We start from the raw sequence: 57,671 nt of genomic DNA, 5'->3' as shown, positions 1-57,671 counted from the left end.
GCTACGTTTCTTGCCGAGTTGACTTAAAACAAGGACCTCCTCTTGTCATTGAGCGAAAAGAAGGTCACCCTGTGTGAATTGCACGCAGGGATATAAGTTTATCTGGCGCGCACAACGAACGATAACAACAGGGAAAGAGTTATGGAGTTCAAATCAGGCATCAAACGGTTCCTAACTGACGGAACATTTGTAAAAACAACACGTGCTGTGGCACTTGGCGTTTCTCTTTTAGCTGGCACAACTGCATTGGTTGCACCTTCAGTGGCATCTGCCGAAATGGTCTTTAACCGTGGTAATGGTTCGGAACCGGGAACATTGGATCCGCAGATTTCTGAAGGCGTGCCATCGGCACATATTCTTCGTGATCTATTTGAGGGGCTTACGGCTGAACATACCGATGGTTCTATTATCCCAGGGCAAGCTGAGAGCTGGACTATCAGTGAGGATGGAAAAACCTTCGTTTTCAAAATCCGCGAAAATGCTAAATGGAGCAATGGCGATCCTGTAACTGCGCATGATTTTGTTTATGCGTGGCAGCGCGCTGTCGCTCCGGCAACAGGTACTGCATACTCTTTCTTGCTATACCCTCTTGAAAATGCACAAGCTATTTCTAGCGGTGAAGAAAAAGACCTCTCTAAATTGGGGGTAAAAGCTACTGATGATAGAACCTTGGAAGTGAAGCTTTCGGGCCCTGCCCCTTATTTCTTGGGCATGATCACGCACTCAGTAGCCTATCCGGTTCATAAAGCTACTGTTGAAGCTCATGGTGCAAACTGGACTCGTCCTGATAACATGGTTTCTAACGGCGCCTTTAAACTTCAAGAATGGACACCGCAGTCTCGTATTGTTGCTGTTAAATCAGACACTTACTGGAATAAAGATACGGTTAAATTAGATAAGGTTGTTTACTATCCTACTGAAAGTCAAACTACTGCACTGAAGCGTTATCGTGCTGGCGAGTTGGACTGGACTTATGAAGTTCCAAATGACCAGATAAAGTGGATCAAAGAAAACTTACCTGATGAGTTTCATGTATCTAACTATCTTGGTACTTATTATTATGGCTTTAACATGACGAAGCCTCCGTTCAACGATCCTAAGCTTCGTAAAGCTTTCTCGTTGGCTATTGATCGCGAGATCTTAACGTCGAAAATTGTTGGTGCTGGTGAAGTTCCTGCATACGCTTTTGTTGTTCCTGGTGTGACTGCTTATGATCCGGTATATGCAGACTTTAAAGCAAAAGATCAGGCTGCGCGTAATGCTGAAGCTTTAAAGTTGTATGAAGAAGCTGGTTATTCCAAAGATAACCCGATTGAAATCGAGCTTCGTTATAACACTAGTGATAACCACAAGAAGATTGCTATTGCTGTCCAAAACATGTGGAAGAAAACTTTGGGGGCAAAAGTTAATCTAGTTAACGAAGAGTGGAAAGTTTACTTGGAAACTCGTAAACTTAAAGAAGCAACGCAAGCTTTCAGAGCTGGATGGATTGGCGATTATAATGATCCAAATACTTTCCTCGAGCTTTGGTTGTCAGATTCCGGTCTTAATGATACTGGTTTTGATAGTCCAGAATTTGATAGCCTTATGAATCAGGCCAAACTTGAGCAAGATGCTGACAAACGCAAAAAGCTGCTAATGCAAGCTGAGACAATATTCCTTGAGGCTAATGCAGTTGCTCCGATCTATCACTACGTTACAAAGCGTATGGTGAAGCCTTATGTTAAAGGCTGGGAAAATAACGTGATGGATCACATCCGTTCTCAGTACATTACCATTGAGCAATAGGAAACTCCCGGTTTCCCAATAATGTTTCGGCGCGCTGTCGTATCGGTGGTGCGCCGAACTTTTATGTCAGGACATAATAAAATGTGGTCGTTTATCTTAAAGCGTCTGGCCGGGGCGATTCCGACGCTACTCATTATCATTACCCTTGCGTTTTTTTTAATTCGTGCTGCTCCCGGTGGTCCGTTTGATAAAGAGCGTTCTGTGCCAGCAGAAGTCGAAGCAAATTTAAATGCTGTTTATCACTTAGATGAGCCTATGTGGCAACAATACCTTTATTATCTTGGTAACATTCTTCAGGGGGATTTTGGGCCTTCTTTCCAGTACCGTGATTTCTCTGTTACCGAACTGATAGGTGCTGGCTTTCCAGTATCTTTAACTATTGGTTTGTCCGCGATTTTTCTTGCTATAACAATTGGTATGACAATGGGCGCACTTGCGGCATTGAAACAAAATTCTGCGATTGATTACGCTGTAATGGCGACGGCAATGACGGGAATTACCATTCCAAACTTTGTTATGGCGCCACTCTTGACCCTGGTGTTCGGAGTTTATTTGCACATGCTTCCTGTTGGAGGCTGGGGGGATGGCATGTCTCAGGCCATCCTTCCTATTATCGCTTTGGCGTTGCCGCAAATTGCCTATATCGCACGTTTGACTCGTGGATCCATGATTGAGGTGCTTCGATCAAACTTTGTGCGAACTGCACGGGCCAAAGGTCTGCCAGAGCGTTTGATGCTCAGTCGTCATGCTTTAAAGGCTGCGATGTTGCCAGTTGTTTCCTATTTGGGGCCTGCGTCTGCTGCGGTGATTACCGGGTCTGTTGTTATTGAGCAGATCTTCGGTATTCCGGGTATTGGGCGCTACTTTGTACAAGGGGCCCTAAACCGGGATTACACCCTTGTGATGGGCGTCGTGATTTTTTACGGGACGTTGATTATTTCGTTCAATCTGATCGTTGATATTATCTATGGTTTCCTCGATCCAAAAGTGAGGATGGGATAATGGCTGTTGATATGGAAATGAATAGCGCGGGTTCTGCTGAAAAAGAAATCCAGGGCCGCAGTCTTTGGCAGGATGCTTTCAGACGTTTGCTGACAAACAAAGCTTCCGTTGTTAGTTGTATTATTCTGTTGAGCATTGTTGTTATTGCTGTGGCCGGACCTTGGGTGCATCCGCATCCCTTTGATGAAGTTTACTGGGATTACATTCAGGCCGCGCCGGATATGGAGGCCGGTTTCTACTTTGGTACCGATACCAATGGTCGCGATCTTTTTGTCCGGACGTTGTATGGCATTCGTGTCTCCATGCTTGTTGGCTTGGTTGCAACCGGGGTATCGCTGATTATCGGTGTTACCTACGGGGCGATTTCCGGATACATCGGGGGGCGTACCGATCACATCATGATGCGCTTTGTGGATATTATGTATTCCATGCCCTTCATGTTCTTCGTGATTTTGTTGATGGTAATCTTTGGCCGAAATATCTTCCTGATTTTTGCGGCTTTGGGCGCCGTTGAGTGGTTGACCATGGCACGTATTGTTCGCGGTCAGGCGCTTTCAATCAAAAACAGAGAGTTTGTCGAAGCTGCGCGTGCCTCGGGTGTCAGCAACTTCAACATTATCCGTCGACACATTATACCCAACGCACTGGGGCCTGTGATTGTTTATGTAACACTGACAATCCCACAGGTGATTTTGATCGAAAGCTTCCTGTCTTTCCTGGGGCTTGGTGTACAGGAACCCATGACTAGTCTGGGTGTGCTTATTTCAGAAGGTGCCCAGCAGATGGAATCTGCACCCTGGACACTTTTGTTCCCGGCGAGTGCGCTGGCAATCATCTTGTTCTGCTTTAACTTTATTGGCGATGGTCTGCGCGATGCGCTTGATCCGCGTGATCGCTAGGGAGGTCTGAAAAATGAGTGATATTATTCTCGAGGTGAAAGACCTTTCTGTAACCTTCTCGACACCGGAAGGTCCCGTTAATGCTGTGAACAACATGAATTTCACGATTAAAGCGGGCGAAGCTTTGGGTGTTGTTGGTGAATCCGGATCCGGGAAAAGTCAGACTTTTCTCGCCATAATGGGATTGTTGGCCTCGAACGGGAAAACAACCGGGAGTGCCAAACTTTTGGGTCGTGAGCTGATTGGCCTCAGTGCTGATGAACTGAACAAGATCCGTGGGCAGTCAATGTCGATGATCTTTCAGGATCCCATGACATCGCTGAACCCTTATCTGAAGGTGTCAAAACAGCTGACAGAGGTGTTGGTTCTACACAAAGGCATGGGCGAACAGGCTGCGAGGGCAGAGGCGCTTAGCATGTTGGAAAAGGTGGGGATTCCCGAAGCGAAAAAACGCTTTGATATGTATCCACATGAATTTTCTGGTGGCATGCGGCAGCGCGTCATGATCGCCATGGCACTTTTGTGTGAACCAGCCTTGCTGATCGCGGATGAACCTACGACCGCATTGGATGTGACTATTCAGGCACAGATTCTTGATTTGATGCGAAAGCTGAAGAGTGAGTTTAACACGGCGATTGTCATGATCACCCATGACTTGGGTGTTGTTGCCGGATTGTGTGACACGTTAAACGTTATGTATGCCGGGCGCATCGTTGAACGATCTTCCGTTGATGAAGTCTTCTCTGCCCCGCGTCATCCCTATAGTCAGGGGCTTTTGGCTTCAACACCAAGGCTGGATGAAAAAACGCATGACAATGAACTGGTCACTATTCCCGGGCAGCCACCAAACCTACAGCGTTTGCCGCAAGGTTGTGCCTTTGCGCCGCGGTGTGCCCATGTGAAGGATCGGTGCCTTTGTGAGCGTCCGCCTTTGTTTGAAACGCCGAGCGGAAGTCATAGTGCCTGTTATAGAGAGGAGGAGGTCGCATGAGTATGTCACAGGAAGTCCTTCTTGATGTAAAGGACCTTAAAGTTCATTTTTCCATCCCGAGTGGCAAGCTTTTCAAAAAGCCGGGATTACTGAAAGCCGTTGATGGTGTTTCATTCCAGGTAAAAGCAGGTGAAACACTGGGGGTCGTTGGTGAGTCCGGTTGTGGTAAGTCCACACTTGGGCGCGCTGTTTTACGCCTTTTAAAGCCAACGGACGGGCAGGTTGCCTGGTTCGGGCAGGAAATGGGTGGCATGAAACCCGAAGAACTACGGAACGTGCGTTCTGATCTTCAGGTTATTTTTCAAGATCCTTTGGCCTCTCTTGATCCGCGTATGACGATTGGCCAGATTATCGGGGAACCTTTGATTACCCATTATCCCAAGCTGTCAAAGGCCGAGGTAAAAGAGAAGGTTAAGGCAATGATGGCCAAAGTTGGCCTTCTGCCTGAACAGGTTAATCGCTATCCGCACGAGTTTTCCGGTGGTCAGTGCCAGCGTATTGGTATTGCACGGGCGATGATTCTTGAACCGAAACTTATTGTCTGTGACGAAGCTGTCAGTGCGTTGGATGTTTCTATTCAGGCCCAGATTGTTAATCTGCTGATGGGGTTGCAAAAAGAGTTCGGGCTTAGTCTGATCTTTATTTCGCACAACCTGAGTATTGTCCGTCATATCAGTCATCGCATCATGGTCTTGTATCTTGGCCGGATGATGGAGGTTGCGGACAGGGATGCTATCTATGCGAAGCCTTTGCATCCCTATACCAAAGCTTTGATTTCTGCCGTGCCAATCCCGGACCCGGAGATTGAGCGCAATAAAGAGCATGTGGCCCTGAAAGGTGACTTGCCTAGCCCTTTAAACCCGCCATCTGGCTGTGTTTTCAGAACGCGTTGTCCTTTTGCCAAGGATATATGTGCCGCGGAAGTTCCCGCCTTAAAATCCTTTGCAGGAGGCAGGGAAGCCGCATGTCACTTTATCGAAGAATAGGTACTTAATACCTATGAAAAGGTCCCGTGAAGGCGGGACCTTTTTTGTAATTGGGATGTATAATTAACTTAGGATTTAGGATCTATAGGCGTTTGTATCTTAGGCAGTATTTCTTCCAATAGATTTGCTGCAGATAGTAAAGGCCCTTCACCCTGTGGTTTACCAACAAGTTGCAGCCCTACGGGTAACCCGGGTTTTGTCAAGCCACAGGGAATTGAAATGGCTGGTGATGCGGTGAGCGTTATCGTTGATACGATCGCCAACCAGTCGATATATGTTTCCAGCTTTGTGCCCGCACATTCATCCACGTATCTTTGCTCGACAGGGAACGGCGGTACAATGGTTGTCGGACAAATCAGTAAATCATATTCAGTGAAAAATTCTTGCATGGTGTAATAGATTTCGCCTCTTTTTCTCTCTGCCCATGCAATGTCTTCGGCACTCAAAGAGCGCCCGTATTCAATGTTCCAGATAATGTCTTCTTTCAACTTGTCATGATGCTGATCTAACAATGGCCCCAGGCCGACAACAAAGTCTAAACCACGCAAGCGTTTAAAGACTTCGGGGGCATCGCATAGATTTGGTGTCTTTTCCTGGACAATAACATCTGCATTTTCAAATTGTAGTGCTGCCTTTCTACATATTTCTGCAACCTCTGGATCAACCGGACTTACTCCCAGATCCGGGCTGTAAGCGACCTTGAGCGGCTTTATTTTTTTGTTGGCTGCTGACAGGAAGCTGTCTTCCGGACTTGGTTGGGCCAATGGGTTCATGTTTTTAAAGCCAACCATCGCATCCAGTAATAAGGCTGTGTCTGCAACATTTCGGGCCATTGGACCTTGCATGGATAGGGTTTGGAATGGTGATGTTCCTGGCCCATCAGAAAGTCGGTGCATAGATGGGCGTAATCCTACCACTCCGCAAAAACTTGCCGGGTTACGAAGCGATCCGCCCATATCAGATCCATGGGCTAGCCATGCGCAGCCAGTGGCGAGTGCTGCTGCGGCACCACCCGAAGATCCCGCGGCTGATTTAGACAGATCCCACGGATTTCTTGTTGTTCCCAGAACGGGGTTGAAGGTATGTGCCCCGGCGCCAAATTCCGGCGTATTTGATTTGGCATAGACAATGGCACCATTTGTTTCCATCGTCTCAACCAAAGCATCGGACCACTCGGGTATCCGTTCTGCAAAAATAGGGCTGCCCGATGTTGTCCTTACGCCTTTTACGGCGGTTAAATCTTTTACTGGAACGGGAATGCCAGCCAACAATCCACGTTCTTCTATTGGTTTATTTTCAAGCTTTCTTGCAAACTCACGAGCACGCTCAAAACATAGTGTTGGCAAGGCATTAACGGGGCCATCCACAGCTTGAATTCGGTCTTCAAGTGCATCCAGCAGGTCTGTTGGTTTGATGTCCTTGCGAACAAGACGATCTTTTATTTCGCAGGCTGTGGCATTGATTAGTTCGTTTGCAATGTTAACTGGCATTTTAAACCCGGACAGAAATGATAGGAGAGGGACAGACAAAGACGATGTTAGCTTAAACCTATCAGGCTTATTTGGTCGATAGCATTTTGGATAGAAATGAGCTGATTTGCTTTTGTGCAGTTTGGGCAAGTTGATCGGCAAGTAGTTTGAGATCCTTTTTTCTCACGGAACTTTTCCGCCATGCCAAACCGAGTTTTCTATGGCCAGTGTTTCCTTCCAGAGGGGTCAGGGCGACATTTGTGCCCGAGAGGAGCGATGACTGGCAGGAAAGCGCAGGTAAAAGCGTAACGCCCAGACCATTTGCGACCATATGGACGAGTGTGAGAAGGCTGGATGCTTGCAATGTCTGTCCAGGTTTTAAGGTTGTCATATGGCAAACAGCCAAGGCATGGTCTCGTAAACAATGTCCTTCTTCGAGCAAGATCAACTGACTTTGCAAGGCCTGGCTTTGTAGTAAGTGGTTCCGTTGAGCGGCATCCATTGTGGCAATCGGATGATCAACGGGGTGGGCAAGCAGAAAAGGGTCTTCGGCGAGTTCAATCCACTCAAGGCTTGTATCGTTATAAGGAAAAGCCATCAGGGCGGCATCAATTGTTCCCGCCTGTAAGCGATCAATAAGACGGGATGTCTCGTCTTCAACGAGATAGAGTTTCAGATCGCGATACTCTTTTCTTAATCGGGGCAGGGTTTGCGGCAACAGGTAGGGTGCAATTGTGGGGATCGCCCCCAGTTTTAGATCGCCGCTAAGTGTCTCTGTACTGTGTCGCGCCATTGTCGCAATGTCTTCTGCCCCCCGCAACAGTTCAAGGGATCGTTCAACAATATCATTTCCTAGTTCGGTAAAGAGAACTCGGCGTTTGGTTCGTTCAACCAGTTTACAGCCCAGTAAATTCTCAAGCTCTTGAATACCAGCACTCAGGGTTGATTGGGTTACAAAACAGGCTTCGGCTGCCCGTCCAAAATGGCCGTGGCGTTCAAGTTCGACAAGATATTTTAGCTGTTTGAGCGTGGGTATATGCATATTAATCGATTTTTCCAATTATTGTGATCATAATAACTTGTTGGATCGATTTTAATCAAGCGCGTATTGTTTATTCATCGGCCGGCGCAATTCAAACGATAAGTAAAAACAACTTCAAACTTCACAACAGGCCGGATGAAGCAATTTTGAATAACTCCCAGCTTTCATTTCCAAGGCTGGATAAGGAGAGAAGGTAAGCAGAATGAAAAACAAACTAACAACCGCATTCGGTGCCCCCGTTGTAGATAACCAGAACATTCAGACCGCAGGTCCGCGCGGTCCGGCACTATTACAGGATGTTTGGTTCCTGGAAAAAATGGCCCACTTCGACAGAGAGGTCATTCCTGAAAGACGTATGCATGCCAAGGGGTCTGCTGCTTACGGTACATTCACAGTTACGCATGATATTACAAAATATACCAAGGCCAAGATTTTTTCCGAAATCGGCAAAAAGACAGAAATGTTCCTGCGATTCTCGACAGTAGCAGGTGAGCGTGGCGCCGCGGATGCCGAACGGGATATTCGTGGTTTTGCGATGAAGTTTTATACAGAAGAAGGGAATTGGGATCTTGTCGGAAATAACACTCCTGTATTTTTTCTTCGGGACCCTATGAAGTTCCCGGATCTTAATCATGCGGTAAAACGCGATCCAAAAACAAACATGCGCAGTGCTGATAATAACTGGGATTTCTGGACGAGCCTACCGGAAGCTCTGCATCAGGTAACCATTGTTATGAGTGACCGTGGTATTCCGGCGACCTATCGCCACATGGATGGCTTTGGCAGTCATACTTTTAGCTTTATCAGTGCGGATAACGAGCGTTATTGGGTGAAATTCCACTTTAAAACTCAACAAGGGATTAAGAACCTTACAGATCAGGAAGCCGCTGAGCTGGTTGGTCAGGATCGTGAAAGTCATCAGAAAGATCTGTTTGATTCAATTGAAAATGGTGATTTCCCGAAATGGACACTTTTTGTTCAGGTGATGCCTGAAAAAGAAGCGGGATCTTATCATGTCAATCCATTTGATTTGACTAAGGTTTGGCCAAAGGCAGATTACCCGCTGATTGAAGTTGGTGAATTTGAATTGAACCGCAACCCTGAAAACTATTTTGCCGAAGTTGAGCAGTCTGCCTTTAACCCTGGGAACGTTGTTCCAGGTATCAGCTTCTCACCGGATAAGATGCTTCAGGGACGTTTGTTCTCCTACGGTGATACCCAGCGTTATCGTCTAGGTGTCAATCATAGCCAGATCCCTGTTAATGCGCCGCGTTGTCCGTTTCATTCTTACCATCGTGACGGTGCAATGCGTGTTGATGGTAACGGTGGCAGTCGTATTGGTTATGAACCTAATACAAAGGACGAGTGGAACGAGCAGCCCGATTTTGCTGAACCACCTTTGTCAATCGAAGGGGCCGCAGATCACTGGAACCACAGAGAGGATGACGATTATTACTCTCAACCACGTGCTCTATTCCAGCTTATGACGGCTGAACAACAGCAAGTGTTGTTTGAAAACACAGCACGGGCCGTAGGTGGCGCAAGACTGGATATTCAACATCGTCACATCCGGAACTGTTATAAAGCTGATCCGGCCTATGGCGCAGGTGTTGCCAAGGCATTGGGACTAAACGTTGAAGAGATAGCTGCCGCAGAATAAAAATTTATTCAAAGGCAGTACGAAAGGGAAGGTCGCGCCGGGCCTTCCCTTTTTTGTATTTGGAATGATAGGAAACTGAGCTAAAGCTTTCCCAGAGTAATTTGGGGGTTTTAAGATAAAAAACAAAATAACTCTGGCGTGTACAGTCGGTAATTAAATGCACCTTATTGATGCTGATGTTTAGGGAAATATTCTTTTTTTTAGAATATTACAAAATTATTATGGTTAACGATCAAATTTAAATTGATCTTTTATGTTCTATTTGCTTTCTCATGTCTGAGACGGCGCTTTAGGTATGGTTTTGAGAACACGGAAGCCCGGTAATTCAAGTTGAAATGGGCTGTGTGTATGACCAGCGAGCATTATCGTAACGAGCATGCTCTTACTTCGGAAGCACGAAGTAATGTGAGCAATATATTACTCGAAAATAGCTTCGAGGCTGTTCTTGTCACTGATATTAAGGGGACGATCCTATACACGAACCCTGCCGTCAGTAGTAACTTTGGCTATGGGCTAGACGATCTTTATTCACAATCTATTTTTGATGTCTTTACCGTCAGCGACGATGATCAGAATAAGCTTTTGAAAACTTGCGGTAAAGAAAGCTTACCTGATGCTGAGATTGTTCTTCCCGGTGTTATCAAGTCAAGATCCGGAGATGAAATTGATGTTCAGCTAAGATCTTTTGTAACAGAAACGACAGCTGAGCGTCAGTTTACTTTTCTTGTCCGGGATATCAGTACCCGTGTTTCAATCAGCCGCGAGCTGGCATCTTCGCAGCAGTTAATGGGAAGTATTGTCGCTGGCGTTGGGGATGCAATTATTGCAACGGATCAAAAGGGGTATCTGACACTTTTTAATCGAGGGGCCGAAGATACTTTTGGCTACCGTGCTGACGATATTCTGGGCGAACACCTTGATATTTTAATACCCGAAGAACACCGCGGCGATCATAGTACCTATATGGCCGATTTTGATGCGGGGGCCATTGATACCCGGGGTATGGGAACACGCGGCGCTATTTCCGGTTTACGTCAAAATGGCGAGGTATTCCCCGCTGAAGCAACGATTATAAAGATCGGTGAAGGGGAACAACAAACCTTTGCGGCTGTGGTCAGGGATGTGTCTGAGCGTATTAAAGTTCAAAATCAGCTGCGAGAAGCGAAAGACATGGCAGAAATTGCCAGTCAGATGAAGTCATCGTTTCTTGCCAATATGAGCCATGAGCTTCGAACGCCATTAAACGCAATTATCGGGTTTTCTGAATTCATTACCGAAGAGCATCTGGGGCCAATCGCCCATCCAAAATATCGGGAGTATATTGGTGATATACTGGATAGTGGTAAACATCTTCTAACTATTGTGAACGATATCCTGGATCTATCGCGTATAGAAGCGGGTGAGATTCAGCTTAACGAGAGTGTCGTGTGTGTCCGCCAATCTATTTTATCCGCCTATCGTTTTGTCAAGCGTCAGGCAAAGGTAAAAAACATTACGCTGGATGCAAATTTAAGCGATGATTTGCCCTATCTTTTTGCTGACGAACGTCTGGTGAAACAGATTATTATCAACCTGGCGACAAATGCTGTAAAATTCACACCAGATGGTGGGGCTATTAAAGCTGAAGTGCGCCGTGTTGATGGGGATAGCGGTATCGCTATTGTTATTTCTGATACGGGGATCGGGATACCAAAAGATGATATCGCGCGGGTTATCAAACCTTTTGAACAGTGTGAATCCAGCTATACAAAAACCATTGAGGGCACAGGATTGGGATTGTCTCTTGCCAGGTCGCTTATGCATCTGCACGGCGGTGAGCTCTCAATTGAAAGTGAACTCGGGCATGGGACTTCCGTTGTCTTGACCTTCCCGGTTGATCGTGTGGTCACAAAAGAAACGGCTCTTGACGGATTAGAGTCTAAGACCTCCGTAAGAAAGCTAACGGCTTAAAGTGATTTCAGTGTCATTAGAGAAAGAAAAGGCTGAGTGCTCACCGCTCAGCCCCTCGTATAGCGAAGAAAAAGGCTGAGTGCCCACCGCTCAGCCCCTCGTATAGCGAAGAAAAAGGCTGAGTGCCCACCGCTCAGCCCCTCGTATGGCGAAGAAAAAGGCTGAGTGCCCACCACTCAGCCTTGAAGGTTAATGAACTTTACAGACTATCAGTTTACAACTCGATAGTCTTCTTCAGGGAAAAACATGTAGTCTTGATCTTCACCAACTGCATTGTGGCAATCAGCACAGAACTTCACTTTCTTGGAGTTATGGCCATTTGTTTCGCCAAAAATCTTGCCGCTTGGGGTTACAAGCGTATATTTCCAGTCACCGTTTTCAGGCGCAAAACCAGCTTCCATTTTTTCCATTAAGAAGAGAGGGCCGGGTTTTACGCCTTTCTTTCCAACCTTAAAGCTGTCCTTGGCGACAATGGCACCTACAGGCAGTGTGCCGATATCTTCGTATTTTCCATAGGCTTTTGCCAGATCGTTTGCGTAGTTGTGAACCAACCGCCCGCCATGTGTACTGGACTTGTGAGGAGCTTTTGTAAAACGGTCCCAGTTGAAGTATTCAGTGGAAGCAGGGTGGCCTGATTTTGCGTATCCAGCTCTCATCTTTGGCGAGAGAGACTCGTAGTGTTCCGCCGCTTTCTCAGGGGTGATGTCTTCGGCATTCACTGTTGCGGGTACCATAAATAGTGTTGGTACAAACAGGGTTGAGAGAAGAAAGCTTTTAATCGATGAACTGAACGTGATCTTCATTAGGGTATCTCCAATTATCCTGACGGACACCGCATTATTGCCTTATCAGCGTTTCGGTGTTTTTTTGTTCTCCTTTCTAGATAACATTCCCGCTGAAAAGTGGGAGTAAAGCCTCTTCACGATCAAGTGAGATCAAGTGCTTGAATAAAGGCGGTTCCATAAGAAAAGGGCCGCATAAAATGCGACCCTAATCAGATTTACACAGAACGTTTTAGGTATCTGGACTATTCCGCTGCAACAGCAAGAGGCTCAATTTTTGCTGCACTGTACTTGAATTCCGGAATTTTTCCGAAGGGATCAAGCTGCGGGTTTGTCAGCATGTTCGCGGCCGCTTCAGAGAAGCAGAATGGCATGAATATCATGCCTTCCGGAACTTCACGATCCTGACGGACCTTCAGGCTAACAGTACCGCGCCTTGTTGAAACGGATACCCAGTCACCAGCTTCCAAGCCCAGTTTTTTCATATCCAGACGGTTAATGAAAACAACGGCTTCTGGTTCCAGATTGTCCAGAACTTCCGAGCGGCGTGTCATGGCACCTGTATGCCAATGCTCCAGAAGGCGTCCGGTGGTCAGAACAAGCGGGAATTCCTTGTCCGGAAGCTCAGCAGGATCAATAAGAGCTGTGGACACAAGTTTACCGCGCCCTGAAGTCGTCGGGAAACCTTGAGCAAAGAGGATTTCTGTGCCGGGACCATCTTCGCTTGAACAAGGATAAGTGACCACATTTTCGCGGGACAGTCTTTCCCACGTGATGTTGTTCAGTGATGGCATAACCTGTGCCATTTCATTGAAAACATCCCGGGGGTGTGTGTAGCTCCAATCAAGTCCCATGCGCTTGGCAATTTCTTGAATCAGTTCCCAGTCCTGCCGTGCATCACCTGGCGGTGATACGGCCGCGCGCCCCATCTGTACCTGACGGTTGGTATTGGTAAAGGTACCATCTTTTTCCGCATGAGCAGAAGACGGCAAGATGACATCAGCATGCCACGCTGTTTCTGTCATGAAGATATCTTGAACCACCAGATGATCCAGCTTTGACAGAGCTTCACGTGCATGTTGCTGGTCAGGGTCAGACATCGCAGGGTTTTCACCCTGTATGAACATACCGGTGATACTGCCATCATGGATAGCGTCCATGATTTCAACAACTGTCAGGCCTTTTTTCTTGTCGAGTTCCATGCCCCAGAAATCTTCCATGCGGCTCCGAATTTCTTCGTTTTCGACCGATTGGTAATCCGGGTAGAGCATTGGGATAAGGCCAGCGTCTGATGCGCCCTGTACATTGTTCTGACCACGCAGAGGGTGAAGACCTGTGCCTGGGCGGCCAATTTGGCCTGTGATCAATGACATGGCAATCAGGCTACGCACGTTGTCGGTACCGTGTGTATGCTGGGACACACCCATTCCCCACAGGATCAGGGATGCTTCGGAAGTCGCATAAAGACGGGCTGTTTCACGCAGGGTTTGCGCATCAATGCCACAGATTTCGGCCATATCTTCAGGCGCAAAATCCTTGATATTCTCTTTGAGTTCTTCAAAGCCTTCGGTATTGGCCTGAACGTACTGAAGATCATAGAGTTTTTCTTCGATGATTGTGTAAATCATCGCATTGAGCATGGCGACATCGCGACCTGGTTTGAACTGCAGGTGATTATCAGCATAGCGCACAAGGTTTTGGCCGCGCGGATCCATGACAATCAGGTGTTTGTTTGGATCTTTTGCCGCCTGTTTGATGTAGGTTGCTGCAACCGGATGGTTCCAGCCGGGGCGACAGCCAATGATGATGATGCATTCAGCATCAGCAACTGACGTGAATGGCGCGGATACAGCACCGGAACCTACACCTTCCATTAGGGCTGCAACGGATGAGGCATGGCAAAGACGTGTGCAGTGATCAACATTGTTACTGCCAAAACCTGTTCTGACCAGTTTTTGGAACAGATAGGCTTCTTCGTTCGAGCCCTTTGCAGAGCCAAAACCGGCAAGAGCTTTGGGGCCTTTTTCATCGCGTATTTTGTTGAGGCCGGATGCAGCACGTTCAAGGGCTTCTTCCCATGTCGCTTCGCGGAAGTAAGCAGAGAAATCGTTGTCAGGGACGCCAATATCCCAGCCACGCGGGGCATCATCGCGGCGGATAAGCGGTTTTTTCAGGCGGTTTGGATTGTGGATATAGTCAAATCCAAAGCGACCTTTCACACAAAGACGTTTTTCATTGGCAGGACCTTCTGCACCGTCAATCTTGATGATTTTATCATCTTTGACATGGACTTCGGTCTGGCAACCAACACCGCAGAACGGACAAACCGAGTTTACGATTTCATCGGCGTAATCTTCTCTGACACCGGCGTCATTAAGAAGAGAGCTTTCCATGAGCGCGCCTGTTGGGCAGGCCTGAACACATTCGCCACAGGCAACACAGGTACTGTCACCCATGTCAGCATTAAAATCGAACACGACGCTTGATTTTGACCCGCGGAACGCCATGCCAATAACGTCGTTGACCTGTACTTCGCGGCAAGCCCGGACACAGAGATTACAGTTAATACAAGCATCCAGGTTTACGGCGATTGCCGTATGGCTGAGATCGGCAACAGGACGTTCGTGTGCGGGGAAGCGGCTGGATGTGACGCCGATATCTGATGCCCAGTTCCAGAATTTTGAATCTGGCTCGTGTGCTTCTTCACGGGCTGGTTGGTCAGCCACAAGCAATTCAAACACCATTTCCCGTGCTTTTTTCGCGCGTTCAGTGGCTGTGTTAACAACCATGCCTTCGGCTGGTTGACGTATGCAGGATGCGGCTAGCGTTCGCTCGCCTTCAATTTCAACCATGCAGGCACGGCAATTGCCATCGGCTCTGTAGCCGGGTTCAGGCTGGTAGCACAGATGAGGAATCTCTGTGCCGAGACGATCAGCAACCTGCCAGATAGATTCACCGGGCTGTGCTGTGACTTCATTTCCGTTAAGTGTAAAGCTGACCGGTTTTGTGTTTGCAGTAACAGACATTACAGTTCCTCCGGGAAATGTTTCATCACTGTGAGTAAAGGATTAGGCGCCGCCTGACCCAAACCGCATATCGAGGCATCCATCATCACTGTGGACAGCTCTTTGAGAAGGTCTTGGTCCCATGTGTCCTGTTCCATAAGGCTAACAGCTTTTTCCGTTCCTGTACGACACGGTGTACACTGACCACAGCTTTCGTCTTCGAAGAAGCGCATCAGGTTCATGGCAACATCGCGCATATTATCCTGATCGGAAAGAACGATGACCGCAGCAGAACCGATAAAACAGCCATGCTCGTGCAATGTGTCGAAATCCAGTGGTACATCGCCAAGGCTTGCAGGCAGAATACCACCAGAAGCACCGCCCGGCAGATAAGCCTTGAATTCATGTCCATCGGCCATGCCATCGCAGTATTCAGCGATAAGCTCTTTGATTGTAATGCCAGCCGGTGCAAATTTGACACCTGGATTTTTTACACGTCCGGAAACAGAGAAAGACCGCAAGCCTTTGCGACCGTTCCGGCCATGGCTTGTGAACCACTCTGGGCCTTTTTCGATAAGATCACGTACCCAGTAGACTGTTTCTACATTGTTTGTAAGTGTTGGTAGACCGAACAAGCCAACCTGTGAGGGGAAAGGCGGTTTATGACGTGGATAGCCTTTTTTTCCTTCGATAGATTCAATCATGGCTGACTCTTCACCGCAGATATATGCACCTGCGCCACGGCGAAGATCAATTTTAATGCCGTTGTTGAGACCCTCGGCGTAAACACGCTCAACTTCTTTTTTTAGAAGCTTGATAACAGCGGGGTATTCATCACGAATATAGATGTAGCTTGCTTCTACTTCGCCGACCCAGGCACCAATCAGCATACCTTCGAGGAAGCGATGCGGATCCGTTTCCAGATAGTGACGATCCTTGAATGTACCGGGCTCCCCTTCATCGCCATTGATGGCCATTAATCGAGGCTTTGGCTGTTGACGAATGATGCTCCATTTCAGACCAGTCGGGAAACCAGCGCCGCCAAGTCCTCTTAACCCTGTGTTTTTGAGTAGCTCGACGATTTCGTCGCGATCATATTTGCCTTCGTAACATTCGCGTAGCACTTTGTAGCCGCCATCAGCGACATAGGCATCGTAGTCTCTGTAATCCACAGCTGCGGGATGAATGTCTTTGTTCTCTGTCGCTGCGGTGATGTTCTCTACTGTTGCCCTGTCAACATGATTGTGGCCGACTTCTGCAACTGGTGCACAGTCGCAGCGTCCCATACAAGGGGCAGGGACAACACGAACGTTTTTGGCAACTGAAGCGGGAAGGTTCTCTAGCAGATCTTTTGCGCCAGCCATTTCACAGCTCAGGCTTTCGCATACGCGGACGGTTATTTCTGCCGGGGCCTCTTCGCCGTCAAGTACGATATCAAAGTGTGCGTAAAAGGATGCAACTTCGTAAACTTCGGCCATGGGAAGCTTCATTTCATCAGCCAAGGCCTGCAAGTGACCGGCTGATAGACTGCCGTACTTGTCCTGAATAAGATGCAAGTGTTCGATCAGAAGATCTCTTTGGCGCGATTTATTACCAAGAAGAGCAACGATTTCTTCGTGAGCCTCTGTTTCAAGCTGGCGACCTTTGGCAAATACAGGTGGCTTGCGACGACCGGATCCAGGGTGGATTTGGCGTTTAACTGGCGGACTGTCCTTCTTAGAAGGGGCATCCAAGACGCTGCTATCTGACATTATTCATGCTTCTCCACGACAATCTGCCCTTATGAGGGGCATGTTGTTCCGGTTTTTCCCGGTCACTTTTGCTTTTAGGGTAACGTTTACTTGGTAACGATGTCTTGTAGCCTATGATCGCACTACGATTCTGTCGTATTCCCGAAGCTTTCTGTTACATTTTACAGCTCTTTACCAAGGAAGGGTAGTCAGCGGACATTCGCAAAGTCCTATGCTTTAATAGGGTATTCTTATCAACGAATGGTCTTGGCTGAGTATTCGTTAATGGTTAATCGTAATCGAGACTATCAGCTTTATTAATTTTGTTTATCTATGGTTAACTGCCTGCGGTTATTTTATATGCAACAAATAGGATCTTTCGGGATCGTCAAGTCGTTAGTTGAATCGATAAAAGAGATTTTTGTAAACAAATGAATAGTCAAATTGATTTCCGTGTCCTGGAGCTACTTTCCTCGCGTCTGTGTCACGATCTTGTTGGTCCTGTTGGGGCTGTTAACAATGGTCTTGAGTTAATGGCAGATGATTCCTTTGGTATGGCTGATGACGCCCTGAAGTTGGCATCCGCTTCTGCTTCTCAAGCGGCGGCGACCTTACAGTTTTATAGGTTGGCCTATGGACTTGCGGGTAGCCGAATGGGAAGTGACTATGCGACATTAAACCAATTGGCAGTTAACTATCTGGCTCATACCAAAGTTAACTTTAAGTGGCCGGATCTGTCAGCGCCAGAAGGTTTGCCGGATAATGGAGGCAAGGTTTTGCTCAACCTTATTGCGCTTGGTGTCGAAATGTTACCAAGAGGAGGTGACATAACTGCGCTGAGTGGGAATGCGGATACTGGAACCTTTGTTGCGGTAACGGTGACAGGGGAGTCAGTTTCGATTCGAGAAGAGGTGAAAGAAGCTTTGACGGATGAAATTGATACTGAAGAGCTTACACCGCGCAATGTCCATGCATATTTCACCCGTTTTCTGGCGCGACAAAGTGGCACAGATTTGTTGATCAATAGTTCTGTCGAGGGACATGTTCAGCTTATCGTATCATTCTAAAAAGCGCTTCAAGTTGGCTTGATTGCACTAGAAAACACCATAATTAAGCTAACGAGAGGTTAGTTTTAGTTTTTGGAAAGCAGCTTCCTGAGAGGGGAGCTGCTTTTTCTATAGGTAATTTAAATTAGATAATGCGAATTATTCGCAAAATTTTATTGATAAATTGAGAATGATTTGCAATATTCCTAGAGGTTTCACAGAGAGATTTTTCTCTCAATTAGTCCTCATGTCGGCCATACAAATATGGCACGATAAAAATAGGAGACAGTCACAATGAAGGCTGCTTGGTTAGCTACAACTGCAATGCTTACTGCTGCTGCGATTGGTAGCACAGCATCTTATGCTGAAGATGTCGTCAATGTTTATACATCCCGTCATTATCAAACAGATGAAGCACTATATGATAACTTTACCAAAGAAACAGGAATCAAGGTCAACCTGATCGAGGGTAAAGGTGCTGCGCTTATTGAGCGTATTAAAAGCGAAGGTGCAAACAGCCCGGCGGATGTTCTGATTACTGTTGATGCTGGTAACCTGTGGCGTGCTGAACAGAAAGATGTTTTCCAATCTGTTTCTTCAGAAAAATTAGATGCAAATATCCCAGAAAATCTACGCCATCCAGATCAGAAATGGTATGGTTTATCGACACGTGCCCGGATGATTTTCTTTGATAAAGCTAAAATCAAAGATGGTGAAATCACGAGCTACGAAGACCTGGCAGATCCAAAGTGGAAGGGTAAAGTTTGTATTCGCAAAAGCTCTAACATTTACAACCAATCTTTACTGGCTTCTATCATAGAAGCAAAGGGTGAAGAGGCCGCTGAAAAATGGGCATCTGATGTTGTTGCCAACTTTGCACGCCAACCAGTCAAAGGCGATACAAACCAGCTGCGTGGTATTGGTTCCGGCGAATGTGAGATTGCGGTTGCCAATTCCTATTACTTCGTTCGTTTGCTAACTAAACCAAGTGATAAAGACAAAGGTCTTGCAGATAAACTTGGTTATGTATTCCCAAACCAGTCTGATCGAGGCACACATGTGAATATTTCTGGTGCTGGTGTTGTGAAGTCTGCTCCGAACAAAGAAGCTGCAGTAAAGTTTCTTGAGTATTTGACAAGCGAACAGGCACAAAGTTACTTCGCTGATGGTAACAACGAATTCCCAGTGGTTTCTGGGGTTGCTCCAAATTCAGCTGTAAAAGGCCTGGGTGACTTCAAAGTCGATACAGTTAATGTTTCAGTCTATGGTAAAAACCAAGTCACTGCTCAGAAGATTTTTGACCGGGTTGGTTGGAAATAAAGCTTGAACCACTGAGTTCTGAATATTTAAAAGCCCTGCAACATGTAATAGTTGCAGGGCTTTTTGTTTACATGGATCAAATCTGGAAAAATTGACCGAGTGACTTTATTCTCTAACCAAGCAATTCCGGATTTTAATAGTTCACAACTCTTGCGCTGAAGAACCAGCACGGCTTTTTGATATGGCGCGAGTCAACATGATTAAGGGTAATATACCTACCAGGACAATTGTCAGCGATGCCGTAGAGGATTCAGAAAGACGTTCATCTGATGCAAGGTTATAGGCTTGAGTTGCCAGTGTATCAAAATTGAATGGGCGCATCACAAGAGTTGCGGGTAATTCTTTCATCACATCCACAAAAACGACTAACCCTGCTGTCATTATACTACCCCTCATAATGGGTATGTGAACGTGTTTCAGTGTTCTTAAAGGGCCATGCCCAAGCGTACGTGATGCGTCTTCCATACTGGGGCGTATTTTCCCTAGTCCCGTCTCTACGGCGTTAAGAGAAACGGCAAGAAAGCGGACGAGATAGGCAAATACGAGGGCAGTGATTGATCCTGTTAGTAAAAGCCCTGTCGAAATGTCAAAGGTTTCGCGCATCCAGGCATCAACTGTGTTATCGAGGGTTGCGAGTGGAAAGAGTGTTCCGATCGCCACAACAGTTCCAGGAACAGCATAGCCCATTGAGGCAATGCGGGTTGCTGTTTTTGACAGAATATTTGGCTGCAATCGATTGGTGTAGGCCAAAAAAATTGCAATTAATACAGCAATGGCGGCCGTGATGAATGATATGGTAAAGCTATTGAATGCAAGTTTTACAAACTTGGGACCAAATTGCTGATCACCAAGTGTGATGGACATATCGAGCAATAGTATCCCTGGTAGAATGAATCCCAGAAATAGTGGCGTTATACAGGCCAAGGTCGCAAAAAATTTACGAAGACCCTTTAACTGATATCCTGGCAGGTTCTGATAGCGATTTGTTGAATGATGATAGCGCGCATTGCCCCGGCTGATTTTTTCTAAAATGAACACGATTAGAATGAAAACCAGCAGATAGGTGGACAATTGGCGTGCCGCAGGTAAATCCCCCATATTGGTCCAGGCGTTCATTATGCCAGTTGTAAAGGTTTGAACCCCAAAGAAAGAAACTGTTCCAAAATCTGCGAGAGTTTCCATCAAAGCGAGGGATGTGCCAGCGATAATGGCTGGTCGAGCGAGGGGTAGGGCAACGCGAAAAAAGCTGGCCCAGGGACCACATCCAAGTGTACGGCTGACTTCCAGTGCACAAATGGATTGCTCCAGAAAAGCCGCACGGGAAAGCATATAGACATAAGGGTATAGCACGAGTGACAACATAATAATTGCGCCGGGTAATGACCTTATCTCCGGGAACCAATATTCACGATATTGGACATCGAAAATATCACGGATCATGCCCTGAAGCGGGCCACTGACTTGCAAGAAATCTGTGTAGGTGTAGGCCATAACATAAGCGGGAACCGCCAAGGGTAATATCAATGCCCATTCAAAAATTTTATGACCGGGAAAACGACACATGGTCACAAGCCATGCTGTACCCGTTCCAATTACAGATACGAAGACGGCAACGCCGATGGCAAGTAAGAGTGTATTGACGAGATAATCAGTTAGAACTGTTTCAACGAGATGATTCCAAATCTCGCTGTCTGTGGTTAAGGCTGATCCGATCACGTTAAAAATAGGCAGGGTGAATACTGCTGCGATAAACAGGGACAACCATGTCATAAAACGAAATTTATTCTTAAAGCGCAGGGATGAAGCTTTCGATTCAGCTGCTATCGGGTTTGGAGCCATAATCTCGAATCCGTCAAACTTATCATTGTCGTAAAATTTTTCCGACTCCCATCTGCTAGCATGGCAAAGGCCCTGCGACTAGGGTTTATCAAGGATTTGTTATAATTAAATGAGGCCTTTAAGCCAAAAAAAATGCTAAAATAGGGCTCTTTCCAATTAAAGTTAATAAAGGATGGGGGTTGGGTAAGAGGTTATTAATCTTCCTTTGCCAAGCTTGTCACTGAATTAATAGCGGATTGCACGTTTGATGCGTCCGATTTGGTTGATCAGAGATGGAATGGAAGCGCGGTTATGGATGATCTTTTGAGTGAGTTTCTGACTGAGACAAACGAAGGTCTCACGACACTCGATATGGAACTTGTCAAACTCGAACAGAACCCAAACGACGCAGAGCTGCTGAGTAGCATTTTTAGGTTAATGCATACAATCAAGGGTACCTGTGGATTTCTAGGCTTACCCAGGCTTGAATCTGTCGCTCATGCGGGTGAAAATATCATGGGTAAATTCAGAGACGGAGAGCTCTCTGTTTCTGCAAATGGTGTCTCCCTTATTCTTGAGTGTTTGGACCAAATTCGTGAGATATTGGCAACCTTGGAAGCCACAGAGCAAGAACCTGAGGGTGATGATTCTGATCTGATCAGCCGATTAAATGCTCATGCTGAAGGCGGTGATGCTGGCGAAGTGGCTCCTGCTCCGGCAGAAGCTGCACCAGCTGCACCGGTAGAGGCTGTCGCAGATGATGATATCGACGACGAAGAAGATGAGCTTGAGCGTGCTTTCCGAGAAGCGCTTGGCCCAGAAGAACTTGCTGCACAAGCAGCTGCAGAGGCTGCCGCAACATCGGATATACCACCCGCTGCTGAAGTCGTTGAGCTAAATGCAGAGGCAACGCCTCCTGCTGCTGCGCCTGCACCAGCACCAGCTCCGAAACCTGCAGCCAAGAAGCCAGCACCACCACCTGCCGCGCCAGCTGGTGATGGTGGATCTTCGGTTGCTAATCAGTCTATTCGTGTCAGTGTGGAAGTTCTTGAAAACTTGATGACAATGGTTTCAGAACTGGTTTTGACACGAAATCAGACACTGCAAATTTTGCGGGCTCACAAGGAAAGTGATTTTGCAACACCGCTGCAACGTTTGAACCATGTGGTATCTGACCTGCAAGAAGGTGTTATGAAAACCCGTATGCAACCAATTGGGAATGCATGGGCTAAGTTACCTCGTATTATTCGCGATCTTTCGCATGAACTGGATAAGAAAATTGATCTGGTGATGAAGGGCGCGGAAACAGAACTTGATCGACAAGTTCTAGAGCTAATTAAAGATCCGCTGACACATATGGTTCGAAACTCTGCGGATCATGGTCTGGAAATGCCAAATGATCGAGTTGCCGCTGGTAAGCCAGAAACAGGGCAAGTCATTTTGAACGCTTTCCATGAAGGCGGACATATTATCATTCAGATTTCTGATGATGGTAAGGGGCTCAATACAGATCGTATTAAAGAGAAATGTATTGAAAATGGTCTAGCGTCCGAAGCTGAACTGGACGGTATGAATGATCAACAGATCCAACAATTCATCTTCAAACCGGGCTTCTCGACGGCTGCCGAAGTTACGGCGGTATCTGGTCGTGGTGTGGGCATGGATGTTGTGCGTACCAATATTGAAAAAATTGGTGGTACAATTGAGTTGAGCTCAACGGAAGGTAAGGGAACAATCTTTACCATTAAAATTCCGCTGACACTTGCAATTGTTTCGGCTTTGATTGTTGAATGTTGTAAAGAACGTTTTGCTATCCCACAGCTGTCTGTTGTGGAGCTGGTAAGGACATCTGCGCACTCCGAACACACAATTGAACACATCAATGAAACGCCTGTCTTACGATTGAGAAATCGTCTTTTACCGTTGGTTACGTTGCGTGACCTGCTCAAGCTAACTGATGATGATGAGCCTGAGGGTGACGAAAAAGAGATTAGAGAAGACAATTTTATTGTTGTTTCTCAGGTTGGTACCTACACCTTTGGCATCATTGTTGATCGTGTCTTTGATACCGAGGAAATCGTGGTTAAACCCGTCGCACCAATTCTGCGCGATATTCAACTCTTCTCTGGAAATACCATTCTTGGGGATGGTGCGGTTGTCATGATCCTTGATCCAAATGGTATTGCAGCTGCGACAGGTGAGATTGCCGTTGCAGATGCAGATTTGGGGGCGCACGAAGATCGTCATCTCACAGGGAATGACGAAAAAGTTGCAATGCTCGTTTTCCGTGCTGGAGACGATGCGCCGAAAGCTGTGCCGCTGGCATTGATTGCTCGACTTGAAGAGATTGATTTATCAAAAGTTGAAAGCTCTGGTGGTCAACATGTCGTTCAATATCGGGGGCAGCTAATGCCGCTTATCCCGATGCAAGCGGATATGGAGCTTGCAAAAGAGGGACGTCAACCAGTTCTTGTGTTCTCTGACAGGGAACGATCAATGGGTCTCGTTGTTGATGAAATCATCGACATTGTAGAAGATCGAATGAATGTTGAATTGAGTGCGGAAAAAGAAGGCTACATCGGTAGTGCGATCATTGCTGAAAAAGCAACTGATGTTGTTGATGCGGGATACTTCCTGACACAGGCCTATCCTGATTGGTTTGGATCCGAGGCCGGTAAAGAGAACTTTGAAAGTGATCGGTCAAAGATCCTGCTGGTCGATGACAGCCCGTTTTTCCGTAACTTGTTGATGCCAATGTTATCAGTCGCCGGATATGATGTTAAAGCGGTTGAATCAGCTGGTGAAGCACTGTCCTTGTGTGAGGATGGCGAAGTTTTTGATGTCATTGTTTCTGACATTGAAATGCCAGGAATGAACGGTTTCGAATTTGCGGAAGCCGTACGAGAGGATCATCGTTGGGCAAAAACGCCGATGGTTGCACTATCCGCTTTTGCATCGCCAGCAGATCTAATGCGTGGCCGGGCCGCGGGCTTCAAAGATTATGTTTCTAAAACTGATCGAGAAGCTTTGCTGTTAACCCTACAGGATACGATTGCAGAACTTAAAGGCGCTGCGTGAGATTAAACGATAGAAAGAGTGAAACTGTGAGTGATACTTATTTGGAAAACGAAGATTTTGTTACTTTCTATATCGCTGGCCAGCTTTTTGGTGTTCCGGTTTTGAGTGTACAGGATATTATTAATCCACAGCGTATTACACCTATTCCTTTGGCGCCGCCAGAGATTGCGGGATCTTTGAATTTACGTGGTCGTATCGTTACCGCAATTGATGTACGAAAGCGGTTGGGTCTTCCTGCGCGTGAAGAAAAAGAGTCCATGAGTATCGTTGTTGAAAATGGTAATGATCTTTATAGCTTGATGGTGGACAGCGTCGGCGAAGTTCTTGGCGTTGATGAGAGTTCTTTTGAGCGTAATCCACCAACGCTTGATCAACGATTCAGAGATTATTCTCAGGGGATTTATCGACTGGATGGCAAGCTTCTTGTTATTCTGGATGTGAACAGGTTCCTTGATTATGGCCGAAATGCGGATGCAGCATAAACGGTATTCTAGTTCAGAAGAGTTCAGTAAGTTGTGTATTCAAAAACAAGTTGGAGCAAAAATATGAAGACCTGTCTGGTTGTCGATGACTCCAAGGTCGTGCGGATGGTTGCGCGAAAAATTCTTGAGGGATTAAATTTTAATATCGAGGAAGCTGAAGATGGGCAGAAAGCTTTGGATGCGTGTAATGCATCTATGCCAGATGCTGTTTTACTCGATTGGAACATGCCGGTTAAAGACGGGTTGGAATTTCTTAAAGATCTAAGAGCTCTTCCCAATGTTGAACAGCCAATTGTTGTTTTCTGTACGACAGAAAATGATATGCAACACATTCAACAGGCAATCGCTGCAGGGGCCAATGAGTATATTATGAAGCCTTTTGATAGCGATATTATTGAGTCTAAATTTATACAGGTGGGCCTTATTTGATGCCCTTGTCGATGAATACATCCTCTACTCAAAATAGTGGTAAATCCGAAAATGCCTATCGGATTATGGTAGTCGATGATTCTGCGGTTATTCGTGGGCTTCTTACCAGAATTCTAGAAAGTGATCCGCATGTTTGTGTCGTTGAATCTGTTTCCAATGGCGAGATAGCGGTAAAGCGTTTGGAAAATCACAATATTGATGTGGTTGTTCTTGATATTGAGATGCCCGTCATGGATGGATTGACGGCGTTACCAAAGCTTCTTCAGGTGAAACCTGATGTACAGATTATTATGGCATCGACCCTAACACGGAAAAATGCCGAGATCAGTCTGAAAGCGATGCGTCTGGGGGCTGCGGATTATATTCCAAAGCCAACTAGTTCCGGTGAATTGACGAAGGCAAGTGACTTTAAATATGAGCTTGTTGAAAAAGTAAAAGCACTGGGACAGGTTGCAAGAACGGGACAAAAAGCACCCTTACCTTCTGCTACGAAGGGTGAACAGGCGACCACATCGGGATCAGCTGTAAAGCCAAAAACAGAAGCTGCGGTATCATCGAGTTTATATCCGAGCAAGTCGATAACGCTTCGGAAGGATACAATAACGAAGCCTGATATTCTTGCGATTGGTAGTTCTACCGGGGGACCTCAGGCATTGTTTGATGTGCTTGGAAATCTGGGAACGATTACACAGCCTGTGGTTATAACGCAGCACATGCCAGCCACGTTCACTGCTTTGTTGGCAGAACACATTGCCAGAGTATCAAGTATGCCAAGTAAAGAAGGTGAAGATGGAGAAGTTCTAAAAGGTGGACATATCTATCTTGCGCCAGGCGGTTATCATATGGTTTTTGAAAAACAAGGGGTGAATACTGTAATTCGCTTAAATCAAGAACCACCCGAAAATTTCTGTCGGCCTGCGGTTGATCCAATGCTGAGAAGTTTATCAAAGATTTATGGCTCTCGTCTTTTGGTTTTAATCCTAACCGGGATGGGAAGTGATGGTTTACGAGGTTCAGAAGTAGTAACGGCTGCCGGTGGTTCCGTTATTGCTCAGGACGAACAAACAAGTGTGGTGTGGGGGATGCCAGGGGCGGTAGCAACTGCAGGGCTTTGTTCCGCGGTTCTTCCAATCAAGGAGATGGCGTCCAATGTACGACAACTTGTTATGAGGTCGGCGGCATGAACGTGAGTGATTTTGATTTTATTTCGCAGTTTTTAAAGAAACGTTCCGGTTTGGTCCTGAGCCAGGATAAAGCCTATCTGTTGGAAAGTCGCTTGAACCCTGTTGCTCGTAAATGGAGCCTAAGTGGTTTTGACGAGCTGGTTCAAAAGGTTCGTGCGACAAATGACGAACGTATTCTTAATGACATTACGGAAGCAATGACGACGAATGAGTCGTTTTTCTTTCGTGATCAAAAACCCTTTGACCAGTTTAAAGATCTTGTGCTTCCACATATGCTGGAAAAAAGAGCATCCAGCAAAACCATCAGAATTTGGTCTGCGGCCTGTTCTAGTGGGCAAGAGCCTTATACTCTGGCTATGTTGTTAAAAGAAGCAGGCCCTGCTCTTGCTGGATGGAAGATAGAAATTATTGCGACGGATTTGTCCAATGAAATTCTAAATAAAGCAAAAGAAGGTGTTTACACCCAGTTCGAAGTACAAAGAGGGTTGCCTATCAATCTTCTTGTAAAGTACTTCCAGCAAAATGGGGATCGTTGGCAGATCGACAGTTCAATCCGAAACATGGTGACATTCAAGCCCTTTAACCTGCTTGAAAGTCCGGCAATGCTCGGGAAGTTTGATATCGTCTTTTGCCGTAACGTGCTTATCTATTTTGATCAGCCTACAAAATCTGCTGTATTGAAAAATATTGCGAAGCAGATGCCAGATGATGGCTTCTTATACTTGGGTGGTGCCGAAACCGTTCTCGGTATTTCTGATGAATTCCAACTTATACCAGGGAAAAGAGGAATATATGGCCTGGTTCGCAATGGTGAGCTTGTGAATAAGGCTGCTGTTTAAGCTCGTTAAACAAAACTAGACACAATATAAAAGGCCTCTGAATTAAATCTCAGAGGCCTTTTATATTGTGTCTTTTTCTCGTTCTACTTAGTGAAAAGATTATCCAAACGAGGAAATGTTCACTTCCCTTGGTTATGATCCAATTAAGCTGAAGCAAGTTGTGCGGTATCGGCACTGCCTTCTACAGGATCGCGGAGAACATACCCGCGCCCCCAAACCGTTTCGATGTAGTTTTCACCGCCTGTTGCATTGGATAGTTTTTTACGTAGTTTGCAGACAAAAACGTCAATGATTTTCAACTCTGGCTCATCCATACCGCCGTAGAGATGGTTGAGGAACATTTCTTTTGTAAGTGTTGTGCCTTTACGTAAAGAAAGGAGTTCCAAAATACCGTATTCTTTGCCAGTAAGGTGAAGGAGCTTGTTCTCAACTTCTACTGTTCTTGTATCCAGATTTACCTTGAGCTTACCTGTGTTAATAACCGAGGCTGCGTGTCCTTTTGAGCGGCGTACGATTGCTTGTATTCGGGCAATCAGTTCTCGTTTATCAAATGGCTTCGTCAGATAGTCATCTGCGCCAAATCCAAGGCCTTTGATCTTGTCGTCAAGACCGTTCAGACCAGATAGGATTAGGATAGGGGTTTCTACTCTGGAAGCACGGAGACGTCGAATGACTTCGTAGCCATCCATGTCTGGCAACATCAGATCCAGTATAATAATATCGTAATCGTAAATTTTCCCGATTTCCAACCCGTCTTCACCCATGTCTGTTGTGTCGCAGACATAGCCTTCTGACTTGAGCATCATTTCGATACCTTGGGCTGTTGGGGCATCATCTTCTACTAACAAGACTCGCATGTTTAAATTCCGGTTGTTAATGTTCGTTAAACCAATATGAATGTTGTTAACCATTTTCGGTAACGAATATTAACAAAATCTTACCAAGGATCTCAAAAAGTTAAAAAATACCTGGGAATTTAGAATAAATTTTACACAATATGGCTATTTTTCCGCCAAAATTGATTTTTTGGAAAGAATTTCTGGTTAAGCTGCTATTAAAACAAATGTGTAAAAATAGTGTCGATTTATAAAATTCGGCTTCGGTTATTCAGAAAAGGATACCCGGTTGCTGGATAATTAATGTTTGTTACAGGGTATAGAATTCGGAATGCCTCTCAAAAGTTTAGCCAGAGAGATATCAGACCTCTCGGATTATCAGGTATATGGACGCGTTTCCGGGGTTCTGGGAATGCTGGTAGAGCTATCAGGTCTTGATCGTCTGTTAGTGATTGGTTCGCGTTGTATCTTAATTGCAAAAGACGAAAGGCGCGTTCCCTGTGAAGTCATTGGCTTCCGTCAGGGGCATGCCCTTCTATTACCTTTCGGTTCACTTGATGGTATTGGCTTGGGATGTAAAGCAATTCTAGCCTCTAGCGAGCCTTCTATCCATCCGTCCGAAGCCTGGCTTGGGCGCGTTGTTAATGCTTTGGGCGAGCCAATTGACGGCAAAGGCCCGCTGCCAATGGGGCCTGATCCCTATAAAGTTAGAAGTTCGCCCCCTCCGGCCCATGGCCGCCAACGTGTTGGCGGTAAAATTGATCTGGGTGTTCGGGCCATTAATACTTTTCTTTCCTGTTGCCAGGGGCAGCGGATGGGGATCTTCGCCGGGTCAGGTGTCGGAAAGTCTGTATTGTTGTCTATGCTGGCCCGTTATACGTCTTTGGATGTTAACGTGATTGGCTTGATTGGTGAGCGTGGAAGAGAAGTTCAGGAATGGCTCGAAGACGATCTGGGACCAGAAGGTCTTGCCCGTTCTGTTGTTGTGGTCGCGACTTCGGACGAACCGCCATTGATGCGGCGTCAAGCAGCTTATATGACAATGGCGCTATCGGAATACTTTAGGGACAATGGCCGGGATGTTTTGTGTCTGATGGACTCAGTGACTCGTTTTGCCATGTCCATGCGCGAAATTGGTCTTTCTGCCGGGGAACCCCCTGCAAGTAAAGGTTATACTCCCTCTGTCTTTGCTGAACTACCTCAATTGCTAGAGCGTGCCGGGCCGGGAGTAAAATCAAAAGGCTCTATTACCGGGCTCTTTACCGTTCTGGTTGAAGGTGATGATCATAACGAGCCAATTGCGGATGCTGTTCGGGGTATTCTGGATGGCCACATCATTCTTGATCGGGCGATTGCAGAACGAAACAGGTTCCCGGCCATTAATTTGCTCAGGAGTGTTTCGCGTACAATGCCCGGGTGTAATTCTGACGCAGAGAATGAGCTGGTAACACGGGGACGGCAACTGCTTTCAACCTATGACAATATGGCAGAACTTATTCGCATTGGTGCCTATACCGAAGGGTCAGACCCTGTGATCGACGAAGCTATTGCTCATAATGGCGCATTGGAAGCTTTTTTGACCCAAGGGAAATACGAAGAAAGTAATCTGGAAGCCGGATATGAACAGCTTGCTGCTGCGGTCGGACTTCCCTGGGGACAAGGAGGGGATCCGGCTGTCGAGTTTAATCCGGAAACGGATCTATCTGGACAAATGCCTGGGACAGAACCACAGAATATTGATGGAACGGGGATTAAAACATGAAGACCCCAATTGACAGTATTGTTCGGGTTCATAGCTGGAAGTTGGACGAAGCTCAGCAAAAACTGGCTGATCTTGAAAGCTTGGCGATCAAGCTAGAACAGGATATTGAAAAATTGGATGCTGAGGTTCTGAAAGAGCAGGATTTCGCTGCGCAACATCCTGATATGGCGCAAACCTATCCTGCTTATGCCGAGGCAGCACGTGAGCGTCGCAAAAGGCTGGAAACATCTATTGAAGAAGTCATGACGCTGAAAGCGATTGCACAACAAGAGCTACATGAAATCTATCAGGATCTGAAGAAATACGAAGAAGCCCAGGCAAATGACATCAAACGACAAAAGGATGTTCTGAAGAAAAAAGAACAGGCTGCATTTGATGAAATGGGAATGCAGCAATACAGGCGTCGTAAAGCATCTGAAAATAATTGATCTTCAGTACAGCTGTGTGATGTTTCGTTTGTTATGCGTTATTCTTTAGCTCTTTTACCAACCATTTGTGGAAGGTTTTAACCTTGTTGCTTTCGGCCAGTTCCGGTTTGCAGACAAGATACCAGTCACCACTATGACAGCTTGTTTCGCCAAAGGGTTTAACCAGGGGTGAATTAATGTCTCGGGGTGTTGCAAAGGGACTGTTTGTCATGGCAATGCCGCGGCCTTTGTTTGCTGCTTCTAGGGCAAGTAGATAGTTGTCAAAGGTAATGGCCTGATCCGGTGCCCAATCTGAGATGCCTTCCTCTTTAAACCACATTACCCAATCATGATTATGATTAAATAGCTGTAAAATATCGTGCTTTAGTAGGTCTTTGGGTTCTTGGATGGGATGTTTACCTGCTAACAAATCTTTGTGGCACATGGGGGATAGACGTGCTTCTGCCAGATGATAATAGACAAGATCTGGCTCTTTCTGCGCCGCCCAGATAATACCTACATCTGTGCCTGTACGGTCAAATGTCCAATCCAGGTAAGATGTATTTAGCTGTGCCTGGATCCCCTTACTGATTTTGTAAAATTCGTGAATTCGGGGAAGTAACCAAAACATGGCGACAGTTATATAAACCTGAACCAGTAAAGTTTTGGGGCGTTCAAGGGATTGCACCATACGTGCCCCATCCGCAATTCTATCAAAGCTATCTTCAAGAATGGGCAAATAGAGTTTACCAGCCTCGGTTAGAACCACATTTCGTCCGGCGCGGGCAAAAAGGTTTACGCCCAATTGATCCTCAAGATTTTTGATATGATGGCTGATAGCCGAGTGAGTGATATTAAGTTCTTCGGAGGCGAGGCGGAAATTCAGATGCCTAGCAGCAGCTTCAAAGGCACGAAGAGCGTTTAAATTCGGCAAATGTCTTTTCTTCAGCAAAATCAAAACCCTCAAGTATGGCGTCGTTGAAATATCGATAACTATTCAAATTCTTTATGATTATGACGCAAAGTCAATTTCAAATGATGAGTAAAAGTGACCATTTAGTGAAAAAGGATCATTTGTCCGATTTTAAACAGAGACTAACAATGGGAACAAATATCTTTTCCGGAGATTCCTATGAGTGACGTTGCTGTATCATCCCGCCGCCGTGGAGGGCGTCAAGCCCGTCAAGCTTTGCGAGCTGCACCGCTAGCAGAAGACAAACGCGCGATCCAACCCGGTTTGGAAAGTGGAAATTATAAAGTTCTCAATGATTTGCAAATCAAACGTATTCATACTGCGGTATTGGATGTGCTGGAAAATATTGGACTTGCCGATGCCATCCCCAGCTGTATTGACGTTATTACGGCTGCGGGGGGCGTGCTTAAGGACAATGGTCGTTTGACTTTTCCGCGTGCGCTTGTCGAAGACATGTTGGTGAAGGTTAACCGCAATGTGGTTCTGCATGGGCAGGAACCAAAGCACGATATGGATCTATCTGGCAGCAAGATCTATTTTGGTACAGCGGGTGCCGCGGTCCATATGGTAGATGCCCGTACGGGGGACTATCGTGAATCAACCACCCGGGACCTATATGATATCGCACGTATGGTTGATAAGCTGGATAATATTCACTTTTTTCAGCGCTCCGTGGTTTGTCGTGATCTTGCTGATCCCTTCGATATGGATTTCAACACTTGCTATGCGGCCATTTCCGGAACAACCAAACATGTTGGATCAAGCTGGGTTGAACCAAGCCATGTAGAGAAATCCCTGGAAATGCTTCATATGATTGCTGGCGGAGAAAAGCAGTGGCGGGAACGTCCCTTTGTCAGTATGTCGAATTGCTTTGTTGTGCCACCGCTCAAGTTTGCTGAAGATGCTTGTCGATGTCTTGAGGTCGCTGTTCGTGGCGGAATGCCGGTGCTTTTATTGTCTGCGGGACAGGCCGGAGCAACATCGCCAGCTTCGTTGGCGGGATCTGTCGTTCAGGAAGTTGCCGAAGTTCTCGCAGGTTTGGTCTATGTAAACGCGATCCAGCCCGGGGCTCCTGCAGTTTTTGGAACCTGGCCATTTGTTTCGGATTTGAGAACAGGGGCCATGAGCGGGGGGAGTGGAGAACAGGCCCTGTTGGTTGCGGCCTGCGCCCAAATGGGCCGTTTCTATGATTTACCGACCGGGGTCCCCAGCGGAATGTGCGATTCCAAAATCCCCGATTATCAGGCCGGGGCCGAGAAGGGGTATAATCATGCGGTGACAGGAAATTCAGGAACCAATCTGGTTTATGAAGCGGCCGGTATGCATGCCAGCCTTTTGGGTATGTGTATGGAAAGCCTGGTCCTTGATAATGATACAATTGGGTCTGTTTTACGTACGGTTCGGGGTATTGATGTCAACGAAGACACCCTTTCGCTTGAAGCTATCCGTCAGGTTTGTGAAGAGGGGCCGGGGCATTATCTTGGCTCGGAACAAACGCTTTCTGTGATGGAAACAGAATATTTTTATCCTGAAACATCGGATCGAAGTAGTCCAAATGAGTGGGACGAAAAAGAGCGGCCAACATCTCTGTCCAAGGCGACGGCTATCGTAGAGGGCACAATGAACAGCCATTTCCCACGTCATATCAGCGATGAAATGGATCAGAAAATCAGGGGTGAGTACGATATCAAACTGCCCCGGGATCTGATGACTGCAAAGTAAAGATTTGAGGTCTGGTTTTAGAAAACCGGATTAAGACAATAATAAAGTATGATCAAAGATAAATGATAAGAAGAACAGGACGTGAATTATGAAAAGCCATGCAAGAGTTGTCATCATTGGTGGAGGAGCTGTCGGCTGTAGTGCGGCTTATCATCTCGCAAAAATGGGATGTAAAGATGTTGTGCTTCTTGAAATGGATGAATTGACGTCTGGGTCGACCTGGCATGCCGCGGGAAATTGCCCGACCTATTCCAGCAGCGTTAATATCATGAAGATGCAAACCTATGGCGTTGAATTGTATCATCGGCTTGCCGACGAAGTCGACTATCCCATGAACTATACCCGGACAGGATCCATTCGTTTGGCGCAAAGTGATGAGCGGATGTTTGAGTTCAAACATGTTCAGTCCATGGCAAAGGCGCAGGGGCTGGATTATGAAATTCTAACCCCAAGCGAAATGAAAGATTACTACCCCTATTTGGAAACGCATGATTGTGTCGGGGGATTGTGGGACCCACGGGATGGAGATATTGACCCTAGTCAGCTAACACAGGCCTATGCAAAAGGGGCGCGTGATCTGGGGGTACAAATCCAGCGCTTTAATCGGGTAACGGCTATTACACAAACCCTGAATGGAGAGTGGCGTGTTGATTGTGAAAAGGGATCTGTGACTTGCGAAAAGGTCATTAACGCAGGCGGTTATCGAGGTGGTGAAATTGCGGCCATGGTCGGGCAGTATATTCCCATTGTGACACTCTCGCACCAGTTCCTTGTCACGGATGCAATACCTGAACTGGAAGCACTGGATAAAAAACTGCCACTCTTCAGAGATCCTGATGACAGCTATTATCTTCGTCAGGAGCGCGCGGGGCTTATCCTTGGTCCCTATGAGTGGAAAGCAACCCCCTATTGGCTGGATGGGTTACCGGAAAATTTTGCGTCACAGCTGTGGAGCGACGATCTTGACCGGATTGAATGGTACATCGGTCAGGCCATGGCACGTGTTCCTATTCTTGAAAAAGGCGGTGTTTCCCGGGTTATTAACGGACCAATTCCTTACACGCCGGATGGTTTGCCCTATATTGGCCCGGCTTACGGACTGGATAACTTCTATCATTGCTGTGGCTTTAGCTTTGGTATTACCCAATCGGGTGGTGCGGGCAAAATTATCGCAGAACAGGTTCTGGAAGGTGAGTCCGAATGGGATATGTGGATGCTGGACCCGCGCCGATATACGGATTACGCCACACAAAAGTATGTGGTTGAAAAGGCGATTGAAGTTTACCAGAACGAGTATGCCATTCCTTTCCCGCATGAAGAGCGTCCTGCCGGGCGTCCCGCAAAAATGACCCCTGTTTACGAAAAACTGAAGCAAAAGGGAGCTTTCTTTGGGGCAAGGGGAGGCTGGGAACGTGCTGTCTGGTTCCCACAAACAGATTGCCTCTCAGATCGTCCGGAGGTACAAACGGTTTCATTTTTGGATGAGCGCCGGAACTGGAACGATGCCGTCAAGTTTGAATGCAAGGCTGTGCGCGAACGTGTCGGTGTTCTGGATCTTGGTGGTTTCACCAAATATGAAGTTACCGGTCCGGGGGCAACCGCATGGCTTGATTATATGATTGCGGGGAAAATGCCCCGGGTTGGTGGTATGTCCCTGTCATACTTCCTGTCCCGTAAAGGTCACGTGATGACGGAAATGACCATCACAAGACTGGCCGAAGATCATTATTGGTTGATTTCTGCCGGTGCGGGTGAGTGGCATGACGAAGACTGGCTTCTCTCAAACATGCCGGGCGATGGGTCCGTCGAGTTTGAAAACCTCACCGATCGCTATGGAACATTGGTTGTGGCGGGGCCGCGCTCCAGGGATCTGCTTGGTAAAGTTACCAAATCTGATCTTTCCAACAAGGCCTTCCCCTGGCTTACAACCCAGGGCATGGAAATCGGGTATTGCCCAGATATTCTGGCCATGCGGGTTAACTATGTTGGTGAACTCGGTTGGGAATTGCATGTCCCCATGGAGTTCCTGGGGCAGGTATATGATGATGTTATGGCGGCAGGGGAAGAGTACGGCGTTGCCGATTTTGGCCTTTATGCCATGGATTCATTACGGCTTGAAAAATGTTACCGGTCCTGGAAGGTTGATATCATTCACGAATATACGCCTTTTGAATTGTCGCTAGACCGATTTGTTGATTTGGATAAAGGTCCGTTTTTGGGGCGTGAAGCTCTAAAACAGCATCTTGAAGGTGGTATCAAGGAAAGGTTTGTTCCTTTGATTATTGATACGACAATTGCTGAGGCCCCTTACTGTTCACCAATTTTCAAAGATGATGAAATCGTTGGGATATCTTCATCTGGCGGATATGGCCATATAATCGAAAAGAATATTGCCTTGAGCTTTATCCGTACTGATTTGGCTGTAGAAGGGACTGAACTTGAAGTCAGTATTCTGGGAGAACGTTATCCTGCCGTTGTTTCTAGTGAGCCACTCTATGATCCGAAAAATAAAAAGCTTCGCGATGTAGAATAACTTACAGCACCAAGTTCAGGCACTCGGGCATGAAGTGAGATGTTCACTCTTTCATGCCCGAGCCTTATTTACCTGAGCTTATATAAAATTATCTAGGGCTATCTGGTGTGTTTAGGCCATCGTGCTGTTGTGTGAACCCGCTATTAATTTTTGCGAGCTTTGGCTTAGTTTTTCCCAATCTTCTGAAGCTTCAAAAGTCAGTTTTCCGGCAAAGCCAGTGGCTTCATTTGCACCGTAGAATAGATCAGATATTTTGATTTCCATTGTTTTGGGAAGACTGTTTCTGCTTCTGATCACAAGGTCAAAACGTCCTTTTTTGACGAGGCCATCAAACTGCATTTCGCCATCGCGACTCATTTCGACTTCCAGTTTGAAACGTGTCACCTCTTCTCGGTCCAAATTGTCGCGTCCTTTTTTGTCATGTTCTCTGTCTCTGACAAAAAGGTTTGCCTGGTGTAGCTGACTATCGTGAAGAATAGGAAGCTGCGTCATACGCCATTCGCCCTGTCCCGTTTCTACGGGTCTTGTAATGAGGGTACTCTCATTGCCTAGCTGTTGTGCCAGTTCAGGGCGTCCTGCAGCACGTAGCAGTGAGAGCGTGTCCTCACCGGCCCAACCTCTGGGAGTGCCGGATTTTAGAGCATTGAGAAATAATAGAATGCCTGATGTCAAGGCAGGGCCTTTTTGAGGGAGATGGCTTGCCAGAGCATTAAACTGGCCCTGTTGTCCCAAAGTGGTAAGGGCACTTTGCAGTACTTGTCGTAAATCCTGTCCTGACTGGGACGGTGTCGTCGATAAGCGAGAGGTGTCGCCAGGTTTTATGCCCTCTGGATCGTCTAAAGAGAGAAGGGTGAGAGATATCTGTGTGCCTACTGGTAGAGAAGCTTTGATCGCGAGTTGCATCGTACCGATGGCAGTTTGAACCACAGGATTGCCCTGTGTATTTCCGGTCACAGTGGCTTTTAAGATGGTGGCCTCTTGTGATGTAGCCTGTTGAGATGGTGCTGGTGTACCTGATGGTGGCACAGTTGAACCCGTCTGCTGTGATGGCGCAGGCATGAAACCGGGGGTGACTTGTGGCGCGGCACTTTTAGGGGGAGGGCCCAAAACTTCCATTTTTACGGAAAACTGTGCGGCAGTCTGTAGGTTTTGCAGTGTTTTAGGAAGAGGGACCGAAATGCCATCTTTGGGTTTACTGACAAGCGTTGCCTGAACCTGATGGCTTAGGCTGAGTTTGTCTGTTGGGTTTTGTTGGATTGGCCCCGATTGGCCCTTTGTTTTATCGCCTTGGGGAAGGATGAGAACTTCAAAGGGCGGACGTTGTGTTCTGAATTGAACAAGAACTTCTGTGCCAGCAGGAAGTTTGACACTGGTATTAACTGTCAGTTCACCCAACAGAGTTTGGACAACTAATTGTCCTTGAGGTGTTTGCCCCTTGACCGTACCGCTTAAGTTTTCTTGCACCTTCTGGTGCGTCAGCGTCGGCGGATAGTTTGCAAGCGTACTGGCTTGTGCCGTTTGGGTAGTGCCGGATGGTGTTGTGGGTGTCGTCGCAAGCGGCAACCGGACCTTATTCATGCCCTTTTAGCAAATTCCTTGCAATCTGTTCTACGCGCTCTGCCGCGGTGGATGTCGGATATCTTACAAGCAGAGGTGTTTGATTGCGAATTGCTTCCTTTACCTTGTTGTCTCGAACAATAATACCAGCAAGCGGCGGTGTTATCTTCAAGAAAGATTCACAGGCTTTTCGGATGGTGTTGTAAGTCTTGTGACCATCGTGTTCTGTTTCCGCCATGTTGACTATAACACGTAAATCAGCATCCGGGCGCTGCATTTTTGTCAGCTTAATAAAGGCATAAGCATCAGTAAGAGAAGTGGGTTCATCTGTTGTGATGACCAGACAAACCTGTGCCTGTGACGCCAATTGACGCACAGTTCTATCAATTCCCGCACCCAAATCCAAAATTATCCGGTCATAGGATTGGGACAGGTTTGCTAAATCTGTCGTCAGGCTGTTCAGGCGAGGCGCAGGAAGATTTGCTAAATTTCCCGACCCTGATCTACCTGCAACGACATCAAAGCCACCATCCGGATAGCGCACGGCAGCTTCTTCCAGCGAGTAGCGTCCGTTTAAGACACCGCCCATGTCTTTGTTGGGGGCCAAACCCAATTGAATATCAACATTCGCAAGTCCCAGGTCACCATCAAACAATAGAGTTCGACATCCCAAGCTGGAGAGAGCGTGCGACAGGGTGATGGACAGCCATGTTTTCCCGACACCACCCTTGCCCGATGCTATGGCAATCATGTTCTTGCAGAGTAATCTGTTGTGCAAAGATTGAACATTATGGTTTTTAGCTTGGTTCATCAGCGTGTGCCTGTTGCAAGAGAGTGCTGTTGGGATTCTAGTCTGGTTGGAAGCAATAGCCGTGCCAGAGATACTGGATTTATGGGGGATAACCCGTCTGCGATATGGGGTGAAATACCAGCCGCCATAAATGTAAGGTCTGCGCTATGCGCAGCTGTAAGCAAGCCACCAAAACGGCGTGTCATATCCAGCTTGGTTGGAATGATATATTTGGTGTTCAAGGATTTGAATGCGGCAGCTTTGTCCGCTGTTTCATAAACATCGCCCCCTGCGGGTATAATCAGCGTTGAGACCGCATTTGAAGACTGGGCAAATTCTGCCAGATAATTCAACGCATCATCATCAAATGGGTTTACGCCCATTGTATCGATCAATAACAGATGGCTAGATGCCGCCTGATTGACACACTCGGCCAGTTTTTCTGGTGTCTCAGCGATATCCAGATTGATCTGAAGACGATGGCAAAAGGTGGCAATCTGTTCTACGCCACCTGTTTTTTCTGCATCGATTGTTATCACCGTCGTGGGAATATCTGACAATCTGGCCTTTGCGCAAAGCTTTGCAATGGTCGAGGTTTTTCCGTCACCGGGTGAGCCAACGAGCATCAATGGTTTTGTGAGTGCCCGGCTCGGGATCTGGCCAAAGTGAAAATTATTATCCAGCGCCCCCGCGAGGGATATATGCCATTCGGACGCTGGAATTCCCATAGCGTGCCCCACGAGCATATCAATCATTTCACTGGGAAGGCGATGGAAATCGAGGACTTCGGTTATTTCATCGACGATATCAACGTCGTCCTGAGGATCACTAATCGAAAAATCGTTTACAGGTTCATCATCCAAGCCTGCTGTAACTCTTACGCCTTGGCCAGGCCCCAGTTCATCCGTAGAGAGGATGATGGCGTCTTCGCCTAGGTCAAGTCGGACCTGATTCATGGCATCAGGCAAATTTTCAGCGATATAATGCTTTAATCGCATGCTACGACTGCTCCTGCCTGATTAAATTGACGATGTGTTTTTATAAAGATCATAGGAGCTAAATAACCCCCAAAGTCTTAATTTTTGCTTTTGGATGCACTTCATTTTGTGACATCACGACGGTTGTTGGACGGAAGCGTTCAACAATAGAACGTACATAGGGGCGAATAACCGGACTGCTCAGCATGACAGGTGCTTCACCCATCATGGCGTGGCGTTCAAATGTCTGACGAACAGCGGTAATAAATTCCTGAAGCTGGGTGGGGGGCATGGACAACTGTTTTTCTTCGCCTTCTCCTACCAAAGCTTGAGAGAAAGCCTGCTCCCACTGTGGTGACAGCGTGATCATTGGAATAAAGCCCTGTTCATTCTGATTGTCGTTGGAAATCTGTCTGGCAAGGCGTGAGCGAACATGTTCCGTAATAAAGGTTGCGTTTCGCGTATAGGCACAGGCCTCTGAAATACCTTCGAGAATAGTTGGCAGATCGCGTATGGAAATGCGTTCTCCAAGAAGGTTTTGCAGTACGCGCTGCAAGGCGCCCACAGAAATCTGGTTGGGAATAAGATCGCCAATGAGTTTCTGATGCTCTTCGCCCAGTTCATCAAGAAGTTTCTGCGTTTCTGCATAGGAAAGCAGTTCGGAAATATTGTCTTTTACAACCTCTGTAATGTGGGTTGTGATAACTGTTGAGGCATCAACAACTGTATAGCCCCGGAAGAGGGCTTCTTCTTTCTGACTTTCATCAACCCACATGGCAGGCAAGCCAAAGGTTGGCTCAACAGTCTCTTCCCCAACAAGCTGTATCTTGTCTCCGCGTGGATCCATGATCAGGAACATGTTCGGGCGCAGTTCTCCCTCGCCAGCGGCTATTTCTTTAACGCGAATAACATAGCTGTTTGCACCGAGCTGGAGGTTATCCTGAATCCGTACAGACGGGAGAACAAAGCCGAGTTCCTGAGCAAGTTGTCTGCGCAGTCCTTTGATTTGGTCTGTCAGCCTTTCGCCACCCTGACCATTGATCATCGGAAGCAGTGCATAGCCCAGTTCCAGCCGAAGGTTATCAATTTGTAAGGATGCCGAGATTGGCTCTTCGGCTACGGGCGCTGGTTCTGCAGCCTCCAGTGCTTGCTGGTCTGCGAGTTCCGTTTTTTGTGTATCTTTTCTATCGCTAAAGAAGGCAAGTCCACCAGTTGCCGCAGCGAGGAGGAGAAAGGGAAAAGAAGGTGTGCCAGGAACAATAGCCAAAGCAACCATAAGTGCCGATGAAAGTCCAAGAGCACGGGGGTAGCCACCAAGTTGTGCAAAGATTGCTTTGTCAGCAGAGCCTGTTGTCGTGGTTTTGGAAACAAGGATACCAGCTGCGGTTGACACAACAATCGCGGGGATCTGGGAAACAAGGCCATCACCAACTGTTAATAGGGTGTACGAGGTTGCCGCATCGCCAACAGCCATATCACGCTGAGCGACCCCGATGATAATTCCGCCTACAACATTGATGAAGGTAATGAGAAGACCGGCAATAGCATCGCCGCGAACAAACTTGGAAGCACCATCCATGGCCCCAAAGAAGTTACTTTCATCTTCCAAGGTTTTACGACGCTCTCTGGCTTCGCCCTCATCGATAAGACCACTTGATAGATCGGCATCAATTGCCATCTGCTTGCCAGGCATAGCATCCAAACTAAAACGTGCCGAAACCTCAGCGATACGGCCGGCACCTTTGGTGATGACAATAAAGTTCACAATAACCAGAATGCCAAAAACAATAATTCCGATGACAAAATTGCCCCCCATGACAAAGTTACCAAAGGATTGAATAACCTGTCCGGCAGCTGCGGTGCCCTGGTGACCATCGGCCAGGATTAATCTTGTTGATGCCAGGTTAAGGGACAACCTTAACATCGTGGCAATCAGCAACACGGTTGGAAATGACCCAAATTCCAATGGCCCTTGAATAAAAAGGGCCGTCATGAGGATCAAGACTGAAAGCGTGATAGAGAGCGCCAGTGAAATATCCAACAACCAGCTCGGCATCGGCAAAATTAAAACAATCAAAATTGCGATAACACCAAGCGCCAGGGCAATGTCACCGCGCTTCATCGCTTCAATAGCTGAAGTGACAGAAGGGGGCAGGCCTAGCTTATTGCCGTCTTGTTGTGGGCTACTGTCAGACATACTGTACTCTGATACTGTCTATATAACTCAAACCGAAGGGCTCAAGTGTTCACTGATATTGCCCGGACTGGTGATTTCAGTTCCGTCTTCGCTGTAAAGCTTTAGCTTGTTTCGAAGTGTTCTGATGGAAATACCCAGAATATTGGCTGCATGTGTTCTGTTCCCCAAACAATGTTCCAGAGTATTCAGAATCAGATCTTTCTCAACATCTGCGACAGTTCTACCGACAAGTTTCTCATCGGTCTGTGTATTATTTGAATCACCGACACTTGGCGAAACAGGCTGGGAAGGTGTTTGCGATGCTCCGCCGCCATAAGCCTGGGCCGCTGCTGTGCTCGTGGGCGCTTGTGTAACAACTGTTTGGGCTGCCGCCGCTGGGGCAAAGCTGGATCCGGTCAGCATAATGGCTTCGGGGCCAACAAGATTGTCTCGGGATAAAAGCACGGCCCTGTGCATTGTGTTTTCCAATTCCCGTACATTGCCCCGCCAGTGGTGCTGCATAAGTTGAGCCATGGCTTCGGGTGTTATCGCGGGCTTTGCGACCCCGTTGGATTCCGCATATTTTCCAAGGAAATGACCGGCCAGAATTTCAATGTCTAATGGGCGGTCCCGTAGTGATGGCATTTCTATGGTGACCACATTCAATCGGAAATAAAGATCTTCCCGGAAGTTGCCCTTTTTGACTTCTTCTTCCAGGTCTCTGTTTGATGTTGCGAGCAATCTGATATCAACTTTAATCGGTTGATTGCCTCCGACACGGTCAATCTCACGCTCTTGTACTGCTCTTAGTAGTTTTGCCTGTAGACGAGGATGCATTTCAGAAATTTCGTCAAGCAAGAGGGTCCCACCATTTGCCTCTTCAAACTTCCCAATCCGACGGGATATTGCGCCAGTAAAAGCACCTTTTTCATGTCCGAAAAGTTCTGATTCCAAGAGATTTTCCGGAATAGCGGCACAGTTTACTGAAATAAAATTTTTCTTTGCGCGCTTCGATTTTGAATGCAGGTACCGGGACATCACTTCTTTACCTGTACCGCTTTCGCCTGTGACTAAAACCGAAGCATCTGATGGAGCGATCTGTTCAGCCAGCTTTAGGACTGCTGCAGTTGCAGGATCTTTATAGATCAGAGATGTGGTTTCTTCTGTAACTGCGGCTAAAACTGCCGCGATCAGTTCTGCATCAGGGGGGAGAGGAATATACTCTTTTGCACCTGATCTAATTGCATCACCAGCCTTTGATGGCTGTGTGCCAATGCCACAGGCAATCACGGGTACAGAAAAGCGTTCAGCATCGAGATGCTTACATAGCTTATCAATATCCAATCCGATATCGACCATTAGCAAATCAGCACCATTACCTGTACGTAAAGAGGCCATAGCCTGATCAACGTCATCAACGGTTGCCACTTTGGCGCCTTTTTCAAAGGCAATTTTGCCGGCAGTGATCATATGTCCTTCTAGCGAACCAACAATTAGTAGTCGCATAACTTACTCTCCTGGTCGACGGTTATGTTTGAAACCGTCTTAATCAAAATAATTCACTCTCTGGTCCGGAGAGAGAATAGTGTTCAACATAATCTCTAAACGTCTCGGATTTTCGTGCTTGCAAACGGAACAAATTCCAATGGTATAGATTTGGTTTACGATCGCTTCCGTTTGCGAAATTCTTTCCAGTTTTGCTGCCAGTGGATGGAAAACCATGTTTGAAAGAATGGCACCATAGAAGGTCGTGAGAAGAGCCACAGCCATACTGGGGCCGATGGTGCTCGGGTCTTCTAAGTTACTCAGCATCTGTACCAAACCAACAAGGGTTCCGATGAGACCCATGGCCGGGGCGACTTCACCAGCGCGTCTTAGGATGTTGGCGGAACGTTGGTGACGGTTTTGTGTCGCAATAAGTTGTTGTTCCAAAACCGCTTCTAGTTGTTCCGGTGCAATGCCATCAACCAACATTTCTGTTGCTCGGTGTAAAAAGCCGCTGTTTTGAATATCTTTCAGGTGCTTTTGTAGTGACAGTATACTGTTCCGGCGCGCTTGATCCGCAAGGAAGAGAACTTGAAGAGCTGCGTTCCCGGGTGTTTCCGCCTGATACAATGCGGCTCGTAGCATTGTTCTTTGTGACCTGCTTACTTCATCAAAGGTGAAGGAGATCGTTGTCACCAGAAACGTACCACCGATCACAATAAGAATTGCCGGCAAATTAAAGAATGATCCAGGGGAGCCCCCCAAAATCATTGCTGTAATGATGATCAAAAACGCACCTGCAACACCGCAAAGTGTTGCATAGTCAACCGTTGCATTGGACTGCGGGCGACTGGGAACTTGTGTTCCTTCTGTTGCGCGCGTTTGAGATGTATTTGCCATGTTTCAGCTCGTATCCCAAGTAGCTCTAGTTACGGTCCATTTTGATGATCTCTGTCATTGTCACACCAAGGCGATTTTCAACAACAACAACCTCACCACGCGCAACCAATCTGTTATTCACATAGATATCAATGGCTTCGCCAACTTTGCGGTCGAGTTCAATAACAGCACCACGTCCTAATTTAAGAAGCTGGCTGACCTGCATGTTGGCTTTTCCCAGAATGGCAGAAACCTGTACAGGAATATCGTAAACAGCTTCCAGTTCTTTGGCATTGGTTGGTGGGCGTCCACCTGGTTCCGGCATCGCTGAATCGTCTTCCATCTCTGGCATATCAGGCATAGACGGAAACGCGTCATCCGCTGCATTTGGTGTGTCGTCTTCTTCGTTCATTGTGTCATCTCATTGGTTGGTACATCTGCCAAACTATCAGTATTTGGCGATGTACTGGTTTTCCCGGCAGCCCCGGGCAGTGAGAAATTGGTTATTGCTCGATTAATAATAGTTTCTATTTCTTCTAATAATTCTGTTGCTGTCCGTTCTGCGCCACCCTCGGCCCATTCGACACGAACATCGCCTGCCATCATGCCTGGCTCTGACAAGAATACCAGATGGCCATTAAAACCACTTTGTTTGGCAACCTGTTCCAGTTTTTCCTGTACGTCATCCAGTGTTGTATCGGAAACACGGATAACCAGTCTTGGTTCTTGTGGTAAACGGTCAAGGCATTCACGGAAAACAAGAATGATTTCGTCAAGAGAGGTATTGTCCACCAAGCTTGGGAAAAGTTTCTTGATTGCCGTGAGCACGACCTCCATCGATACGCTTTGAAGGTCTTGTACTTGAGATTGTTGAGCTGTTTGAAGGGCCTGTAATTGTTGCGTTATTTGATTAATTGATTGTGCGATCTGGGCGTTGGCTGTTTCATCGGCATGATTTTGAGCATCTATTTGACCCGCGGCAAAACCTTCGGCATAGGCTGTCTGTTTTTCCAATTCCAGATTTTCTGCAGAAATAGCACCTTCTGGTAACGGGGCTTCTTCTGGTTCTATTGTTTCTTCCACATCAGGGGGAGGGGGCGCTGAATTGCCCATAAAATCAGAAAAGCTGTTGGCAGAACTTTGCTGTGCCTTGTTTTTAGCCGGATCGTCTCGACCTTCAAACGAGGTGTCAAAAAGGAATTTTTGCGTCGAACTCGCCACCACCTACTGCTCCTAATACACCAACTCGTCTTCGCCTTTTGAGTCGGCCATGACGATTTCACCTTTTTCAGCAAGGTCTTTCGCGATGGTGACCATATACATTTGAGCTTCGTCGACATCTTTAAGACGAATTGGTCCCATTGCCTGCATGTCTTCTTTCATAATCTTTGCGGCACGCTCAGACATGTTTGTGAAGAATAGGTCTCTTAGCGATTCCGAAGATCCTTTCAGAGCAATCGCCAATTTGTCTTTTTCGGCTGCACTCAACAATGTTTGAACGCCACCAGGATCTAAATTTCCGAGATCTTCAAAGGTAAACATCAATGCCTTGATCCGTTCGGCAGAATCTTTGTTTCGTTCTTCCAAGGCATTCATAAAGCGACTTTCAACATTCCGGTCCAGAAAGTTGAAGATGTCAGCCATCATTTCATGCGAATCACGCCTGTTGGTTCGGGCCAGGTTAGACATGAATTCATTGCGGAGTGTTCTTTCAACATCGTCCAGAACGTCTTTTTGAACGGCTTCCATCCGCAACATACGCATAACAACTTCCATAGCGAAAGGTTCCGGAAGAAGCCCAAGAACCCGTGAAGCGTGTTCAGGTTTCACTTTGGAGAGAATAACTGCAACAGTCTGCGGGTATTCATTTTTTAGATAATTCGCAAGAACATTTTCATTAACATTGGCAAGCTTTTCCCACATGGTACGGCCAGCGGGACCGCGGATCTCTTCCATGATGGTGTCGACACGGTCTTTGTCCAAGACCTTCATCAACAGACGTTCTGTACTGTCGTAACTACCAACAATAGTACCTGTGGTCGAAATTTGATCAGCAAATTCGACAAGTAAACGTTCAATCAATTGGGCGCTGACAGTACCGAGGGTTGCCATGATCTGGGATAGCTCACGGATTTCATCATCTTCCATGAGCGCGAAAAGTTGAGCTGTCTGCGCTTCGCCCAGTGCCATTACCAGAAGGGCTGCCTTCTCGGGGCCTGTCATTGTTCTATAATCGTCACGCATACTTGTTACTCTTACCTGTGATCATTTCGGATTGTTAAGGTATTACTTGCCTTCCTGATATAGCCATCCGCGCAAAATTTGTACGGCTTCTTCAGGATGCTTTTCAACGATTTCACCGATCTTGTTTAGGGAAGAAGCACGGACACGTCCTTCGACCTTGTTCATGTCGATCATTTGTTCGATTTCATTGTTAACGCCACCTGCTTCTGTCGGAAGACCGGCCTCGTCGGTTCCACCTGCAGTAGAGGTAAGCAAAGGTGTGCCATCGGCACCGATCTGCGCTGGCATGCCAGGTATCATCGTTGCACCCGGAGCCCCTGCGCCACCAGCGGGGACAGCCATGACCATAGGCCGTCCATCAGGGCCGGGAACTGTAATGGTGCCGCCACCATCGCCATCACCGACAGGGGCGAAATCGCCATCTATGACACGTGTTACAAGGGGACGAACAACCAAAAGAAGGATAAGAATGGCAACAACACCCAGGATAAAGAGTTCTGCAAAACGCATCATATCTTCTTTATCCATGCCAAGAACACCTTCTTCAGGCAGAAGAAGTGGATCTAGTTCTGCAAATCGGAAATTAGCAACCTCGACTGTGTCACCGCGGCTTTCATCAAAGCCCACAGCAGATCTGACAATGGCACCAAGTTGAGCAAGATCTTCTTCGCTTCGGCTTGTAAAGGTTCTTACACCTTCTTCATTAACCTCGGTTATGTCGTTGATGATGACGGCGACTGACAAGCGTCTTACTGCACCAGTTTCGCGGATACGTGTTTTAATGATTTTAGAGTTTTCGAAGTTGACCGTTTCCTCCAGTCGCGAACTGTTGCTTTGACTGCCTGATGCGCCGCCTAGCTGTCCGAGATTGGCATCGGGAAGATTGTTGCCAACTGTTATGCCTTCGTTGCCAGCATTGTCAGCTTCGTTCGCGCTTTCCTCAACCGTCTGGGTAGAAAGAACGACTTGGCCATCCGGGTCAAAAGTTTCTGAATTTTCTGTTACTCGGTCAAAATCCATCTCGGCTGAAATTTGAACCTGGGCATTCCCACGGCCTACATACCGTTCAAGTAACTCTTCGACTGTTCGCATTAACCGAGTTTCATAGGCCACACGGCGTTCGTCAGCGGTACTGGTAAGTTGGTCTAAATCCCCTTCTTCGCCACCACGCGCCAAAAGGTTTCCTTTGTCATCAATGATGGAAACATTCAGCGGTTTCATGCCGGGTACAGCGGCTGAGATCAGATGCTGTATGGAAAGGATCTGTTGGCGATCAAGTGTATTGTTGCCTTGGGTTGTAACAACAACGGACGCCGACGGTGATTGTTTGTCTCTGCTAAAGAGTTCTCGTTGAGGTAAGACAAGATGCACCCGTGCTTGTTTGACACGGTTAATAGATTTGACTGTTCGTGAAAGCTCACCTTCCAAGGCGCGCAGGTGATTTATGTTTTGTACAAAGCTTGTTGTGCCTAATGCTTCGGATTGATCAAAAATTTCATATCCGATTGACCCCCCTGATGGCAGACCCTTTTCAGCCATGGCGACACGCATTGCCCCCACCTTGTTACTGGGCACATAGACAGCATCGCCAGCAGGTGAGAGCTTGTAAGGTACTTGAAGCTGTTCAAGTTCACTGACAATCTGTCCACCATCCTGTGTATCAAGATCAGCATACAGCAACGCCATTTCCGGGGTGGCTACGCGGCCGGTCAGGTATATGAAAAAGGCAATAATAGCCGCTGCTACGCCGGCCATAATGCCAAGGCGAACAGGTCCCAGGTTCTTCAATGTATCAACGAATGTATTCACTACCGCACGATCCGAATTATTGCTATTCACTTACAGACACATACAAATCTGCTAACACCAACCTATAGCTATTCGGTAAATAGGACGTTAACAAAGGAAAAAATTGCCTAGTAATGGGAAAAAATTGCCCAGTGAATTGAATCAAATTTTATCTATATAAGTCAAGAGCTTATTGCGAATAAAACAATAAGCTCTAAAAAAACTATTTTATTTTTTATGAGAATATTAAGTCTGAAGACAAAAAAATAAGTAACTTGGTTAATGTTTCGGTGTTTCTTTATGTTCGGTTTCTACGCGGTATTTTTGTAGGTGGGTTGTCCTCAGTCCGCGTAATCCATGATTATCAATCAAACGCTGCCAAGAAAGGAATTCTTCTAACGACAGTTTGTATCGCTTGCAGGCATCGTCCAGACTTATGACGCCGTTTCTGACGCCGGCGACGACTTGTGCTTTGCGTCGTATGACCCACCTTTTTGTCTCGGGCGGTGGCAGATCATCAAGAGAAAGAGGATGTGTATTGATATCCGCATCACTCGCCTGCTGACCTAAATTGCGCGACGGCATTGTTTCTACTCCAGCAATTCGAATAAGAACTGCTTTTATAGATGGAGGTTATTGAAAAACTATTAATATCAATAATTTAGACAATTTATCTTAAATTTTATGTATTATTTAAATTGCCTTTGGAAACAGACTTTTAGTCACAAAAAAACAGCCATCCAAATCTGGATGGCTGAAAAATAATTTTTTGTTTTACTTAATATTTTTTATCGAGCGATTCTGATAAGCTCGTCAAGCATTTCATCTGCAGTTGTGATGATTTTCGAGCTTGCAGAGTAAGCCTGTTGGGTCACGATCATCTTTGTGAATTCTTCGGCAAGGTCAACGTTAGAAGCCTCTAGAGAAGATGATGCAATCAGGCCTGCGCCACCAATTTTAGGGCGATTGAGCAGGAAGTTTCCTGATTCTGCCGTTGCGCTATACGCATTTCCTGTTCTTCCCTCAAGCCCGTTGGGGTTGGGGAACATGCCGAGCGGAATTTGGGCAATGTCCAGTTGTTCGCCGTTGTCAAACAGTGCAGTGACGACACCCTCTTCGCTAACGGAAACACCACGGAAATTACCAAATGTTACCCCGTCTTGTTCGGCGGAGTTCAAAATGAAGTTCCCAGAAAACTGGATAATCCCATCGGGAGAGCCAACCGTACCAGCATCAAGTGCAATTGTGCTGTTCGTGGCACCAGTAGAACCAACAGACCAATCTATTGTAATGGGTGGCATATTAATCAAGCTTGGCACACCGCCAGAGAACTGTATCGTTCTGGGTAAGTTTGCAACAATACCACTGGTTGCACCGTTCAGGGTCGGGTTGAGAACCGTCATGGACCAGTCGTTCGGTGCCGTTTTGGTGAATGCCAGTTGCATATCGTGAGTGTTACCCAAATCATCATACACTTGGACGGTCGCCAGATACTGATCGTTGTACTGTGTAGCCGTAGATGCAGACGCGGCGGCTGTTTCTGTGATCGCGTTACCATAGCTGCCGACATCAATAGTACTTGTTGAGCCGTTGTTCCATGAATAGAGGGGATCGGGTGGTGGGAACCCGGATGTTGGGCGTCCCGTTGCCGGATCAAAAACGACTGTTGTTGGACCGCCATTGTTAACTGAACCGCCAGCAGGGGCCAAAGCTTCAAAGGTCCATTGATTTGCCGCTGCAAGCTTTGTCCAGCGATAGGTCACTGTTTGAGCAACACCTGTTGGGTCGTTCACAGTTGTTACTACGTCATGGGTTGTACCTGCTACAGCTGCACTGTTGAGGTTAACCTCCATAGCCACATCACTAGTCTGCTCGGATGGCAGAACTGTTGATGGTAAGTTGAGTGCCAACTCCAGGTTTGTCGTTGCGCGTGCAGTTCCATTTAGATTAGCAACATTAATTGTTTCAAGGCCTGTGAATGTACTGCCACTTGTCGGCGTTGTACTGCCCGGGGTTATCGGCCAGCCTTGCAGATAATATCCTCCGGCGTTGACCAGATCACCCGCGGCGTTCGGCCTAAAAGAACCTGCCCGAGTAAATAGGTATTGAGTGCCTGTGACACCACCAGGGCGATCAGCGACAACAAAGAAGCCTTTTCCAGCGACCGCTAAATCAGTTGCAGATGCAGTTCCTTGCAACTGACCTTGTTTATCAATATTTCTCAAAGGTGCAGAGCGAACACCGCCTGGTGCATAAAGTGTTTCGCTTGCAGATTGTGCAACCAGCGTTGAAAAACGTGCGCTCACGCCTTTGTAGCCAGTTGTGTTCACATTGGCAATGTTGTCCGAAATCATGCCCATCGCATTACTTTGAGCCGAGAGCCCGGACACGCCAGAATAAAGGGCGCCATAAATACTCATGATCCAATCTCCCTAGTGGTAAAAGTTGCAATGAGACAGAGCAAGCTCTTTGTTCGATAAAACAAATCTATGTAAGTACTCATTTTCATCTTAAGAACTTTCTCCTGTGATGGAATTTTTCTGAACGACGGCTTGGACACTATCCAATGGAGCTTCGATCTCACCGATATTCAAGATTACGCTACCATTGCTCATCTGAACGCCGGTGACTGTTCCTTGAATGCCTTGCGCCGTTTGAATTATTTTCTCGTCAGAATCTTTTGCGACAACGCTAAATGCATAAATGCCATTTGCCATTTGATTGCCATTGTCGTCTTTACCGTCCCAATGGATTTCATGTTGTCCTGCAGAGGTTTGACCCTGAAGAGTTCTAACCGTCTTACCAGTGGAGTCCAGTATTTTGATCTCTGTTGTTGCGGAGTTGGCTGTTAAGCCATAGATGGCATCCGCGCCACTATCTCCCAAGCTGAGAATAATGCTGTCTGCCTTGACCTCTTTGCCCACATAATCAAGTGCTGAGGTTAACTGTGTGTTACTTTGTAGGGCAATCAGGCTATCAAGCTTTTTGTTGGTGTTTAGCCCTGCTTCCGTCTGTGTGAATTGTGTTAATTGATTAACAAACTCAGTGTTATCAGTCGGCTCCAGAGGGTCCTGGTTTTTTAGCTGGGTGGTTAACAGTTTCAAGAACATATCAAATGTATCATTGAGTGATTGCCCACCTGTTAGTGACCCTGATCCACTAGTGTCTTTATATGTTACGCCGTTAACCGGGGCTGGCGTTTGTGCTGCTTGAGTATCCATCTTACTGTCCTGCCCTCCGGGTTAAACGTTGATATCCAAATCGCCATCATGGGACGATTGCTTAATGACCTCAATCGCTTCAGATGCCTCTTCATCAGCTGCTGCGACGGTTTCTGGATCCGCTATTTCTGATCCTTTAGCGTGGGTAGAGTTTTGTTCGCTGCCATCTTGCTTGAGATTAAAGCTCAGGCTTTGCCCATCGGTTTTTAGGCCAGCATCTTGCAATGCCTTTTCAAGCATCCGGGAATCTCTTTGCAACATATCCAATGTGTCTGGACGTTCAGCTGTGATCATGGCTTTCATGGTGCTGCCGTCGACAATTTCCAACTTAACATCAACGCGCCCAAGTTCCGATGGGTGTAGTTTTATTGAAATACTGTCTTTGTTCGCGCCAACGGCCTTTCGAATATGTATCGACAACTGATCGGCCGGTGTAACATTCATTGACCGAAGAGTGCTTTGTAAGGGGGCTGTTGGTGCGGGCTTTGAAGTGCGATTTGTTGACGCCAGAGCGTCTGCAAAATTCAAACTACCCGTTTGTACCTGGGTTTTAGTGTTTGTTGCCTGTCCAAGATCAGCTTTGATCATCCCATTATTATTCTGGAACTGTCCGTTAGCATTATTTCCGTTTTGCCCAGGCGTATTGGCCAGAACAGCTTGTGCGACCTGGCCGGGTGTTGCTGTTTTACCATTAACCGTTTGTGCAGTAGTTGCTGTTGCCAAGCCTTTGGATTTATCCTGGGCACTGGCATTCGCAGCAGCAGTATTCATATCTTGACTACTTTGTGCGCTGACAGAGGTAGATCCCGTCAGACTATTTAGAGGTCTGGAGGTTACGTCCGCTTCAGTGACCTTAACGTTAGCGACACTTGCGTTGCTTGCCCCTTGATTGGCATTCTCAACTTTCACATTTTGCTGAGATGCATTGGGTGTAACAGGGCCTTGGTTGGGCGATCCGCTACTCGGCAAATGTTTCGAGTGAGTTACGGTTTGCTGCGTTGTTGGTTCTACAACAACTGCAACATCATTGTTTTCAGTTGATGCGATTTCGCTTGAACCAGTTTCATTGTTTTCGATGGCAGTGTTTGCGGCATCATTTTCAGATCTGTCTGCGCGCTTATCGTCACTATGAAGGGCTTGATCGGTATTTTCATTATCGTCTGGCGAATGCTGGGCAGTCTTTTCCCGTGCGTCTGCCGAATATTCTGTCGAACCCGTTTGGGTGTCGTCATAATTATCTTGCTTGTCGTCGAAATTAGTTTTCGAGGGGCTGAAGCTGATATCGCGTTCGGCAGGCCAAGGTGTCTTGTTAAAGATATTGCCAAGTATTGAATTATCTCGCGTCAGTGAGGGATTAGCTGCAACTGATTTTCGCGATGCACTAACAGAGTTCAAGTATTCAGCAAATACTTGGCTGGCATTTGGCGCTTGTTTACCCTTTGTCTGAGATTGCTGGGAAACAGCTCTGTTAATATCAATATTGTAATTATTCATCATTCTATCCCTGAATCTCTACTCATTAAGCCAGATAGAGCCCGGAGCGGCGATGGTTCTCGGTGGATGACAAGGGCCAGGTAAAACACTCTTCTTCTAAAGAGGGGTGGAGAGTTATCCAGATCTGACGAAAGCTCATTATGAGCGCGATAGACTCTTTTGCTGATTCAAGATCATTCTTGACGTTGGTACGTGTGATGTTTGCTACCAGACTTAAGTGTGTTTGCATAAAGGCGCTGCGGACATTTTCGGAAATATCTGCCTTCATTTCTTCTTCTATAGCGTCCAGTAAGGCTGAAGCTTTCATGGTTGCATTGAAGCGCTTTTCAATTTCAAGAGTGGTCACAGCATCCTTTGCTTCACCCAACGCATTAATCGCTTGATTAATAAGCATCAGAACTTCTCCTGGAGACGTATCCAAAGAGTCCAGTGATGTTGCTGTTGTGTTCGCTTGCCAATGCATTTTGTGTCCAATCTATCTTGAATTACAAAAACTCAGGATATCTAATGCAAGGCGCGGGCCAATTTGTGTTTGGTCTATTGTGTATTGATTTTAAAAGAAAAATACTTCTTGAAAGAGGCGGGGGGAAAAGAATGCCGGGTATAAAATAAGGGTAAATGACAAAAGGTGCCGGGTAATCTGTTTTTGGAGTATGGGGTTGTTCAGGCCTACTCTGTATCGTTGTTTTTGGCGCGTTGTTCTAGGTATTTACCATAGTTGCTACCAGAGAACTTTTGGGCAAGTTTAAGAAGTTGATTTCTGGAAATGTATCCCATGTTATATGAGACTTCTTCTATACAGCAAATTTTCAAACCTTGACGGTCTTCAATAATTTTAAAAAAATTTGAGGCATCCATTAAAGAGTTTACGGTTCCTGCATCTAGCCATGTTGTGCCTCGTGAGAGAAACTTGGCCTTCAACGTTCCTTTGTTGAGGTAGATATTATTAAGATCTGTAATTTCCAGTTCGCCTCTTTGGCTCGGTTTTAATTGTTTTGCAAAGTCCACGACCTGGTGGTCATAAAAATACAAGCCAATTGCGGCAATGTTTGATTTTGGGTTTGTTGGTTTTTCCGTTAGTGAAAGTACCTTGTTATTTCTATCACATTCTATGATGCCAAACCTTTCTGGTTCCTTTGTGTGGGTCCCGACAATATAGGCGCCGTTTTGTACTGACAGGCATTCATTCCACAAAAGGTTGAGTTGGCCCCAGTAAAGTATATTGTCCCCTAAAATCAAACAAACGGGTTCGTTGTTGATGAAATCTTCACCAATAATAAAAGCTTCAGGCAAGCCTCTGGGGGCATTTTGCGTTTTGTACTGAATGTTTATGCCTAATTCAGAGCCATCTCCAAGATTATCTTGGATCGCTGACAGATCTTTGGGTGTTGTAATGATCAGGATGTCTTTTATTCCGAGTAGCATCAAAGTTGCTAGGGGATAATGAAGCATTGGTTTGTCGTATATTGGGAGGAGTTGTTTGCAAACAACATCTGTTAGAGGGCGTAATCTTGTTCCTGTTCCCCCTGCAAGCACAATTGCTTTTTTGATCAATTGATGGGCTCCCTATTTAATAAGCACTACCTTATCTGTTTTATTATATTGTCTTATTGTCAGTAGATATATCAATCATATTTTCCGTTGAGGTTGGTTACAGGCATAGTTTTCCTGTTTCTCTTTTACTAGGAATTGTTTTCCATTTTATTGGGCAGAAAAAGACCGAGTACTAGGAAGTTCTGACTTTCGAGGGTACTATTTTTTAAAGCAATATTACTTTAAGTATCTGAAATAAAATGAAAAAAATAATTGGCATGGCCTTTGCTTATTAGTTGTGAATTCAACACGTGCCGTCTTGGGCGGTGGAATGGCAAGAAGCCTTCCGTTGAGCTAAATGTGAAAGGAAAGAACATGCCTACAGTAACAACGAATACAGCAGCTAATTCGGCGCTGCGGTTTTTGAATTTGAACTCTACAAAGTCCGGAAGCTCTATTTCCAAGCTGGCTTCTGGCTCGCGTATTGTTAATGCATCGGATGACGCTGCTGGCCTCGCGATTGGTACGCGGCTTCGTGCAGATAGTAATGTTTTGCAACAGGCCTCTATTAACTCTGCTCAGGGTGCATCAGTAATGCAGGTGGGAGACGGTGGTCTTGCCCGTATATCAGATGTGTTGCAGCGATTAAAATCTTTGGCAGCAGCTTCTCTTTCTGGTGTGCCGACAAACACTGAACGAGGATTTATTAATGCTGAGTATGCTCAGTTGCTTGAGGAGATTAACGGGATTGCAGCTAGTACACGGTTTAATGGTGAATCGCTTTTAGATGGTACTGGTACCCAGTTTGGTGCCGGCGCAGTTAACTTTTTTGTCGGTGTTACAACGGCTGATATTATTGCTGTTAACATTTCGACTTTGAGTGCTACTGCGAATAATTTTACTTCTGGAGCTCTAGCCACAGGTGGTACTGCTCTTGGGTCGACATCGGTGACAACCTCTGCGGCAGCGGCTACGGCTATGGCTTCAGTTGATTTGGCCATCAATGAGGTCTCTGAGGCACGCGCCAATATTGGTTCGATTGTTTCCAGGTTTGAGTTCAGACAACAGCAAGTTGCGACCTCAAAAGAAAATATTGATGCTGCGCTTTCATCTGTGATGGATGTTGATCTGGCCGCAGAACAGTCTCGTCTTGTGTCTTCACAGGTGCTTGTTCAGGCTTCTGTTTCTGCGCTCTCTCAGGCGAACCAATTGCCTCAAACACTGTTGTCGTTGTTACAGTAATTATAAACTTATCAACTTTCACATAGCTCTTTTGGGCGCCCAGGATGGGCGCCCAAATATGTGTTAGTGGATTGTTCTGTGTTTTGATTTTTAAACAGATTCAGGGTTTAGGGATTAATTTTTTTGAGATTTTGCACTCATTGGTGTGTTAGGTATATATAAGATTATAAATTTATTGAATTTGTTGAGGCTAGCTTGATACCGTTGTTAACTCCAGATATGCCGTCTGCAAAAGATTTGGTGCCTTATCTGGAGATGATTGATAGGGATAAATGGTATACGAATTTTGGCCAAAGATTATGCTCTTTTGAGGGGCGTTTGGCAGATCATTTTGATGTCAAAAATGAAAATGTCACGACAGTTTCAAGCGCGACAGCAGGCCTGACTATTACTCTGAAGGTTATTGCCGCTGATTTAGAAATTTCCCCTACACGCAAACGTCGTACCTGTTTGCTGCCTGCCTGGACATTTGTGGCGTCTGCTCAGGCAGTTATTGAGGCAGGAATGGATATTGTCTTTTGCGATGTTGATCCTGTTACTGGGGCTTTAACCCCAAGAATTGTTTCAGAGTATTTGGCTGAACCCTTAAATATTAAACCTGATATCATCATGCCTGTCGTGCCTTTTGGTGGCGATGTAAAGGTTTCTGACTGGGATGTTCTTTCTGCACAAGCCGGAATTCCAGTCGTTATAGATGCCGCTGCCTCTTTTTATTCTCTGGAAGCAGGTCGGTGTCCTGCTGTTGTGAGCCTTCATGCCACAAAAGCCTTTGGAATTGGTGAAGGGGGAGTGATTCTTTCCGAGAATCAGAATGTTATCCAAAAAGTGCGACAGTTTAGTCAGTTCGGTTTTGCTGGCGGCCGGTTAGCTTTATCATATGGTGGAAATTATAAGTTAAGCGAATATCATGCTGCTGTTGGTTTGGCGCAATTTGATCGTCTTGAAAAAGTGAAGCAACGCTATTCTCAGGTACGAAATGAATATTTTACGCATCTTGCAGCCTGCGAAAATATTACTTTTTTGCCTGATGAAGATACCAAAATAAGCTCGACGGTTAATGTGATTTTTGGTGACAAGAAGGCTATTGCTGTTGTGGAGGCTTTGAGAGAGAAGGGAATTGGCGCTTCAATCTGGTGGGAAGATCACTTGCATCGAAATCAATTATTCAATGTTTTGAATGCAACTCGTTCTTTCCTTGTCGCTGACAAGTTTTATGGTGGTGTTGTTGCTCTACCATTCAGCACCAGTTTGACAGAAAGAGAGATTTCGTTAGTTGCTAATGGGATTCGTTCTTTGTGATTTTTTAAATATTATTTTTTAAAAACAAACTGGTAAGTCAAGTTTTGGATCATATTCATTAATGGCACTTGCGTTTGTTAACGAAATTTTAATATCCTTGCGACAGTATTTGATACGTAGCTGGAAATCTATTTGGTAATATTTTCAGCAAAACTATTTCGATCCAGGAAGGAGTGAAATAGTGGGTTGCCAAGAAGGCGGCCTTTAAAGTGGCTTTACCCAGGAGGGGTTTAGCTAAGCATACTTCAAGTAGAAGGAATTATATTATGCCCGTAGTTGGTACAAATACTGCAGCAAACTCTGCAATTCGTTTTCTCAACAATAACTCAACAGCAGCTTCAACATCAGTCTCAAAGCTTGCGTCTGGTTCCAGAATCGTGCGTGCATCTGATGATGCGGCAGGTCTTGCGATCAGTACGAAGCTAACTGGTGATGTTACTGCTCTTAAGCAGGCGGCTACAAACGCTTCTCAGGCGGCTTCGATCCTTCAGGTTGCTGATGGTGGTCTGGCGCGTGTGAGTGATGTGCTTCAACGTATGAAAGCACTGGCTTCGCAGTCTTTGTCCGGTTCCGTTACAGATACTGAACGTGCTTATATTAATGCTGAATTTACAGCACTGGATGCTGAGATTCTTGGGATTGAAACAACAACTACCTTTAATGGCGATGCCTTGATTGATGGTACTTTCAATGAAAACTTCTTCGTTGGTCTTGGTGCTGCCGGTGTTGTGAATAATATCACGGCTGATTTAACCACTGTGAACGTTGCTGCGGTTGGTGGTGATGTTTCAACGTCTGGTACTGCGGCAACTGCATTTACGAACGTTACCGCTCGTATTAATACGATTGCGACTGGTCGTGCGACTGTTGGTGCGTTGATTTCACGATTTGAAACCCGTGGTCAACAGGTTGCAACTTCTATCGAAAATATTGAAGCTGCAAACTCCAAGCTTAAAGATGTGGATCTGGCAGCTGAGCAAAGTAAACTGGTGACGGCGAATGTTTTGACCCAGGCGGCAGTTTCTGCCTTGTCGCAGGCCAATCAGATACCGCAAACACTATTGAGAGTTCTTCAGTAAACTCGCATAAATAGTCGAAAGCCGTGGGTATTTCGGTATCCACGGCTTCTCTAGAAAGACGCGCTTGCGTTTGATTAACTAAATTTTAATACCCTGTTTTTAAAATTTAGTAGGTAGTTGAAAATGTCACTATTGCGTTTTCAATGAAACTGTTCTGATCCAGGAAGGAACGGG

At 46.4% G+C, this 57,671-nt stretch carries 45 protein-coding genes; 21 read left to right on the top strand and 24 right to left on the bottom strand.

Features of this window, described 5'->3' with window-relative positions; genetic code table 11:
• Positions 1-141 precede the first annotated feature (141 nt).
• The 5 genes from WH95_RS12995 (at position 142) to WH95_RS12975 (ending at position 5,666) form a co-directional block, all read left to right on the top strand.
• The gene (locus tag WH95_RS12995) at positions 142-1,788 is read left to right on the top strand and encodes a peptide ABC transporter substrate-binding protein (RefSeq protein ID WP_082114143.1); all 1,647 of its coding nucleotides are present in this window, start codon (positions 142-144) and stop codon (positions 1,786-1,788) included.
• An 81-nt stretch (positions 1,789-1,869) separates the two neighbouring features.
• Positions 1,870-2,790, top strand: coding sequence for an oligopeptide ABC transporter permease OppB (gene oppB, locus WH95_RS12990; protein WP_046507956.1), 921 nt, complete (start codon positions 1,870-1,872; stop codon positions 2,788-2,790).
• Entirely contained in the window at positions 2,790-3,689 is a 900-nt protein-coding gene (locus tag WH95_RS12985; RefSeq protein ID WP_046507955.1) for an ABC transporter permease subunit, read from the top strand. Before oppB ends, WH95_RS12985 begins: the two co-directional genes overlap by 1 nt.
• Before the next feature lie 13 nt (positions 3,690-3,702).
• A complete protein-coding gene (locus WH95_RS12980; RefSeq protein WP_046507953.1) occupies positions 3,703-4,680 on the top strand; it encodes an ABC transporter ATP-binding protein in 978 nt (325 codons plus the stop codon).
• On the top strand, positions 4,677-5,666 hold the full coding sequence (locus WH95_RS12975; RefSeq protein WP_046507951.1) for an ABC transporter ATP-binding protein: 990 nt from the start codon (positions 4,677-4,679) through the stop codon (positions 5,664-5,666). Before WH95_RS12980 ends, WH95_RS12975 begins: the two co-directional genes overlap by 4 nt.
• A 68-nt stretch (positions 5,667-5,734) precedes the next feature.
• On the opposite strand, the gene WH95_RS12970 is transcribed toward WH95_RS12975, so the two are convergent.
• Both WH95_RS12970 and WH95_RS12965 read right to left on the bottom strand, forming a co-directional pair.
• The gene (locus WH95_RS12970; protein ID WP_046507949.1) at positions 5,735-7,156 is read right to left on the bottom strand and encodes an amidase; all 1,422 of its coding nucleotides are present in this window, start codon (positions 7,154-7,156) and stop codon (positions 5,735-5,737) included.
• A gap of 67 nt (positions 7,157-7,223) precedes the next feature.
• On the bottom strand, positions 7,224-8,177 hold the full coding sequence (locus WH95_RS12965) for a hydrogen peroxide-inducible genes activator (RefSeq protein WP_052742009.1): 954 nt from the start codon (positions 8,175-8,177) through the stop codon (positions 7,224-7,226).
• Positions 8,178-8,379: 202 nt separating this feature from the next.
• Between WH95_RS12965 and WH95_RS12960 the strand changes: the two genes are divergently transcribed.
• Positions 8,380-9,837, top strand: a complete 1,458-nt coding sequence (locus WH95_RS12960; RefSeq protein ID WP_046507948.1) for a catalase — start codon at positions 8,380-8,382, stop codon at positions 9,835-9,837.
• A 348-nt stretch (positions 9,838-10,185) separates the two neighbouring features.
• Positions 10,186-11,787 (top strand): PAS domain-containing sensor histidine kinase, encoded by a 1,602-nt coding sequence (locus tag WH95_RS12955; protein ID WP_046507946.1) that lies wholly within the window; start codon positions 10,186-10,188, stop codon positions 11,785-11,787.
• A gap of 209 nt (positions 11,788-11,996) precedes the next feature.
• On the opposite strand, the gene WH95_RS12950 is transcribed toward WH95_RS12955, so the two are convergent.
• The 3 genes from WH95_RS12950 to WH95_RS12940 all read right to left on the bottom strand — a co-directional run bounded on the left by WH95_RS12950 (position 11,997) and on the right by WH95_RS12940 (position 17,325).
• Positions 11,997-12,590 carry a cytochrome P460 family protein gene (locus WH95_RS12950; RefSeq protein ID WP_052742008.1) on the bottom strand — a complete coding sequence of 198 codons (594 nt, stop codon included), beginning with the start codon at positions 12,588-12,590 and terminating at the stop codon, positions 11,997-11,999.
• Between the two features lie 224 nt (positions 12,591-12,814).
• Entirely contained in the window at positions 12,815-15,595 is a 2,781-nt protein-coding gene (gene fdhF / locus WH95_RS12945) for a formate dehydrogenase subunit alpha (RefSeq protein WP_046507944.1), read from the bottom strand.
• A complete protein-coding gene (locus WH95_RS12940) occupies positions 15,595-17,325 on the bottom strand; it encodes an NAD(P)H-dependent oxidoreductase subunit E (RefSeq protein WP_046507941.1) in 1,731 nt (576 codons plus the stop codon). The genes fdhF and WH95_RS12940 overlap by 1 nt, the downstream gene beginning before the upstream one ends.
• Positions 17,326-17,735: 410 nt before the next feature.
• Here WH95_RS12940 and WH95_RS12935 point away from each other — a divergent pair, with 410 nt between their 5' ends.
• The gene (locus WH95_RS12935; RefSeq protein WP_046507939.1) at positions 17,736-18,371 is read left to right on the top strand and encodes a histidine phosphotransferase family protein; all 636 of its coding nucleotides are present in this window, start codon (positions 17,736-17,738) and stop codon (positions 18,369-18,371) included.
• Positions 18,372-18,644: 273 nt separating this feature from the next.
• Positions 18,645-19,670, top strand: coding sequence for a Fe(3+) ABC transporter substrate-binding protein (locus WH95_RS12930; protein WP_046507937.1), 1,026 nt, complete (start codon positions 18,645-18,647; stop codon positions 19,668-19,670).
• A gap of 141 nt (positions 19,671-19,811) precedes the next feature.
• On the opposite strand, the gene WH95_RS12925 is transcribed toward WH95_RS12930, so the two are convergent.
• Positions 19,812-21,509 (bottom strand): ABC transporter permease, encoded by a 1,698-nt coding sequence (locus WH95_RS12925; RefSeq protein WP_046507935.1) that lies wholly within the window; start codon positions 21,507-21,509, stop codon positions 19,812-19,814.
• Between the two features lie 291 nt (positions 21,510-21,800).
• Between WH95_RS12925 and WH95_RS12920 the strand changes: the two genes are divergently transcribed.
• The 5 genes from WH95_RS12920 (at position 21,801) to WH95_RS12900 (ending at position 27,500) form a co-directional block, all read left to right on the top strand.
• Positions 21,801-24,566, top strand: a complete 2,766-nt coding sequence (locus WH95_RS12920; protein ID WP_046507933.1) for a hybrid sensor histidine kinase/response regulator — start codon at positions 21,801-21,803, stop codon at positions 24,564-24,566.
• Between the two features lie 26 nt (positions 24,567-24,592).
• Positions 24,593-25,048 carry a chemotaxis protein CheW gene (locus WH95_RS12915; RefSeq protein WP_052742024.1) on the top strand — a complete coding sequence of 152 codons (456 nt, stop codon included), beginning with the start codon at positions 24,593-24,595 and terminating at the stop codon, positions 25,046-25,048.
• 63 nt (positions 25,049-25,111) lie between these two features.
• Positions 25,112-25,477 (top strand): response regulator, encoded by a 366-nt coding sequence (locus WH95_RS12910; protein ID WP_046508130.1) that lies wholly within the window; start codon positions 25,112-25,114, stop codon positions 25,475-25,477.
• On the top strand, positions 25,477-26,661 hold the full coding sequence (locus WH95_RS12905; RefSeq protein WP_082114142.1) for a protein-glutamate methylesterase/protein-glutamine glutaminase: 1,185 nt from the start codon (positions 25,477-25,479) through the stop codon (positions 26,659-26,661). The genes WH95_RS12910 and WH95_RS12905 overlap by 1 nt, the downstream gene beginning before the upstream one ends.
• On the top strand, positions 26,658-27,500 hold the full coding sequence (locus WH95_RS12900; RefSeq protein WP_046507929.1) for a CheR family methyltransferase: 843 nt from the start codon (positions 26,658-26,660) through the stop codon (positions 27,498-27,500). Before WH95_RS12905 ends, WH95_RS12900 begins: the two co-directional genes overlap by 4 nt.
• 143 nt (positions 27,501-27,643) lie before the next feature.
• Here WH95_RS12900 and ctrA read toward each other — a convergent pair whose 3' ends face one another.
• Positions 27,644-28,357, bottom strand: a complete 714-nt coding sequence (gene ctrA, locus WH95_RS12895) for a response regulator transcription factor CtrA (protein ID WP_046507927.1) — start codon at positions 28,355-28,357, stop codon at positions 27,644-27,646.
• Between the two features lie 310 nt (positions 28,358-28,667).
• On the opposite strand from ctrA, the gene fliI reads away from it, so the two are divergent.
• Both fliI and WH95_RS12885 read left to right on the top strand, forming a co-directional pair.
• Positions 28,668-30,098, top strand: coding sequence for a flagellar protein export ATPase FliI (gene fliI, locus WH95_RS12890; RefSeq protein WP_046507926.1), 1,431 nt, complete (start codon positions 28,668-28,670; stop codon positions 30,096-30,098).
• Positions 30,095-30,526, top strand: coding sequence for a hypothetical protein (locus WH95_RS12885; RefSeq protein WP_046507924.1), 432 nt, complete (start codon positions 30,095-30,097; stop codon positions 30,524-30,526). Before fliI ends, WH95_RS12885 begins: the two co-directional genes overlap by 4 nt.
• A gap of 31 nt (positions 30,527-30,557) precedes the next feature.
• Here the strand turns inward: WH95_RS12885 and WH95_RS12880 are convergent, their stop codons facing one another.
• Complete coding sequence (locus WH95_RS12880; protein ID WP_157845962.1) at positions 30,558-31,439, bottom strand: LysR family transcriptional regulator; 882 nt, start codon at positions 31,437-31,439, stop codon at positions 30,558-30,560.
• 198 nt (positions 31,440-31,637) lie between these two features.
• Here WH95_RS12880 and WH95_RS12875 point away from each other — a divergent pair, with 198 nt between their 5' ends.
• Positions 31,638-33,200: a trimethylamine methyltransferase family protein gene (locus tag WH95_RS12875; protein ID WP_046507920.1), complete on the top strand. Its 1,563-nt coding sequence runs from the start codon at positions 31,638-31,640 to the stop codon at positions 33,198-33,200.
• A gap of 88 nt (positions 33,201-33,288) precedes the next feature.
• Positions 33,289-35,733, top strand: a complete 2,445-nt coding sequence (locus tag WH95_RS12870) for a GcvT family protein (RefSeq protein ID WP_046507918.1) — start codon at positions 33,289-33,291, stop codon at positions 35,731-35,733.
• A gap of 111 nt (positions 35,734-35,844) precedes the next feature.
• Here WH95_RS12870 and WH95_RS12865 read toward each other — a convergent pair whose 3' ends face one another.
• The 16 genes from WH95_RS12865 to rfbA all read right to left on the bottom strand — a co-directional run bounded on the left by WH95_RS12865 (position 35,845) and on the right by rfbA (position 53,898).
• Complete coding sequence (locus WH95_RS12865) at positions 35,845-37,311, bottom strand: hypothetical protein (RefSeq protein WP_046507916.1); 1,467 nt, start codon at positions 37,309-37,311, stop codon at positions 35,845-35,847.
• Entirely contained in the window at positions 37,304-38,101 is a 798-nt protein-coding gene (locus WH95_RS12860; protein WP_046507914.1) for a MinD/ParA family protein, read from the bottom strand. The genes WH95_RS12865 and WH95_RS12860 overlap by 8 nt, the downstream gene beginning before the upstream one ends.
• Positions 38,101-39,078, bottom strand: a complete 978-nt coding sequence (locus WH95_RS12855) for a flagellar biosynthesis protein FlhF (protein WP_046507913.1) — start codon at positions 39,076-39,078, stop codon at positions 38,101-38,103. The genes WH95_RS12860 and WH95_RS12855 overlap by 1 nt, the downstream gene beginning before the upstream one ends.
• A gap of 58 nt (positions 39,079-39,136) precedes the next feature.
• Positions 39,137-41,254: a flagellar biosynthesis protein FlhA gene (gene flhA / locus WH95_RS12850; RefSeq protein WP_052742007.1), complete on the bottom strand. Its 2,118-nt coding sequence runs from the start codon at positions 41,252-41,254 to the stop codon at positions 39,137-39,139.
• Positions 41,255-41,281: 27 nt separating this feature from the next.
• Positions 41,282-42,739, bottom strand: a complete 1,458-nt coding sequence (locus WH95_RS12845; protein ID WP_046507912.1) for a sigma-54-dependent transcriptional regulator — start codon at positions 42,737-42,739, stop codon at positions 41,282-41,284.
• A 39-nt stretch (positions 42,740-42,778) separates the two neighbouring features.
• A complete protein-coding gene (locus WH95_RS12840) occupies positions 42,779-43,618 on the bottom strand; it encodes a motility protein A (RefSeq protein ID WP_046507910.1) in 840 nt (279 codons plus the stop codon).
• Between the two features lie 25 nt (positions 43,619-43,643).
• The gene (fliN, locus tag WH95_RS12835) at positions 43,644-43,940 is read right to left on the bottom strand and encodes a flagellar motor switch protein FliN (protein WP_299380048.1); all 297 of its coding nucleotides are present in this window, start codon (positions 43,938-43,940) and stop codon (positions 43,644-43,646) included.
• 65 nt (positions 43,941-44,005) lie between these two features.
• Positions 44,006-44,818: a FliH/SctL family protein gene (locus WH95_RS12830; protein ID WP_157845961.1), complete on the bottom strand. Its 813-nt coding sequence runs from the start codon at positions 44,816-44,818 to the stop codon at positions 44,006-44,008.
• 12 nt (positions 44,819-44,830) lie between these two features.
• Positions 44,831-45,841 (bottom strand): flagellar motor switch protein FliG, encoded by a 1,011-nt coding sequence (fliG, locus tag WH95_RS12825; protein ID WP_046507906.1) that lies wholly within the window; start codon positions 45,839-45,841, stop codon positions 44,831-44,833.
• 42 nt (positions 45,842-45,883) lie between these two features.
• Positions 45,884-47,650, bottom strand: coding sequence for a flagellar basal-body MS-ring/collar protein FliF (gene fliF / locus WH95_RS12820; protein ID WP_046507903.1), 1,767 nt, complete (start codon positions 47,648-47,650; stop codon positions 45,884-45,886).
• Between the two features lie 258 nt (positions 47,651-47,908).
• Positions 47,909-48,214, bottom strand: coding sequence for a CtrA inhibitor SciP (sciP, locus tag WH95_RS12815; protein WP_046507901.1), 306 nt, complete (start codon positions 48,212-48,214; stop codon positions 47,909-47,911).
• Between the two features lie 203 nt (positions 48,215-48,417).
• Positions 48,418-50,049, bottom strand: a complete 1,632-nt coding sequence (locus WH95_RS12810; RefSeq protein ID WP_046507900.1) for a flagellar hook protein FlgE — start codon at positions 50,047-50,049, stop codon at positions 48,418-48,420.
• A 90-nt stretch (positions 50,050-50,139) separates the two neighbouring features.
• Entirely contained in the window at positions 50,140-50,850 is a 711-nt protein-coding gene (locus tag WH95_RS12805; RefSeq protein ID WP_046507897.1) for a flagellar hook assembly protein FlgD, read from the bottom strand.
• Between the two features lie 21 nt (positions 50,851-50,871).
• A complete protein-coding gene (locus tag WH95_RS12800) occupies positions 50,872-52,347 on the bottom strand; it encodes a flagellar hook-length control protein FliK (RefSeq protein WP_082114140.1) in 1,476 nt (491 codons plus the stop codon).
• A 22-nt stretch (positions 52,348-52,369) separates the two neighbouring features.
• Positions 52,370-52,738 carry a flagellar protein FliS gene (locus tag WH95_RS12795; RefSeq protein ID WP_157845960.1) on the bottom strand — a complete coding sequence of 123 codons (369 nt, stop codon included), beginning with the start codon at positions 52,736-52,738 and terminating at the stop codon, positions 52,370-52,372.
• A 275-nt stretch (positions 52,739-53,013) separates the two neighbouring features.
• Positions 53,014-53,898, bottom strand: a complete 885-nt coding sequence (gene rfbA / locus WH95_RS12790; RefSeq protein WP_113772020.1) for a glucose-1-phosphate thymidylyltransferase RfbA — start codon at positions 53,896-53,898, stop codon at positions 53,014-53,016.
• Positions 53,899-54,252: 354 nt separating this feature from the next.
• Between rfbA and WH95_RS12785 the strand changes: the two genes are divergently transcribed.
• The 3 genes from WH95_RS12785 to WH95_RS12775 all read left to right on the top strand — a co-directional run bounded on the left by WH95_RS12785 (position 54,253) and on the right by WH95_RS12775 (position 57,497).
• A complete protein-coding gene (locus WH95_RS12785; RefSeq protein ID WP_046507892.1) occupies positions 54,253-55,119 on the top strand; it encodes a flagellin in 867 nt (288 codons plus the stop codon).
• A 219-nt stretch (positions 55,120-55,338) separates the two neighbouring features.
• Positions 55,339-56,418, top strand: a complete 1,080-nt coding sequence (locus WH95_RS12780; protein WP_052742006.1) for a DegT/DnrJ/EryC1/StrS family aminotransferase — start codon at positions 55,339-55,341, stop codon at positions 56,416-56,418.
• Between the two features lie 266 nt (positions 56,419-56,684).
• Complete coding sequence (locus WH95_RS12775; RefSeq protein WP_046507890.1) at positions 56,685-57,497, top strand: flagellin; 813 nt, start codon at positions 56,685-56,687, stop codon at positions 57,495-57,497.
• Positions 57,498-57,671: the final 174 nt, after the last annotated feature.

Origin of the sequence: Kiloniella litopenaei, assembly GCF_000982415.1 — a bacterium.
Lineage (GTDB): Bacteria > Pseudomonadota > Alphaproteobacteria > Kiloniellales > Kiloniellaceae > Kiloniella > Kiloniella litopenaei.
This window is presented reverse-complemented; position numbering and strand designations above follow the sequence as displayed.

Excerpts from the sequence above, each read along its gene's own strand:
- WH95_RS12785 (WP_046507892.1), top strand. The coding sequence starts at position 54,253 with ATGCCTACAGTAACAACGAATACAGCAGCTAATTCGGCGCTGCGGTTT.
- oppB (WP_046507956.1), top strand. The coding sequence starts at position 1,870 with ATGTGGTCGTTTATCTTAAAGCGTCTGGCCGGGGCGATTCCGACGCTA.
- WH95_RS12930 (WP_046507937.1), top strand. The coding sequence starts at position 18,645 with ATGAAGGCTGCTTGGTTAGCTACAACTGCAATGCTTACTGCTGCTGCG.
- WH95_RS12900 (WP_046507929.1), top strand. The coding sequence starts at position 26,658 with ATGAACGTGAGTGATTTTGATTTTATTTCGCAGTTTTTAAAGAAACGT.
- WH95_RS12970 (WP_046507949.1), bottom strand. The coding sequence starts at position 7,156 with ATGCCAGTTAACATTGCAAACGAACTAATCAATGCCACAGCCTGCGAA.
- WH95_RS12960 (WP_046507948.1), top strand. The coding sequence starts at position 8,380 with ATGAAAAACAAACTAACAACCGCATTCGGTGCCCCCGTTGTAGATAAC.
- WH95_RS12845 (WP_046507912.1), bottom strand. The coding sequence starts at position 42,739 with ATGCGACTACTAATTGTTGGTTCGCTAGAAGGACATATGATCACTGCC.
- WH95_RS12840 (WP_046507910.1), bottom strand. The coding sequence starts at position 43,618 with ATGGCAAATACATCTCAAACGCGCGCAACAGAAGGAACACAAGTTCCC.
- WH95_RS12950 (WP_052742008.1), bottom strand. The coding sequence starts at position 12,590 with ATGAAGATCACGTTCAGTTCATCGATTAAAAGCTTTCTTCTCTCAACC.
- WH95_RS12800 (WP_082114140.1), bottom strand. The coding sequence starts at position 52,347 with ATGATGAATAATTACAATATTGATATTAACAGAGCTGTTTCCCAGCAA.
- WH95_RS12940 (WP_046507941.1), bottom strand. The coding sequence starts at position 17,325 with ATGTCAGATAGCAGCGTCTTGGATGCCCCTTCTAAGAAGGACAGTCCG.
- WH95_RS12865 (WP_046507916.1), bottom strand. The coding sequence starts at position 37,311 with ATGAATAAGGTCCGGTTGCCGCTTGCGACGACACCCACAACACCATCC.
- WH95_RS12985 (WP_046507955.1), top strand. The coding sequence starts at position 2,790 with ATGGCTGTTGATATGGAAATGAATAGCGCGGGTTCTGCTGAAAAAGAA.
- WH95_RS12855 (WP_046507913.1), bottom strand. The coding sequence starts at position 39,078 with ATGCGATTAAAGCATTATATCGCTGAAAATTTGCCTGATGCCATGAAT.
- WH95_RS12805 (WP_046507897.1), bottom strand. The coding sequence starts at position 50,850 with ATGGATACTCAAGCAGCACAAACGCCAGCCCCGGTTAACGGCGTAACA.
- WH95_RS12870 (WP_046507918.1), top strand. The coding sequence starts at position 33,289 with ATGAAAAGCCATGCAAGAGTTGTCATCATTGGTGGAGGAGCTGTCGGC.
- fliN (WP_299380048.1), bottom strand. The coding sequence starts at position 43,940 with ATGGAAGACGATTCAGCGATGCCGGAACCAGGTGGACGCCCACCAACC.
- sciP (WP_046507901.1), bottom strand. The coding sequence starts at position 48,214 with ATGCCGTCGCGCAATTTAGGTCAGCAGGCGAGTGATGCGGATATCAAT.
- WH95_RS12795 (WP_157845960.1), bottom strand. The coding sequence starts at position 52,738 with ATGCTTATTAATCAAGCGATTAATGCGTTGGGTGAAGCAAAGGATGCT.
- WH95_RS12780 (WP_052742006.1), top strand. The coding sequence starts at position 55,339 with ATGCCGTCTGCAAAAGATTTGGTGCCTTATCTGGAGATGATTGATAGG.
- flhA (WP_052742007.1), bottom strand. The coding sequence starts at position 41,254 with ATGTCTGACAGTAGCCCACAACAAGACGGCAATAAGCTAGGCCTGCCC.
- fdhF (WP_046507944.1), bottom strand. The coding sequence starts at position 15,595 with ATGTCTGTTACTGCAAACACAAAACCGGTCAGCTTTACACTTAACGGA.
- WH95_RS12965 (WP_052742009.1), bottom strand. The coding sequence starts at position 8,177 with ATGCATATACCCACGCTCAAACAGCTAAAATATCTTGTCGAACTTGAA.
- WH95_RS12860 (WP_046507914.1), bottom strand. The coding sequence starts at position 38,101 with ATGAACCAAGCTAAAAACCATAATGTTCAATCTTTGCACAACAGATTA.
- WH95_RS12920 (WP_046507933.1), top strand. The coding sequence starts at position 21,801 with ATGGATGATCTTTTGAGTGAGTTTCTGACTGAGACAAACGAAGGTCTC.
- fliG (WP_046507906.1), bottom strand. The coding sequence starts at position 45,841 with ATGCGTGACGATTATAGAACAATGACAGGCCCCGAGAAGGCAGCCCTT.
- WH95_RS12955 (WP_046507946.1), top strand. The coding sequence starts at position 10,186 with ATGACCAGCGAGCATTATCGTAACGAGCATGCTCTTACTTCGGAAGCA.
- WH95_RS12875 (WP_046507920.1), top strand. The coding sequence starts at position 31,638 with ATGAGTGACGTTGCTGTATCATCCCGCCGCCGTGGAGGGCGTCAAGCC.
- fliI (WP_046507926.1), top strand. The coding sequence starts at position 28,668 with ATGCCTCTCAAAAGTTTAGCCAGAGAGATATCAGACCTCTCGGATTAT.
- WH95_RS12975 (WP_046507951.1), top strand. The coding sequence starts at position 4,677 with ATGAGTATGTCACAGGAAGTCCTTCTTGATGTAAAGGACCTTAAAGTT.
- WH95_RS12935 (WP_046507939.1), top strand. The coding sequence starts at position 17,736 with ATGAATAGTCAAATTGATTTCCGTGTCCTGGAGCTACTTTCCTCGCGT.
- WH95_RS12925 (WP_046507935.1), bottom strand. The coding sequence starts at position 21,509 with ATGGCTCCAAACCCGATAGCAGCTGAATCGAAAGCTTCATCCCTGCGC.
- WH95_RS12775 (WP_046507890.1), top strand. The coding sequence starts at position 56,685 with ATGCCCGTAGTTGGTACAAATACTGCAGCAAACTCTGCAATTCGTTTT.
- WH95_RS12910 (WP_046508130.1), top strand. The coding sequence starts at position 25,112 with ATGAAGACCTGTCTGGTTGTCGATGACTCCAAGGTCGTGCGGATGGTT.
- WH95_RS12995 (WP_082114143.1), top strand. The coding sequence starts at position 142 with ATGGAGTTCAAATCAGGCATCAAACGGTTCCTAACTGACGGAACATTT.
- ctrA (WP_046507927.1), bottom strand. The coding sequence starts at position 28,357 with ATGCGAGTCTTGTTAGTAGAAGATGATGCCCCAACAGCCCAAGGTATC.
- WH95_RS12810 (WP_046507900.1), bottom strand. The coding sequence starts at position 50,049 with ATGAGTATTTATGGCGCCCTTTATTCTGGCGTGTCCGGGCTCTCGGCT.
- WH95_RS12980 (WP_046507953.1), top strand. The coding sequence starts at position 3,703 with ATGAGTGATATTATTCTCGAGGTGAAAGACCTTTCTGTAACCTTCTCG.
- WH95_RS12885 (WP_046507924.1), top strand. The coding sequence starts at position 30,095 with ATGAAGACCCCAATTGACAGTATTGTTCGGGTTCATAGCTGGAAGTTG.
- WH95_RS12905 (WP_082114142.1), top strand. The coding sequence starts at position 25,477 with ATGCCCTTGTCGATGAATACATCCTCTACTCAAAATAGTGGTAAATCC.